This is a genomic window from Kitasatospora sp. NPDC048715, assembly GCF_043198905.1.
Classification (GTDB): Bacteria; Actinomycetota; Actinomycetes; order Streptomycetales; family Streptomycetaceae; genus Kitasatospora; species Kitasatospora lactacystinica.
This window is the reverse complement of sequence record NZ_JBICVH010000004.1, coordinates 228,126-285,796: the sequence shown is the minus strand read 5'-3', so window position 1 is coordinate 285,796 and position 57,671 is coordinate 228,126. Positions and strand designations below refer to the sequence as shown.

Annotated in this window: 44 protein-coding genes (2 of these 44 cut by a window edge); 16 read left to right on the top strand and 28 right to left on the bottom strand. The window is 74.3% G+C overall.

Annotation, left to right across the window (positions count from 1 at the left end; all coding sequences use genetic code 11):
* A protein-coding gene (locus tag ACGFSC_RS10285) for an MFS transporter (protein ID WP_359913660.1) crosses the window boundary here: on the top strand, positions 1 to 232 show its 3' portion. 1,340 nt of this gene lie to the left of the window's left edge; only the last 232 of its 1,572 coding nucleotides appear in the window; the start codon falls outside the window, past its left edge; its stop codon occupies positions 230 to 232.
* Between the two features lie 68 nt (positions 233 to 300).
* Here the strand turns inward: ACGFSC_RS10285 and ACGFSC_RS10280 are convergent, their stop codons facing one another.
* The 9 genes from ACGFSC_RS10280 to ACGFSC_RS10240 all read right to left on the bottom strand — a co-directional run bounded on the left by ACGFSC_RS10280 (position 301) and on the right by ACGFSC_RS10240 (position 14,043).
* On the bottom strand, positions 301 to 2,778 hold the full coding sequence (locus tag ACGFSC_RS10280) for a SpoIIE family protein phosphatase (protein ID WP_359913663.1): 2,478 nt from the start codon (positions 2,776 to 2,778) through the stop codon (positions 301 to 303).
* 146 nt (positions 2,779 to 2,924) lie between these two features.
* Entirely contained in the window at positions 2,925 to 3,545 is a 621-nt protein-coding gene (locus tag ACGFSC_RS10275) for a TetR/AcrR family transcriptional regulator (RefSeq protein ID WP_359913666.1), read from the bottom strand.
* 113 nt (positions 3,546 to 3,658) lie between these two features.
* Positions 3,659 to 5,257 carry a 4-coumarate--CoA ligase family protein gene (locus tag ACGFSC_RS10270; protein ID WP_380631201.1) on the bottom strand — a complete coding sequence of 533 codons (1,599 nt, stop codon included), beginning with the start codon at positions 5,255 to 5,257 and terminating at the stop codon, positions 3,659 to 3,661.
* Positions 5,258 to 5,602: 345 nt separating this feature from the next.
* Positions 5,603 to 6,775: an acyl-CoA dehydrogenase family protein gene (locus ACGFSC_RS10265; protein WP_359915029.1), complete on the bottom strand. Its 1,173-nt coding sequence runs from the start codon at positions 6,773 to 6,775 to the stop codon at positions 5,603 to 5,605.
* Positions 6,776 to 6,787: 12 nt separating this feature from the next.
* Entirely contained in the window at positions 6,788 to 8,806 is a 2,019-nt protein-coding gene (locus ACGFSC_RS10260; protein ID WP_359915032.1) for a biotin carboxylase N-terminal domain-containing protein, read from the bottom strand.
* 15 nt (positions 8,807 to 8,821) lie between these two features.
* A complete protein-coding gene (locus ACGFSC_RS10255) occupies positions 8,822 to 10,420 on the bottom strand; it encodes a carboxyl transferase domain-containing protein (RefSeq protein WP_359915035.1) in 1,599 nt (532 codons plus the stop codon).
* Positions 10,417 to 12,093 (bottom strand): acyclic terpene utilization AtuA family protein, encoded by a 1,677-nt coding sequence (locus ACGFSC_RS10250; protein ID WP_392862987.1) that lies wholly within the window; start codon positions 12,091 to 12,093, stop codon positions 10,417 to 10,419. Before ACGFSC_RS10250 ends, ACGFSC_RS10255 begins: the two co-directional genes overlap by 4 nt.
* A gap of 246 nt (positions 12,094 to 12,339) precedes the next feature.
* A complete protein-coding gene (locus ACGFSC_RS10245) occupies positions 12,340 to 13,296 on the bottom strand; it encodes a WYL domain-containing protein (RefSeq protein WP_359915040.1) in 957 nt (318 codons plus the stop codon).
* Positions 13,297 to 13,482: 186 nt separating this feature from the next.
* Positions 13,483 to 14,043, bottom strand: coding sequence for a pyridoxamine 5'-phosphate oxidase family protein (locus ACGFSC_RS10240; protein WP_359915043.1), 561 nt, complete (start codon positions 14,041 to 14,043; stop codon positions 13,483 to 13,485).
* 309 nt (positions 14,044 to 14,352) lie between these two features.
* Between ACGFSC_RS10240 and ACGFSC_RS10235 the strand changes: the two genes are divergently transcribed.
* The 3 genes from ACGFSC_RS10235 (at position 14,353) to ACGFSC_RS10225 (ending at position 18,720) form a co-directional block, all read left to right on the top strand.
* Entirely contained in the window at positions 14,353 to 15,585 is a 1,233-nt protein-coding gene (locus ACGFSC_RS10235) for a C40 family peptidase (protein ID WP_359915046.1), read from the top strand.
* Between the two features lie 166 nt (positions 15,586 to 15,751).
* Positions 15,752 to 16,165 (top strand): VOC family protein, encoded by a 414-nt coding sequence (locus ACGFSC_RS10230; protein WP_359915048.1) that lies wholly within the window; start codon positions 15,752 to 15,754, stop codon positions 16,163 to 16,165.
* Between the two features lie 179 nt (positions 16,166 to 16,344).
* The gene (locus ACGFSC_RS10225; RefSeq protein WP_359915051.1) at positions 16,345 to 18,720 is read left to right on the top strand and encodes an excinuclease ABC subunit UvrA; all 2,376 of its coding nucleotides are present in this window, start codon (positions 16,345 to 16,347) and stop codon (positions 18,718 to 18,720) included.
* 29 nt (positions 18,721 to 18,749) lie between these two features.
* Here ACGFSC_RS10225 and ACGFSC_RS10220 read toward each other — a convergent pair whose 3' ends face one another.
* From ACGFSC_RS10220 to ACGFSC_RS10200, 5 genes are all read right to left on the bottom strand, one after another.
* Positions 18,750 to 19,283: a GNAT family N-acetyltransferase gene (locus ACGFSC_RS10220; RefSeq protein WP_359915054.1), complete on the bottom strand. Its 534-nt coding sequence runs from the start codon at positions 19,281 to 19,283 to the stop codon at positions 18,750 to 18,752.
* A 129-nt stretch (positions 19,284 to 19,412) separates the two neighbouring features.
* Positions 19,413 to 21,281, bottom strand: coding sequence for an endonuclease/exonuclease/phosphatase family protein (locus ACGFSC_RS10215; RefSeq protein ID WP_359911228.1), 1,869 nt, complete (start codon positions 21,279 to 21,281; stop codon positions 19,413 to 19,415).
* A 225-nt stretch (positions 21,282 to 21,506) separates the two neighbouring features.
* A complete protein-coding gene (locus tag ACGFSC_RS10210; RefSeq protein ID WP_359911225.1) occupies positions 21,507 to 22,460 on the bottom strand; it encodes a Gfo/Idh/MocA family oxidoreductase in 954 nt (317 codons plus the stop codon).
* A 162-nt stretch (positions 22,461 to 22,622) separates the two neighbouring features.
* Complete coding sequence (locus ACGFSC_RS10205; RefSeq protein ID WP_359911222.1) at positions 22,623 to 23,333, bottom strand: hypothetical protein; 711 nt, start codon at positions 23,331 to 23,333, stop codon at positions 22,623 to 22,625.
* Between the two features lie 167 nt (positions 23,334 to 23,500).
* Positions 23,501 to 24,316: a sugar phosphate isomerase/epimerase family protein gene (locus ACGFSC_RS10200; protein ID WP_359911219.1), complete on the bottom strand. Its 816-nt coding sequence runs from the start codon at positions 24,314 to 24,316 to the stop codon at positions 23,501 to 23,503.
* A 108-nt stretch (positions 24,317 to 24,424) separates the two neighbouring features.
* Here ACGFSC_RS10200 and ACGFSC_RS10195 point away from each other — a divergent pair, with 108 nt between their 5' ends.
* From ACGFSC_RS10195 to ACGFSC_RS10185, 3 genes are all read left to right on the top strand, one after another.
* Positions 24,425 to 25,639 carry an ROK family protein gene (locus ACGFSC_RS10195; RefSeq protein ID WP_359911216.1) on the top strand — a complete coding sequence of 405 codons (1,215 nt, stop codon included), beginning with the start codon at positions 24,425 to 24,427 and terminating at the stop codon, positions 25,637 to 25,639.
* Between the two features lie 101 nt (positions 25,640 to 25,740).
* Positions 25,741 to 26,769: a hydroxyacid dehydrogenase gene (locus ACGFSC_RS10190; RefSeq protein WP_359911213.1), complete on the top strand. Its 1,029-nt coding sequence runs from the start codon at positions 25,741 to 25,743 to the stop codon at positions 26,767 to 26,769.
* A 3-nt stretch (positions 26,770 to 26,772) separates the two neighbouring features.
* Positions 26,773 to 28,110 (top strand): sulfatase-like hydrolase/transferase, encoded by a 1,338-nt coding sequence (locus ACGFSC_RS10185; RefSeq protein ID WP_359911211.1) that lies wholly within the window; start codon positions 26,773 to 26,775, stop codon positions 28,108 to 28,110.
* Positions 28,111 to 28,153: 43 nt separating this feature from the next.
* Here ACGFSC_RS10185 and ACGFSC_RS10180 read toward each other — a convergent pair whose 3' ends face one another.
* From ACGFSC_RS10180 to ACGFSC_RS10150, 7 genes are all read right to left on the bottom strand, one after another.
* Positions 28,154 to 30,184 carry a hypothetical protein gene (locus tag ACGFSC_RS10180; RefSeq protein ID WP_359911208.1) on the bottom strand — a complete coding sequence of 677 codons (2,031 nt, stop codon included), beginning with the start codon at positions 30,182 to 30,184 and terminating at the stop codon, positions 28,154 to 28,156.
* A gap of 17 nt (positions 30,185 to 30,201) precedes the next feature.
* Positions 30,202 to 32,118 (bottom strand): ABC transporter ATP-binding protein, encoded by a 1,917-nt coding sequence (locus ACGFSC_RS10175; RefSeq protein WP_359911205.1) that lies wholly within the window; start codon positions 32,116 to 32,118, stop codon positions 30,202 to 30,204.
* A gap of 14 nt (positions 32,119 to 32,132) precedes the next feature.
* Positions 32,133 to 32,984, bottom strand: a complete 852-nt coding sequence (locus ACGFSC_RS10170) for an ABC transporter permease subunit (protein ID WP_359911202.1) — start codon at positions 32,982 to 32,984, stop codon at positions 32,133 to 32,135.
* Positions 32,981 to 33,940, bottom strand: a complete 960-nt coding sequence (locus ACGFSC_RS10165; protein WP_359911199.1) for an ABC transporter permease — start codon at positions 33,938 to 33,940, stop codon at positions 32,981 to 32,983. The genes ACGFSC_RS10170 and ACGFSC_RS10165 overlap by 4 nt, the downstream gene beginning before the upstream one ends.
* An 87-nt stretch (positions 33,941 to 34,027) precedes the next feature.
* The gene (locus ACGFSC_RS10160; protein ID WP_359911196.1) at positions 34,028 to 35,590 is read right to left on the bottom strand and encodes an ABC transporter substrate-binding protein; all 1,563 of its coding nucleotides are present in this window, start codon (positions 35,588 to 35,590) and stop codon (positions 34,028 to 34,030) included.
* Positions 35,591 to 35,639: 49 nt separating this feature from the next.
* A complete protein-coding gene (locus ACGFSC_RS10155) occupies positions 35,640 to 36,455 on the bottom strand; it encodes a heparin lyase I family protein (protein WP_359911193.1) in 816 nt (271 codons plus the stop codon).
* A 125-nt stretch (positions 36,456 to 36,580) separates the two neighbouring features.
* A complete protein-coding gene (locus ACGFSC_RS10150) occupies positions 36,581 to 38,140 on the bottom strand; it encodes a DUF3604 domain-containing protein (RefSeq protein WP_359911191.1) in 1,560 nt (519 codons plus the stop codon).
* A 266-nt stretch (positions 38,141 to 38,406) separates the two neighbouring features.
* Between ACGFSC_RS10150 and ACGFSC_RS10145 the strand changes: the two genes are divergently transcribed.
* Positions 38,407 to 39,423, top strand: a complete 1,017-nt coding sequence (locus ACGFSC_RS10145; RefSeq protein ID WP_359911189.1) for a hypothetical protein — start codon at positions 38,407 to 38,409, stop codon at positions 39,421 to 39,423.
* A gap of 73 nt (positions 39,424 to 39,496) precedes the next feature.
* Here ACGFSC_RS10145 and ACGFSC_RS10140 read toward each other — a convergent pair whose 3' ends face one another.
* Together ACGFSC_RS10140 and ACGFSC_RS10135 are read right to left on the bottom strand one after the other, a co-directional pair.
* Entirely contained in the window at positions 39,497 to 40,039 is a 543-nt protein-coding gene (locus tag ACGFSC_RS10140; RefSeq protein WP_359911187.1) for a helix-turn-helix domain-containing protein, read from the bottom strand.
* 277 nt (positions 40,040 to 40,316) lie between these two features.
* Complete coding sequence (locus ACGFSC_RS10135) at positions 40,317 to 41,228, bottom strand: LysR family transcriptional regulator (RefSeq protein ID WP_359911184.1); 912 nt, start codon at positions 41,226 to 41,228, stop codon at positions 40,317 to 40,319.
* Between the two features lie 228 nt (positions 41,229 to 41,456).
* On the opposite strand from ACGFSC_RS10135, the gene ACGFSC_RS10130 reads away from it, so the two are divergent.
* The 4 genes from ACGFSC_RS10130 to ACGFSC_RS10115 all read left to right on the top strand — a co-directional run bounded on the left by ACGFSC_RS10130 (position 41,457) and on the right by ACGFSC_RS10115 (position 47,840).
* Positions 41,457 to 42,920 carry a hypothetical protein gene (locus ACGFSC_RS10130; protein WP_359911181.1) on the top strand — a complete coding sequence of 488 codons (1,464 nt, stop codon included), beginning with the start codon at positions 41,457 to 41,459 and terminating at the stop codon, positions 42,918 to 42,920.
* Positions 42,921 to 43,070: 150 nt separating this feature from the next.
* Complete coding sequence (locus tag ACGFSC_RS10125) at positions 43,071 to 44,480, top strand: hypothetical protein (RefSeq protein WP_359911178.1); 1,410 nt, start codon at positions 43,071 to 43,073, stop codon at positions 44,478 to 44,480.
* Positions 44,481 to 44,673: 193 nt separating this feature from the next.
* On the top strand, positions 44,674 to 46,083 hold the full coding sequence (locus ACGFSC_RS10120; protein WP_359911175.1) for a hypothetical protein: 1,410 nt from the start codon (positions 44,674 to 44,676) through the stop codon (positions 46,081 to 46,083).
* Positions 46,084 to 46,247: 164 nt separating this feature from the next.
* The gene (locus ACGFSC_RS10115) at positions 46,248 to 47,840 is read left to right on the top strand and encodes a hypothetical protein (RefSeq protein WP_359911172.1); all 1,593 of its coding nucleotides are present in this window, start codon (positions 46,248 to 46,250) and stop codon (positions 47,838 to 47,840) included.
* Positions 47,841 to 48,046: 206 nt separating this feature from the next.
* Here ACGFSC_RS10115 and ACGFSC_RS10110 read toward each other — a convergent pair whose 3' ends face one another.
* Positions 48,047 to 49,240, bottom strand: a complete 1,194-nt coding sequence (locus ACGFSC_RS10110) for a glycine C-acetyltransferase (RefSeq protein WP_359911169.1) — start codon at positions 49,238 to 49,240, stop codon at positions 48,047 to 48,049.
* Positions 49,241 to 49,320: 80 nt separating this feature from the next.
* A complete protein-coding gene (gene tdh, locus ACGFSC_RS10105) occupies positions 49,321 to 50,349 on the bottom strand; it encodes an L-threonine 3-dehydrogenase (RefSeq protein ID WP_359911166.1) in 1,029 nt (342 codons plus the stop codon).
* 623 nt (positions 50,350 to 50,972) lie between these two features.
* On the opposite strand from tdh, the gene ACGFSC_RS10100 reads away from it, so the two are divergent.
* Positions 50,973 to 52,424 (top strand): serine hydrolase, encoded by a 1,452-nt coding sequence (locus ACGFSC_RS10100; protein WP_359911163.1) that lies wholly within the window; start codon positions 50,973 to 50,975, stop codon positions 52,422 to 52,424.
* 105 nt (positions 52,425 to 52,529) lie between these two features.
* On the opposite strand, the gene ACGFSC_RS10095 is transcribed toward ACGFSC_RS10100, so the two are convergent.
* Positions 52,530 to 53,591 carry an ATP-dependent DNA ligase gene (locus ACGFSC_RS10095; RefSeq protein ID WP_359913319.1) on the bottom strand — a complete coding sequence of 354 codons (1,062 nt, stop codon included), beginning with the start codon at positions 53,589 to 53,591 and terminating at the stop codon, positions 52,530 to 52,532.
* Between the two features lie 66 nt (positions 53,592 to 53,657).
* On the opposite strand from ACGFSC_RS10095, the gene ligD reads away from it, so the two are divergent.
* A complete protein-coding gene (ligD, locus tag ACGFSC_RS10090) occupies positions 53,658 to 54,665 on the top strand; it encodes a non-homologous end-joining DNA ligase (RefSeq protein WP_359913322.1) in 1,008 nt (335 codons plus the stop codon).
* Between the two features lie 13 nt (positions 54,666 to 54,678).
* Here the strand turns inward: ligD and ACGFSC_RS10085 are convergent, their stop codons facing one another.
* Both ACGFSC_RS10085 and ACGFSC_RS10080 read right to left on the bottom strand, forming a co-directional pair.
* Entirely contained in the window at positions 54,679 to 55,167 is a 489-nt protein-coding gene (locus tag ACGFSC_RS10085; protein ID WP_359913325.1) for a hypothetical protein, read from the bottom strand.
* 59 nt (positions 55,168 to 55,226) lie between these two features.
* Positions 55,227 to 56,450 (bottom strand): 8-amino-7-oxononanoate synthase, encoded by a 1,224-nt coding sequence (locus ACGFSC_RS10080; protein ID WP_380350639.1) that lies wholly within the window; start codon positions 56,448 to 56,450, stop codon positions 55,227 to 55,229.
* Between the two features lie 176 nt (positions 56,451 to 56,626).
* On the opposite strand from ACGFSC_RS10080, the gene ACGFSC_RS10075 reads away from it, so the two are divergent.
* Both ACGFSC_RS10075 and ACGFSC_RS10070 read left to right on the top strand, forming a co-directional pair.
* Positions 56,627 to 57,079 (top strand): hypothetical protein, encoded by a 453-nt coding sequence (locus ACGFSC_RS10075; protein ID WP_359913327.1) that lies wholly within the window; start codon positions 56,627 to 56,629, stop codon positions 57,077 to 57,079.
* Positions 57,080 to 57,111: 32 nt separating this feature from the next.
* A protein-coding gene (locus ACGFSC_RS10070; RefSeq protein ID WP_359913329.1) for a hypothetical protein crosses the window boundary here: on the top strand, positions 57,112 to 57,671 show its start. The gene runs 1,672 nt beyond the window's last position; the window shows 560 of its 2,232 coding nt (coding positions 1–560); the start codon lies at positions 57,112 to 57,114; the stop codon falls past the right edge of the window.

The window sequence follows — 57,671 nt, the reverse complement described above, 5'->3', positions numbered from 1 at the left end:
GACGGCGCAGGGCCTGTCGCCGGAGCTCGCCCGGCCGCTGCTGGCGAGCGCCCGGGAGTCCTTCGTCAACGGCATGAACAGCGCCGGGCTGCTGGCCGCCGCGCTGCTGGCCGGTGCGGCCGTGATGGCCTGGCGGCTGCTGCGCGGGCTGTCCGAGCCGAAGCCGGGGGCGGCGACCGGTTCGCAGGGCGCGGTCGACGCACCGGCCGAGCAGCCGAAGGTCACCGCGTAGCAGTGCCCGGGAACGGCCGTTTCCCCGCCGGGGGAACGGCCGTTCCCGTCTGCGGAGCGGCCGTTCCCTCAGGAAGCCCCGAAGGGCAGCTCCAGCTCCGCCCAGACCACCTTGCCGTCCCGGGTCAGCCGGCTGCCCCAGCGCTGGGCCAGCTCGCTGACCAGGAACATCCCGCGTCCGCCCTCGTCCTGCTCGGCGAACGGGCGCAGCTGGGGCGTCTGGCCGCCGGCGTCGGAGACCTCCACGGTGAGCACCCGGTCGCGGAACAGCCGCAGCCGGCGCGGGGCGTCGGCGTGCAGCAGGGCGTTCGTGACCAGCTCGCTGACCAGCAGCTCGGCGTAGTCGGTGAGCGCCGACAGGCCCCAGGCCTCCAGGGTGGCGCGGGTGAAGCGGCGGGCCTTGCCGGGCACCCGGCCCCCGCCGGACAGCGGCAGGGTGGCGATCCGGTCGGCGGGCAGCGGCAGCACCCGGGCCATGATCATCGCGATGTCGTCCTCGGTGCCGTCGGTGACCAGCGCCGCGAGGACGGCGTCGCAGCTCTCCTCCAGGGTCCGGCCGGGGCCGGACAGGGTGCGGGCGAGCAGGTCGATGCCGGCGTCCAGGTCCTGGCCGCGCCGCTCGACCAGGCCGTCGGTGTAGAGCGCGACCATGCCGCCCTCGGGAATGTCGAACTCGATCGACTCGAAGGCCACCCCGCCGACGCCCAGCGGCACCCCGGGCGGCACGTCCACCCGGGCGGCGGTGCCGTCGGGGCCCACCCGGACCGGCGGCAGGTGCCCGGCCGCGGCGATCTGGACGGTGCGCTCCAGCGGGTCGTACACCGCGCAGATACAGGTGGCGAACTGGCCCTCGCCGATCCCCGTGGCGGTCTCGTCCAGCCGGGTGAGGACCTGCTCGGGCGGCATGTCGAGGGTGGCGAGGGTCCGGGCGACGGTGCGCAGCTGACCCATCGTGGCGGCGGCCCGGATGCCGTGGCCCATCACGTCGCCGACCACCAGGGCGACCCGCCCGCAGGACAGCGGCACCACGTCGAACCAGTCGCCGCCGACCTCGCTGACCACGCTGCTGGGCAGGTAGCGGTAGGCGATCTCCAGGCCGAGGGTGCGGTGCACCTCCTGCGGCAGCAGGCTGCGCTGGAGGGTGAGCGCGGTCTCCCGCTCGCGGCGGTAGAGCCGGGCGTTGTCGAGCGCCAGCGCGGTGCGGGCGACCAGTTCCTCGGCGAGGGCGACGTCGGCGGCGGTGAACGGCTCGGGGTTGCGCATCCGGATGAACTCGGAGCCGCCGAGCACCATGCCCCGGGCGGTGATCGGCACCATCAGGTACGAGTGGATGCCCGCCGCTATGCCGGGGGCCACCCGGTCCTCGCTGGCCACCAGGCCGCGCAGCGCCTCCTCGTCCACGTGCGAGCGCAGCAGCGGCTTCCCGCTGCGCAGGCACTGGACGTAGCTGCGGTCCGGGGAGTACTCGGAGGTCTCGCCGACCACGTCCACGGCGTGCGCGAGGCCGCTCTCGTAGGACTCCCCGACGGCGACGGCACGCAGCGTGATGTTCCGGTCGGAGGGGATCACGGTGGGCTCGGAGCCGCGCAGCACCGGCTCCAGCAGGTCGACGGTGGCGAAGTCGGCGAACCGGGGGACGACCGCCTCGATCAGCTCCTCGGCGGTGCGCTGGAGGTCGAGGGTGGTGCCGATCCGGGCGGTCGCCTCGGCGATGGTGGCGAGCCGTTCCTGGGCGCGGGCGGCACGGGCCTCGGCCTGGAAGCGCTCGGTGACGTCGATGATCGAGGAGCAGACCCCGAAGATCCGGCCGGTGGAGTCCTCCAGCCGGAAGTAGGAGGCGGACCAGGCGTGGTCCCGCTTGGGGTCGCCGGGGACCCTTCCGTGCGAGCGGGCGTCCACCACGGGTTTGCCGGTCCTCAGCACCTGACGCATGATCTGCTCGATCTCGGCGCTGTTGATGCCGGGCAGCACGGCGGATATCCGGCGGCCGAGGTGGGCGGCGACCGGCACTCCGTTCATCCGGGCCAGCGCCTCGTTGATCCGGATGTAGCGCAGTTCGGTGTCGTAGACGGCCATGCCGATCGGCGAGCGGTCGAAGACGCCGTCCAGCACCGCGAGGTCGGCCTCGACGGCGTGCAGGGCGCGGGTGTCGGAGGCGGTGGCGAGCAGCAGCAGGGTGCCGCCCGGTCCGGCGATCGGGTAGGTGCGGAACTCCAGGTCGACCTTGTGGCCGTCGCGGTGGCGCACCGGGAAGACCCCGGACCAGCCGCTGCCGCCCATGATCCGCTGGAAGAGGCCGAGCACCTCGGAGCGGTCGGACTCGTCGGTGAGCAGTTGGGCGGCGTAGCTGCCGACGGCCTCCTCGGAGGAGTAGCCGAGCAGGGCCTCGGCGTCCTCGCTCCAGTGCAGGATCAGTCCGTCGTCCTGGAGCAGCGCCGTGGCGAGCGGGACGAGCCGATGGCCTTCGGGGTACGTGCCGTCGGAACGTCCGGGATTGCCGCCCGGTGCCGGGGCGGCGTCGGTCGCGTCCCACTCGTGTCCGTGCATGATCAGGCAGCACCCCGGTTCGGCTCGTGCCCGGCCGGGGGCCTCGCGGTCCGTGCCGGCCGGGATTCTTCTCCAGACTGCACGGACATCGGCCGCCCGGCGACCCCTTGGTCAGGGGGCGTCCGGCCGCTCCGGTTGTACGGGCGTCATGGGCGTACCGGCCGCAGCGTACTCTCCAGAACGCCCGCCCACTGCCGGATCACTCCGGAACGTCGGTGGCTGTCGTCGGTGAGCAGGTTGGCGAGGCCCAGTCCGCGGGCGAGGTCCAGTGTGGCCTGCACGGATTCGCGCACGCCGGGGCGGCTCTCGTCGGCGTCCAGGAACTCCACGGCGGCCCGGTGGGCCTCCCGGCCGACGCGGCCCTCCAGGGCGATGATCCGCTCACGCAGCACCTCCTCGGTGGCGGCGGCGGTCCACAGGTGCAGGGCGGCGCGGAACAGCGGGCCGGTGTAGAGGCGCACGATCATGTCGACCACGGCCCCGGTGCGGTCCGGCCCGGCGGCCGGCAGTTCGTCCGCGTGGGCGCGGACGGCTGCCAGCCGCTCGGCGGTGACGTGCTCGACGGCCGCGGTGAAGAGGTCCTCGCGGGTCGGGAAGTGGTGCTGGGCCGCGCCCCGGGAGACCCCGGCCCGCTCGGCGACGACGGTGACGGTCGAGCCGTGCCAGCCGAGTTCGGCCAGGCATTCCACGGCCGCCGCGAGCAGCCGGGCCCGGGTGGCTCGGCTGCGGTCCTGCTGCGGGGCGCGGGCGGCGGGGTGGCTGGTCATGGCGGCGGGCGGTTCCTGTTCCGATCGGGGCGCGGCGGGTCCCGGTCGGGGCGCGGCAGGAAGATCCTCACAGACGGGCGCCGGTCTTCGGCCGCCGGGGCGGCCCGGTCCGGTCAGCGGACGCCGGCGCGCCCGGCCTCGCGGGCGCGCAGTTCGCGGCGGAGGATCTTGCCGGCCGCGGACTTGGGGACGGCGTCCACGAACTCCACCGCGCGGACCTTCTTGTACGGGGCGACCTGCCCGGCGACGTACCCGGTGACCTCCTCCTCGGTCAGGGCGCTGCCCGGGGCGCGGACCACGAAGGCCTTGGGGCACTCGGTGCCCTCGGCGTCCGGGACCCCGATCACGGCGGCGTCGGTGATCTGCGGGTGGCCGAGCAGGACGGCCTCCAGCTCGGCGGGGGCGACCTGGTAGCCCTTGTACTTGATCAGTTCCTTGACCCGGTCGACGATGTGCAGGTAGCCGCGCTCGTCCACGAAGCCGACGTCGCCGGTGTGCAGCCAGCCGTCGGCGTCGACCACCGCGGCGGTCTCGGAGGGGCGGCCGAGGTAGCCCTTCATCACCTGCGGGCCGCGGATCAGCAGCTCGCCGCGCTCGCCGGGCCCGAGGTCGCCGTCGGAGCCGTCCAGGGCGGCGATCCGCAGCTCGGTGGAGGGGACCATCCGGCCGACCGAGCCGGGCGAGGGGTCGCCCTCGCGCGGGGAGACGACGTGGGTGACCGGGGAGAGCTCGGTCATGCCGTAGCCCTGGAGCAGGTGCGGCAGGCCCAGGCGCCGGGCGCAGGCGTCGGCGAGTTCATGGTCCAGCGGGGCGGCGGCGCACAGCAGGTACTCGACGGAGGAGAGGTCGTACTGGTCCACGATCGGGTGCCGGGCCAGTGCGAGGGCGATCGGCGGGGCGACCACCAGGGCCTGCACCCGGTGGTCCTGGACGGTGCGGCAGAACTGCTCCAGGTCGAAGCGGGGCAGCACGACCACGGTGGCGCCGCAGCGCAGCGGCTGGTTGAGCAGCGCGGCCAGCCCGTAGATGTGGAAGAAGGGCAGGACGGCGAGCACCCGTTCGCCCTCGGCGGGGCGGTAGAGGGCGTCGCACTGGGCGAGGTTGGTGGCGATCGAGCGGTGGGTGAGCATCACGCCCTTGGGCAGGCCGGTGGTGCCGCTGGAGTACGGCAGCACGGCGATGTCCTCGCCCGGGTCGATGGTCACCTCGGGGGCGGGGCCGGTGGCGGCCAGCAGGTCGGCGAGCGAGCGGTGGCCCTCGGCGCCGTCCAGGACGACGGTCCCGGCCAGCGGGTGGCCCTGTTCGGCGAGGAGTTCGGCGGCCGCACGGGCGGTCGGCAGGAAGGCGGAGACGGTGACCAGCCAGCGGGCGCCGCTGTCGCGCAGCTGGCCGGCCAGGTCGGCGGGCTTGGCGAAGGAGGAGACCGTGGTGACGGTGGCGCCGGCCCTGGTCGCGCCGTAGAAGGCCATCGGGTAGGCGGTCGAGTTGGGGCTGAAGAGGGCGACGACGTCACCGCGGCGCACGCCTGTCTCGGCCAGCCCGGCGGCCACCCGCTCGACGGCGGCGGCGAGTTGGGCGTAGCTGGTGCTCTCGCCGGTGACGCCGTCGATCAGGGCCGGGCGGTCGCCGTACCTGTGCGCGGCGCCGAGTACCGCCTCGTGGATCGGCTGGTCGACCGCGGAGACGTCGGGGAACTCGCTGCGGAACACCAAGGTGAGCCTCCAGTAAGGAAGTTGACGTAGCAACAAAACCGGCGAGCAGTTCCGTGCGGGGCGCGTTCAGGAGCATACGGACAGTCGGGGGTCCGGCTCGGCCATTGTGGGGAACCCATGACCGTCCGTGCGTGGCGCGGTTGCTCCCGGGGGGCGCCCGACGGGACGGTGTGCACCACGGGCTCGAATGGACCGTCCGGGTGAGCACCGCCGCCCGCCGCGCCACTCACCCGGGATCCGGCTCCCCGCGCTCGCGCCCGACGCCCCGGCGACCGCCCTCGGACCGGCCGCAGCACACCGGGGACAGCACCGGCTCGATCGCACACCTGGGCGAGGTCTCGTGCATCAGTACGACTTCGGCAGCCCGAGGGTGTGCTGGGCCACGTAGTTGAGCACCATCTCCCGGCTGACCGGGGCGACCCGGCCGACCCGGGTGGCGGCCAGCAGCGCGCCCAGCCCGTACTCCTGGGTCAGGCCGTTGCCGCCGAGGGTCTGCACCGCCTGGTCGACGGTACGGGCGGCGGCCTCGCCAGCGGCGTACTTGGCCATGTTGGCGGCCTCCCCGGCGGCGAGGTCCTCCCCCGCGTCGTAGAGCAGCCCGGCCTTCTGGGTCATCAGCCGGGCCAGCTCGATCTCCACCGCGCACTGGGCGAGCGGGTGGGCCAGGCCCTGGTGGGCGCCGATCGGGGTGGACCAGACCGTGCGGGTCTTCGCGTACTCGACCGCCTTGCCGAGGGCCTGGCGGGCGAGGCCGAGCGAGAAGGCCGCGGTGAGGACGCGCTCCGGGTTGAGGCCGGCGAACAGCTGGAGCAGGCCCGCGTTCTCGTCGCCGACCAGGGCGTCGGCGGGCAGCCGGACGTCGTCCAGGAAGACCTGGAACTGCTTCTCCGGGGCGACGAGCTCCATCGGGATCGCCCGGAACTCGAAGCCGGGGGTCTCACGCGGGACGATGAACAGGCAGGGCTTCAGCTTGCCGGTACGAGCGTCCTCGGTGCGGGCCACGAACAGCACCGCGTCACAGTGGTCGATACCGGAGACGAACACCTTGCGGCCGGTCAGCAGCCAGTCCTCGCCGTCCCGGCGGGCCACCGTGGAGATCCGGTGGGAGTTCGAGCCGGCATCCGGTTCGGTGATGCCGAAGGCCATCCGGCGGCTGCCGTCGGCCAGGCCCGGCAGCCAGCGGCGCTTCTGCTCCTCGGTGCCGTAGCGGGCGATCACGGTGCCGCAGATCGCCGGCGAGACGATGAGCAGCAGCAGCGGACAGCCGGCGGTGCCGAGCTCCTCCAGGACGATGGCGAGGTCGGTGATGCCGCCGCCCCCGCCGCCGTACTCGACGGGCAGGTTGACGCCGAGGTATCCGGCCTTGCCGGCGTCCGCCCACAGCTCGTCGGCGGGTTCGCCCGCCCGGGCCTTGGCGAGGTAGTAGGCGGAGCCGTAGCGGCGGCCGAGGTCGCCGACGGCCCGGCGCAGGGCCTGGCGCTCGGGGGTCTCCAGGAGCTGACTGCCGATGGTGGACATGCGGGTCCTTCCTCAGGCTTCGATGGGCTGGACGACGGCCAGCAGGGTGCCGGTTTCGACCTGCCGGCCGGGGGTGGCGCGCAGTTCGACGAGGGTGCCGTCGGCCGGGGCGGCGACGCGGTGCTCCATCTTCATCGCCTCCAGCACCAGCAGCGGCTGGCCGGCGGTGACGGTGTCCCCGACAGCTGCGACGACCCGGACGACGGTGCCGGGCATCGGGGCGAGCAGCGCGCCGGGCTCGGTGCGGACGGTGGGGTCGGGGAAGCGCGGCAGGGCGGTGAGCACGGTGCCGCCGGCCGGGGTGTCGACGTGCACCCGGTCGCCGTAGCGGGCGACCCGGTAGGTGCGTCGCAGCCCGTCCTCGGACAGCACCACCCGGTCCGGCGCGGCCTCGACGAGTTCGACGCCCGGGTGGTCCTCGGCCAGCAGACCTGCGCGGGTCAGCCGGTAGCGGACGGCCGACTCGGTGCCGTCCTCGGCCCGGTAGCGCTTGAGCTGCGGCTGCGAGGGCAGGTTGCGCCAGCCGGAGGGCAGGGCGCCGCGGCGGCCCGCGGCGTCGGCGAGGGCGGCGGCCAGCGCGGCGCGGTCGGCGCCCTTGCTGTCCGGGGCGGTGAGTTCGGCCGCGTGCTCGGCCAGGAAACCGGTGTGCAGCTCCGCGGCCAGGAAGGCCGGGTGGCGCAGGGCGCGCACCAGCAGGTCCCGGTTGGTGGCCGGGCCGTGGATGCGGGCGCGGGCGAGCGCGTCGGCGAGCCGGCGGGCGGCGGCCGCGCGGGTGGGCGCCCAGGCGATCACCTTGGCGAGCATCGCGTCGTAGTGCGGGGTGATCTCGCTGCCGGCCTCCACTCCGGAGTCCAGCCGCAGTCCGGTGCCTCGTCCGGTGAACGTGCCCGTTCCTGCACCTGCGCCTGCTCCGGCTCCTGTGCCTGTGCCTGCTCCGGCTCCGGCTCCGGCTCCGGCTCCGGCTCCGGTGAACTCCTGGTACGGGAGCGTGAGTTCGAGCCGGTGCAGGGTCCCGGTCGCGGGCTGCCAGTCCTTGGCCGGGTCCTCGGCGTAGAGCCGCGCCTCGATCGCGTGGCCGCCGGAGGCCGGGGGCTCGGGCGCCAGCGCCTCCCCCTCGGCGACGGCGAGCTGCAGCGCCACCAGGTCCAGCCGGGTGACGGCCTCGGTGACCGGGTGTTCGACCTGCAGGCGGGTGTTCATCTCCAGGAAGAAGAACCGGCCGTCCCCGGTGAGCAGGAACTCCGCGGTGCCGGCGCCCGTGTAGCCGATCGCCCTGGCCGCCTCGCGGGCCGCCGCGTGCAGGCCGGCGCGCACCTCCGCGGGCAGGCCGGGGGCCGGGGCCTCCTCGATCACCTTCTGGTGCCGCCGCTGCAGCGAGCAGTCGCGGTCGCCGACCGCCCAGACGGTGCCGTGGGCGTCGGCCAGCAGCTGGACCTCGACGTGCCGTCCGGCGGGCAGGTAGCGCTCGCAGAACACCTCGTCCGAGCCGAAGGCCTTGGCCGCTTCGGCGCGGGCGGCCGCCAGTTCGCCGGGGAGGTCCGCCAGGCTCCGGACGACCCGCATGCCGCGCCCGCCGCCGCCCGCCGCGGCCTTGACCAGCAGGGGCAGGTCGGCCTCGGTGGGCTCGGTCAGCGCGCCGAGCACCGGCACCCCGGCCGCGGCCATCAGCTCCTTGGCGGCGGTCTTGGAGCCCATCGCGGCGATCGCGGCCGGCGGCGGGCCGATCCAGAGCAGTCCCGCGTCCTGCACGGCCCGCGCGAAGTCCGCGCTCTCGGAGAGGAATCCGTAGCCGGGGTGGACGGCGTCGGCCCCGGCGGCGAGCGCGGCCCGGACGATCAGGTCGGCCCGCAGGTAGGTGTCGGCGGGCGCGGCGCCGGGCAGCCGGACGGCCGCGTCGGCCTCGCGCACGTGCGGGGCGCCGGCGTCCGGGTCGGAGTGGACGGCGGTGGTCGCGATGCCGAGCTCCCGGCAGGTGCGGAAGACCCGGCGGGCGATCTCACCCCGGTTGGCGACCAGCAGATTGGTGATCATCGTCTCGGGGGTCCTTTACAGTCGGAAGACGCCGTAGCCGCGCGCGCCCTCGACCGGCGCGTTGTGGATCGCGGACAGGCACAGGCCGAGCACCGTCCGGGTGTCGCGCGGGTCGATCACGCCGTCGTCGTAGAGCCGGCCGGAGAGGAACACCGGCAGCGACTCGGCCTCGATCTGCTGCTCGACCATCGCCCGGATCGCCGCGTCCGCGTCCTCGTCGTAGGGCTGTCCCTTCGCCGCGGCGGACTGCCGGGCGACGATCGACAGCACTCCGGCGAGCTGCTGCGGGCCCATCACCGCGGACTTGGCGCTCGGCCAGGCGAACAGGAACCGCGGCTCGAAGGCCCGCCCGCACATGCCGTAGTGGCCGGCCCCGTACGAGGCGCCCATCAGGACCGACAGGTGCGGGACCTTCGAGTTGGCGACCGCGTTGATCATCATCGCGCCGTGCTTGATGATGCCGCCCTGCTCGTAGTCCCTGCCGACCATGTAGCCGGTGGTGTTGTGCAAGAAGAGCAGCGGGGTGTCCCGCTGGTTGGCCAGCTGGATGAACTGGGCTGCTTTCTGGGACTCCTGGCTGAACAGCACGCCCTGGGCGTTCGCCAGCACGCCGACCGGGTAGCCGTGGAGGCGGGCCCAGCCGGTGGCCAGGCTGGTGCCGTAGAGCGGCTTGAACTCGTCGAAGTCGGAGCCGTCGACGATCCGGGCGATCACCTCGCGCGGGTCGAAGGGCACCTTGAGGTCGCCGGGGACGATCCCGAGCAGTTCCTCCTCGTCGTACGCGGGCGGTTCGGCGAGCCGGTCCGGGCCGGGGCCGGGCTTGCGGTGGTCGAGCCGGGCGACGATCCGGCGGGCGATCCGCAGCGCGTCCGCCTCGTCCACCGCGAAGTGGTCGGCCAGGCCGGAGACGCGGGCGTGCATCTCGGCGCCGCCCAGCGACTCGTCGTCGGCCTCCTCTCCGGTGGCCATCCTGACCAGCGGCGGGCCGCCGAGGAACACCTTGGCGCGCTCCTTGACCAGCACGGTGTGGTCGGACATGCCCGGCACGTAGGCGCCGCCGGCCGTCGAGTTGCCGAACACCACGGCCACGGTGGGGATTCCGGCGGCGGACAGCCGGGTGAGGTCGCGGAAGAGGGCGCCGCCGGGAATGAAGATCTCCTTCTGGCTGGGCAGGTCGGCGCCGCCCGACTCGACCAGGTTGACCAGCGGGAGGCGGTTGTTCAGCGCGATCTCGTTGGCCCGCAGGGCCTTTCGCAGGGTCCAGGGATTGCTGGCGCCGCCGCGCACCGTCGGGTCGTTGGCGGTGATCACGCACTCCACGCCCTCGATCGTGCCGATCCCGGTGACCAGGGCCGCGCCCACCGGGTGGTCGCTGCCCCACGCGGCCAGCGGGGACAGCTCCAGGAACGGGGAGTCCGGGTCGACCAGCAGCTCGATCCGCTCGCGGACCGGCAGCTTGCCGCGCTTGCGGTGGCGGTCCACGTACCTGGGGCCGCCGCCCGCCAGCGCCTTGGCGTGCTCGGCGTCGAGTTCGGCGAGCTTGGCGACCATCGCGGCGCGGTGCTCGGCGTGATCGGGCCCGGCCGGGTCGACACGGGTGGTCAGGACGGTCACAGCGGGGCCTCCGGGCTGTCCAGGAGCAGGGTCGGGATGTCGAGGTGGCGCGAGCGCAGCCACTCCCCGAGGGCCTTGGCCTGCGGGTCGAAGCGGTGCCGGGCGGCGACGCCCTCGCCGAGCAGGCCGGTGAGGGTGAAGTTGACCGCGCGCAGGTTCGGCAGAACGTGCCGGGTGACGCTCAACCCGGCGGTCTCCGGAAGGAGTTCGCGCAGCCGCTCGACGGTGAGGGCGTGCGCCAGCCAGCGCCAGCCGTCCGCGGAGCGGGCCCAGACACCGAGGTTGGCATCCCCGCCCTTGTCGCCGCTGCGGGCGCCGGCCACCAGGCCGAGCGGCGCCCGCCGGGTGGGGCCGGCCGGCAGCGGTTCGGGCAGCTCGGCCTCCACCGGGCGGGCCCGGTGGGGCTGTTGGGCCGCGGTGGTGACGGGCGCCGGCGGTACGGCGATCCGGCGGCCGTCCGGCAGCACGGCGGTGTGCTCGACGGCCTTCGCGTCGACGTGCGCGGCACTGAACACGCCGTACGGCGCGCCCGGTCCGGGCGGGGCGGTGAGGTGGAAGCCCGGGTACCCGGCGAGACCCAACTCGACGGCCGCCTTGCCGAGTTCGCGTCCGACCTTGGCCGGGTCCGGGTCGCGGGCGGCCAGCCGCAGCAGGGCGGAGGCGCCCTCCTCGGTCGGGGCGTCCGGGTGGTCGGTGCGGGCCAGGGTCCAGCGCAGTTCGGCGGGCCGGGCGTCGGACGGCAGGGCGTCGGCGAACTGCCGCCGCACCAGGTCGGCCTTGGCCTCGATGTCCAGGCCGGTGAGGACGAACACCACCTCGTTGAGGTGGCCGCCGAGCCGGTTGAGGCCCGCCTTCAGGGTGGGCGGCGGGGCCTCGCCGCGCACGCCGTCGATCCGGACCCGGTCCGGGCCCTCCCCGGTGAGCCGCACGCTGTCCAGCCGGGCCGTGACGTCCGGGCCGAGGTAGTGCGGTCCGCCGGTCTCGTACAGGAGTTGGGCGGTGACGGTGCCGGTGGTGACGGCGCCGCCGGTGCCCGGGTGCTTGGTGATCACGCTGGAGCCGTCGGCGCGCAGTTCGGCGAGCGGGAAACCGGGCCGGGTGACGTCGTGCTCGCGGAAGAAGGCGTAGTTGCCGCCGGTCGCCTGGGCGCCGCACTCCAGGACGTGCCCGGCCACCACGGCGCCGGCCAGGGCGTCCAGGTCCTCCGGGGTCCAGCCGAAGTGGGCGATCCCGGGGCCGACGACCAGTGCCGCGTCCGTCACCCGGCCGGTCACCACCACGTCGGCGCCGGCGGCCAGGCAGGCGGCGATGCCGAACCCGCCGAGGTAGGCGTTGGCGGCCAGCAGACCGCCCGGCAGGCCGAGTTCGGCCCGGCGCGGAAGCAGGTCGTCGCCCTCGACATGGCCGACGGCCGTCTCGGCCCCGAGCCGCCCCGCCAGCGCCCGCAGCTCATCGGCGAGCCGGGCCGGATTGAGGCCGCCCGCGTTGACCACGATCTTCACGCCGCGTTCGCGGGCCAGGCCGAGGCACTCCTCCATCTGGCGCAGGAAGGTCCGGGCGTAGCCGAGCGACGGGTCCTTCAGCCGGTCCCGGGCGAGGATCAGCATCGTCAGCTCGGCCAGGTAGTCCCCGGTGAGCACGTCCAGCGGCCCGCCGGTGAGCATCTCCCGCATCGCGGTGAAGCGGTCCCCGTAGAACCCCGAGGCGTTGCCGATCCGCAGTACCGTGCCGTCGCGCACCAAGGCGCCTCCCCTGCCGGTGAGTTGGGCGCGTCCTCGGACGGGCGCCACCGGGCAGCAGCGTGGCACCGTCGACAGAAAAAAGCAATCATGCTTGCTTGTTTTCTTGCACCTGTGCTGCTCGCGGCCCTCCGCCGTTGCCGGCCGCGACCGGCCGGGCGCTTCCCCGGGGGCCGCCCGTCAGGTGTAGAGGGCGGCGGCGCGGCGGGTGGCCTCGGCGAGGCGGGCGCGGAATTCGGGTGGTTGGAGGACCTCGGCCTCCGGGCCGAGGCGGAGGAGTTCGAAGAAGCCGATGTCCCAGCTCTCGACCGGCAGGGTCACGGTGACCCAGCCGTCGGCGTCCGGCGGGCCCGCGGTGGCGAGGGCGTCGGCGGCGGCGGTCGCTTCCAGCAGGACGGCGAGGTTCTCCACGGCGAACGGACTCAGGCGCACCAGGGCCCGTTCGCGCAGCATGGCGCGGGTGAACTCCCGTGCCGCCGCGGCCCAGTGCTCGGCGAGGTCGAACTCCGGGTCGCGTTCGAACCGCTCCTCGCCGGCCTCGGCGGTCTCGAAGCGGTCCACCCGGTACGAGCCGAACCGGCCGGAGGGCCCGCGCGCCACGGCGTACCACTGCCCGGCCTTCAGGACCAGGCCGTACGGCTCCAGCCGCCGGTCCCGGGTGCCACCGCGCGCCGCGTAGCGGGCGTGGAGCACCCGGTCCTCCCACACCGCGCGCGACACCTCGGCGAGCAGCGCGGGCGTCCCGGCCTCGCGGAACCAGGCCGGTGCGTCGAGGTGGAACCGCTGGACGGCGGCCGCGGGGGCGTCGCCGAGCGCGGCGGCGACCTTCAGCCGGGCGGCCAGGGCCCGCCCGGCCAGGCCCATGTCGCGCAGCGGGCCCGGGAGGCCGGCCAGGTGCAGGACTTCCGCCTCCGCGCGTTCGAGGCCGGTGAGGCGGGTGCGGTAGCCGTCGACCAGTCGGTAGCCGCCGCCCCGGCCGCGTTCGGCGTACACCGGCACCCCGGCCTCGACCAGGGCGGCGACGTCCCGCTGCACGGTGCGCTCGGAGACCTCCAGCTCGACCGCGAGTTCCGCGGCGGTCATCGCCCGCCGGGACTGGAGGAGCAGCAGCAGCGCGATGGCCCGGCTCGCCCGCACGTCGCTCCTTCCGCTCGTCCGCCGTCGTCGGGCCCCGGTGGTCCCACGGCGGCGCCGGCACCATTCTCGCCGGGCGCGGCGCCGTGGGCCCGCCCCGGCCCGGGGGCGGGCCCGGTGCGGACGGGTCCGGTGCGCACGGGGCCGGTGCGCACGGGTCCGGTGCGCACGGGTCCGGTGCGGGCGGGATCAGGCCTCCTCCGCCCTCCCGCCGAGCTGGCCGGCCTCGCCGGCCTCGCCGAGCTCGGCGGGGTCGGGGGCGAACGCGGCCATCCAGTGCGGATGCAGCCGGTAGTAGACCACGTCGTTGTCCCAGTCGAAGGCGTCGGCGCCGTAGAAGTCCCGGAAGTACGCGAGCAGGTCCGGCCAGTCCGCGGCCGGCTCGCCGTCGTGGGGGTTGAGGACCTCCACGGTGCCGTGGGTGAACACGCCCAGGTCCTCCCCGCGCAGGTGCGCGGCGCTGGCGGCGGGCCGGGCGGCGAGGTGCCGCGCCTTGGCGGCGCCCCGGGCGGTGCCGAAGTGCCACGCGCCGTGCAGGAAGTGCCCGTCCACGCCGCTGATCCGGGGCTCGCCCTTCACCGTCACGGTGGACAGCGCGAGCGTGCACATGCCGGTGAGCACGCCGGTGAGCTGCCCGGCGGTGAGGGTGCGCTCGCTGCTGATGATCGACCGCAGGTGCGCCGTGGAGCGGGAGAGCGAGGTGTCGAGGAGGGCCTGGAGCCGGCGCAGCTCGTCGGGTGTTTCGCGCATGGGGGTCCTTCTTCCGTGCGTCTTTCCGTGGGTCTTCCGTGCGTCGTCCCGGCCGGCGTCTCGGCGCCGGCCGGTGACCCCACTGTCTCCGCAGAACCCGACATCCTCTGTCGTATTTCCCCCGCGACTTGCGCGGGCGCGACGGGCCCCGGCCCTCGGCGGATCACCCCGGCAACGCCCTCGCCGCCTGCCGCGCAGTTGCCGGTTTCCGCGCCCGTGACCAGCGAACCGGCAACTACCGGAACCCCAGGATCCGTGTGCCGCCGAACCATTGACCCGGAGTCAGCGCCTCCGGAAAGATTCGCGACCATGACTACGCGCGTAAACCTTCTGTCGCGGTGGCTGGTCGCCCCGCTGCGGTGGGCGGCTCTGCTGTCGGTGCTGGTGTCGGTCGGCGTGTTCTTCGCCGGGGCCGGAGCCGCTCAGGCGGCACCCGCCTGCGGGGTGCTCTCCACCGGCGCGGCGCCGCAGGCGACCGCCGCCGTCCGCTCCGCCTGCGGGCTGATAGGCACCCCGTACTCGTGGGGCGGCGGCCACGGCTCGCAGCCCGGTCCGACGTACGGCCTCTGCGACCCCGCCAACGGCGCCCCCAACGACTGCAACGTCCGGGGCCTGGACTGCTCCGGCATGGTCCGCTACGCCTACGACCTGGCGGTCGGCGCGGACGTCATCAACGGCACCACCCGGACCCAGTGGCCGACCTCCCGGGCGGTCGCCCGCTACTACCGGGCGGACGGGACCGCACCGCTGCTCCCCGGCGACCTGGTGTACTTCGGCAACACCGCCTCCACCATCCACCACGTCGCGATGTACCTCGGGCAGGGCTGGATCGTCGAGGCCCCCTACTCCGGCGGCTACGTCCAGGTGGCGGCGCTCTCCTCGCACGGCGACTACTACGGCGCGATCCGGCTGTACGGCCCCGGCAGCACCTCCCCGACGACGCCGCCCACCACCCCGCCTCCGTCGAACAGCGGCCAGTACTGGGTGGACACCAACGCCAACGCGCCGGTGTTCGGTTCCCCGACCTCCACCACGAGCACGGGAACGCTGTACCGGGGCACGAACTACGTGTACTGCAAGGCCTGGGGCCGTGAGGTCTCCAGCGGCGCGGGCTACAACCACTGGTGGCTGAAGACCGACCCGGACAGCGGCCCCGGCGGCCAGTGGGTGTCCGCGCTCTACCTGTCCCGGTGGGGCAACGACGTGGCCAAGGACAACAACGGCACCACCATCCCCGACTGCCCGGGCGGCGGCACCCCGCCCGCCACCGGCAAGTACTGGGTGGACACCAACGCCACCGCGAACGTCTACGCCTCGCCGACCTCCACCAACGCCACCGGGACGCTGTACCAGGGGACCAACTACGTCTACTGCAAGGCCTGGGGCCGTGAGGTCTCCAGCGGCGCCGGCTACAACCACTGGTGGCTGAAGACCGACTCGGACGGCGGCCCCGCCGGCCAGTGGGTGTCCGCCTACTACCTGTCCCGATGGGGCAACGACGTGGCCAAGGACAACAACGGCACCACCATCCCCGACTGCTAGGACCCGTTCAGGACCCGTTCAGGACCCGTTCAGGCCGTGCCGGTCGCAGCCCCTCCCCCGGGGGCCGCGGCCGGCACGGCCGCTCTACCCGACGGGATTCGCGGCCGCCCGGACCGATCAGGATTCGAGAAGCGCCCGGCCGGGGTGCGCGCCTAGCGTTGCAGTCATGAGCGACATCACCATTCACTGGACCTTCCTCCCCCACACCGACCCCGAGGCCTCCCTCGCCTTCTACCGCGACCTGCTGGGCTTCGAGGTGCGCAGCGACATCGGCGGCGGCCCGATGCGCTGGATCACCGTCGGCCCCGCCGGCCAGCCCGACGTCTCCCTGGTGCTGGAGCCGGCGTCCGCCGACCCGGGCCGCACCGAGGAGGAGCAGCGGACCATCACCGAGATGATGGCCAAGGGCACCTACGCCCGGGTCGTCCTGGGCACCCGCGACCTGGACGGCGTGTACGACCGGCTGAAGTCGGGCGGCGCCGAGCTGGTCCAGGAGCCGACCAAGCAGCCGTACGGCGTCCGCGACTGCGCGTTCCGCGACCCGGCGGGCAACATGGTCCGCTTCAACGAACTGGGCTGAGCCGGGCCCACGGGCACCGGGCCCGCCCCGCCCCTCGTCGACCGCACCCGAAACCCGTTCGATCCCGGCCGGATCGATGGTTGGATCGAACGGTTCGAGCACACCGACGGCGGCCGAGGGGCGGGCCCGCCCAGCAGGCCCCTCCACAGACCGCCGAGAGCCAGGGAGCGAAGAGAACGATGACCGAGCGGACGGACGCGCAGCCGCACCTCGCCGACAGCCACGACCTGATCCGCGTGCACGGCGCACGCGAGAACAACCTCAAGGACGTCAGCGTCGACATCCCCAAGCGCCGGCTGACGGTGTTCACCGGGGTGTCCGGCTCCGGCAAGAGCTCGCTGGTCTTCGACACCGTCGCCGCCGAGTCCCAGCGGCTGATCAACGAGACGTACAGCGCCTTCGTCCAGGGCTTCATGCCCACGCTGGCCCGCCCCGAGGTGGACGTCCTCGAAGGCCTGACCACCGCGATCATCGTCGACCAGCAGCGGATGGGCGCCGACCCGCGCTCCACCGTCGGCACCGCCACCGACGCCAACGCGATGCTGCGCATCCTCTTCAGCCGCCTCGGCACCCCGCACATCGGCTCCCCCAAGGCCTTCTCCTTCAACGTGCCCTCGATCAGCGGTGCCGGCGCCGTCACCGTCGAGCGCGCCGGCAAGACCGTCAAGGAGCAGCGCAGTTTCAGCATCACCGGCGGCATGTGCCCGCGCTGCGAGGGCCGCGGCAGCGTCTCGGACATCGACCTCACCCAGCTGTACGACGACGGCAAGTCGATCTCCGAGGGCGCGTTCACCATCCCCGGCTGGAAGACGGACAGCTGGTGGACGGTCGGCGTCTACGCCAACTCGGGCTTCCTCGACCCGGACAAGCCGATCCGCGAGTTCACCGAGCAGGAGATGCGGGACTTCCTGTACCGGGAGCCGACCAAGGTCAAGGTCAACGGCGTCAACCTCACCTACGAGGGCCTGATCCCCAAGATCCAGAAGTCGATGCTGTCCAAGGACAAGGACGCGCTGCAGCCGCACATCCGGGCCTTCGTGGAGCGGGCCGTCACCTTCACCGCCTGCCCCGACTGCGAGGGCACCCGGCTCAGCGCGGCCGCCCGCTCCTCCCGGATCGCCGGGATCAGCATCGCCGACGCCTGCGCGATGCAGATCAGCGACCTCGCCGCCTGGGTCCGCGACCTCGACGAGCCGTCGGTGGCGCCGCTGCTCGGCACGCTCCGGCAGGCCCTGGACTCCTTCGTGGAGATCGGCCTCGGCTACCTCTCGCTCGACCGCCCCTCCGGCACCCTCTCCGGCGGCGAGGCCCAGCGGGTCAAGATGGTCCGCCACCTCGGCTCCTCGCTCACCGACACCACCTACGTCTTCGACGAGCCCACCACCGGCCTGCACCCGCACGACATCGACCGGATGAACCAGCTGCTGCTGCGCCTGCGCGACAAGGGCAACACGGTGCTGGTGGTGGAGCACAAGCCGCAGACCATCGCGATCGCCGACCACGTGGTCGACCTCGGCCCCGGGGCGGGCACGGCCGGCGGCACGGTCTGCTACGAGGGCGACGTGCCGGGGCTGCGCACCAGCGGCACGGTGACCGGCCGTCACCTGTCCGACCGGACGGCGCTGCGGGAGGACGTCCGCAAGCCCACCGGGAAGCTGGAGATCCGCGGCGCGGGCACCCACAACCTGCGGGACGTGGACGTGGACGTCCCGCTCGGGGTGCTCACGGTGGTGACCGGGGTGGCGGGCTCCGGCAAGAGCTCGCTGATCCACGGCTCGATCCCGCGCGAGGAGGGCGTGGTCTCCGTCGACCAGGGGGCGATCAAGGGCTCCCGGCGCAGCAACCCGGCCACCTACACCGGTCTGCTCGAACCGGTCCGCAAGGCCTTCGCCAAGGCCAACGGCGTGAAGCCGGCCCTGTTCAGCGCCAACTCCGAGGGCGCCTGCCCGACCTGCAACGGCGCCGGGGTGGTCTTCACCGACCTGGCGATGATGGCCGGGGTGGCCACCACCTGCGAGGACTGCGAGGGCAAGCGGTACCAGCCGGCGGTGCTGGAGTACCGCCTGGGCGGGCGGGACATCGCCGAGGTGCTGGCGATGTCGGTGACGGAGGCGGAGGAGTTCTTCGGCTCGGGCGAGGCGAAGCTCCCGGCCGCGCACCGCGTCCTGGAGCGGCTCGCCGACGTCGGGCTCGGCTACGTCAGCCTGGGCCAGCCGCTCACCACGCTGTCCGGCGGCGAGCGGCAGCGGCTCAAGCTGGCCACCCACATGGCGGACAAGGGCGGCGTCTACGTGCTGGACGAGCCGACCACCGGGCTGCACCTGGCCGACGTCGAGCAGTTGCTCGGGCTGCTGGACCGGCTGGTCGAGTCCGGCAAGTCGGTGATCGTGATCGAGCACCACCCGGCGGTGATGGCGCACGCCGACTGGATCATCGACCTCGGTCCGGGGGCCGGCCACGACGGCGGACGGGTGGTCTTCGAGGGCACCCCGGCCGAACTGGTCGCCGCCCGCTCCACGCCGACCGGCGAGGCGCTGGCCCAGTACCTGGGCTGAGCCGTACCCGGGCCGCGCCCGGGCCGGCCCTACCGGGGCCGGTCCGCTCCCGCCCGGTCGAGCGGGAGGGCCATCTCCAGGATCCGCGCCGAGGCGTCCAGCACGTACGGCGTCTCCTGTCCCGTGTAGGCGAACCCGCGCCGCAGGTAGAAGGCGGCGGCGCGGGGGTTCGCCTCGTGCACCCCGAGCAGCATCCGCCCGGCGCCCCGGACCCGCGCCCAGGCGAGCACCGCGTCCAGCAGGGCGTCGGCGACGCCGCGGCCCCGGCCGCGGTGCGCCGGGTCCACCCAGACGCCGATCAGGTCGAGCGCGCCCGGTTGGCTCCGGTTCGGGACGGACAGCATGGTGGCGACCCACTCCCCCGCGGCGTCCACCGCGACCAGGCCGAGGCGGTCGGGCTCGTTGACCCAGCCGCACCGGGCCATCCACTCGCCCTCGCCGTGGCGGCTCGCGTCCTCGTGGGTCTCGCCGAAGGCCAGGGGCGTGTCGAGGAGTTGGGCCAGCCGCACCTTCCGCAGGCGCTGCCAGTCCGCGCGCCCGATCCGCTCGATCCGGTAGTCCATGGTCTCCCCGTCGCACGACGCTGCCTCCGCCGCCGGTGATCACCGGCGGCGGAGGCAGGATAGCCGTGCCGGGGTCCCCGGATTCCCGAGGTCCCACGGCTCGATACGGCCCTACGGCTCCGTGCGGCCCTACGGCTTGATGCGGACCACCTGCGGGTCGTGGTCGCTGGCCTGCTGGGCGAACTCGGCGTTGATGTGCACCACGTCGTACTTGGCGTAGCCGACCTCGGGGCTGACCAGGATGTGGTCCAGCACCTGGGAGTTGCCCTGGTAGACGTACGAGTACTGCTCGGTCTCCGGCAGCTCGTTCACCAGGTCGCGCAGCACGCCGTCCTTGGTGAGCGCGCCGAGCGCGGGCGAGAACTGGTAGTCGTTGAAGTCGCCGAGGGAGACGACCTTGGCCTCCTTGTCGGCGGCCAGCAGCTGGGCGACGAAGGCCTGTTCCACGGTGGCCTGCTTGATCCGCTGCACCTCGGAGCTGCGGACCGGCTGCTGGAAGCGGCTGTCGATGCCCTGGTCGCCGCCCTTGCTGTTGAAGTGGTTGGCGATGACGAAGACGTTCTTGCCGCGGAAGGAGAACTGGCCGACCAGCGGCTTGCGGCTGTTGGTCCAGGCCTCGTCGTTCGGCTCGATCCGGCCGGGCGAGGCGGTCAGCGCGGTGCTCGCGCCGGTGCCGGTCACGCCGACGGCGGAGGTGGCGGCGCCGCCGGGGATGTCGGTGAAGGACACCCGCTGCGGGTTGAACAGGAACACCTGGCGGATGTTGCCGCCGGGCTCGCCGCCGTCCTTGCCGTCCTGCGGGTCGACCGAGCGCCAGTCGTAGGCCGGGCCGCCGGCCGCCTTGATCGCGGCGATGAACTTGGCCACGGTCTGGCTCGCGTCCACCGTGCCGTCGTTCTTGGCGCCGTTGTTGTCCTGGATCTCCTCCAGGGCGACGATGTCGGGCGAGCGCAGGTTGGTGACGACGCCCTGGGCCAGCTCGGCGAACTTGGCGTCCGGGTTGCCCGGGGCCAGGTTCTCCACGTTGTAGGTGGCGAGGGTGAGCTCGCGGTCGGTCGCCTGGGCGGTGACCTCGCGCTGGAGGTGGTTGTCCTTCAGCGTGCCCATGGTGCCGGCGACCAGGGTGTAGCCGCCGAAGTTGTTGTAGTCCAGCGGGCCGGTGGTGGTGCCGGTCAGCTCGTCGCCGACGTTGGCGACCGGGAAGGGCTGCTGGGTGACCGCGGCCTGCTGCTGGATCATCAGGCGGCCGACGTTGGGCTCGCGGTAGGACTCGTACAGGACGCCGCCGCGCTTGCTGCGCTGGTCCTGGCGGTCGGCGGCGACCCACAGCTCGTTGTACTTGTCGGTCGCCTGGATCACCCGGACGTCCTTGACCTGGACGAGCATGCCCTCCAGGGACTCGTAGAAGTCCAGGGTGTACTTCTCCGGGTTGAGCGCCACGCCGTCGACGGAGCCGTCCGCACCGGCCGGCGGGGCGTAGGTGCCGGGGATGTTGCGGGTGTCGACGACCACCGGGGCGGGCAGCGGGTTGCCGGCCGACAGGACGGTGACGCCCGGGGCGGAGATCTCGGTGAGGGACTGCGAGCCGCCGCCGAAGTTCGGGTAGTACTCGGTGACCTTGCCGCTGACCAGCACCGAGTCGCCGACCTTCACGGTCGGGTTGCCGCCGGTGAAGACGAAGACGCCCTCGCTGGTGGCCGGGTCGGCGTCCGGGTTCGGGTCCTGGAGCCAGAAGCCCTTGGAACTGCCGTACGCGCGCACGCCGGTGACGATGCCGGGCACGCCGGTGACGGGCTTGCCGGCCTGCGGGGATATCCGGGTGCCGCCCTGGATGTCGTGGATCCGCAGCGGGCCGACCTCGGTCGGGGCGGGGGTCGCGGGCGCGGCGGCGTTGGCCACCGGCAGCGGGACGAGCACCAGCGAGGCGGCCAGCGAGGCCGGGATCAGGGCGGCGCGCAGCAGGGCTCTGCGGGGGCGGGATGCGGGGGCGGTGGTCACCGGGGCTGGACTCCTAGCTCCGTCGTGCGGCACTGGCGTGGCACGGCGGTCCGGGCGGAGGCGCGCTTCGAGCGCGCGCTACTCGCGTAGAGAAGAAGCGGGGGACGGACACCCACCCCCCGCGGCGCCCCTCAAGATACGCGCGTAGAAAATGCCCCGACAAGACCCTGCCGGTGAACTGTCGGTTCCCCGGAGATGACTTGACACCAGGTCAGCCCGGAATCCTCACAGCCCGCTCCCAGCCGACTCCCAGGAAGCCCCGATCCGCTCCACGACCAGCTCGCACAGCTCGTGGGTGCGCAGCGCGTCATGGGCGTCCAGGGTGTGCCCGGCGCGGACGGCCGCCAGGAAGGCCAGCACGCACTGCTCGATGCCGCGCTGACGGGCCACCGGCACCCAGTCGCCGCGGCGGCGGACGGTCGGCTGGCCGCGGTGGTCGACCACCTCGGCCAGGTTGCGCACCTCGCGCTTGGAGTCGCCGCCGGAGACCTCCAGCACCTCCTCGGTGGAGCCGGAGACCCGGTTCATGATGCCCAGGGCGGTGAAGCCGTCGCCGGCCAGAGTGAGGACGACGTGCTCGACCAGGCCGTCGCGGACCCGCGAGCGGACGTCCACGTGCTCGATCTCGCCGGGGGCCAGGAAGCGCAGGGTGTCCACCACGTGGATGAAGTCGTCGAACACCAGCGGGCGTGCCGCCTCGGCCAGGCCCTCGCGGTTCTTCTGCAGCACGATCAGATCGCGCGGGCGCTCCTTGGCCTGGACGTAGCCGGGCGCGTGGCGGCGGTTGAAGCCGACCATCAGCGAGCGGCCGGTGCGGTCGGCGAGGTCGACCAGCCGGCGGGCGCCGTCCAGGGTCTGGTCGAGCGGCTTGTCGACGTAGACGTCCACCCCGGCGGTGAGCAGCTGCTCGACGATCGGCACGTGCTGACTGGTCGCGGCATGCACGAACGCCGCCCGGATCCCGCTGCCGATCAGGGCGCCGAGGTCGGTGAAGCGGTGCTCGGGCGCGATCCGGTGGGCCTCGCCGATCCTGTCCAGCTTCGCCGCGTCCCGGGTCATCAGCCGGACGTCCAGCCCCGGCAGCGCGGTGAGCACCGGCAGGTACGCCTTCTGCGCGATGTCACCGAGCCCGATCACCCCGACCGGGAGAAGGCCGTCGGAAACAGGGGTCGAATTCATCGGATTCTCCACGGATACGGCGACACCATCGGCCCCACCCTATGCACCGGCTCCCCCGCGCCACCAACCCGCCGCCGGCACCCCCGGGACGGCCGGGGCGGATCGTGTCGGATCAGGGCGCGGGGTCGGGGTGCGCGCCTCGCGGGGCGGGGCCCCGCGCGTTCACGCGTGGGCGCTGATCTCACCGCCGGCGGAGAGCACGATGGAGACGCCGTTGGCGTCGACGCCGACGTCGTGCTGGTCCGTCTCCAGCGTGCCGTACACGGCGTTGTCGTTGCCGAGGATCTCCGCGCGGTACCGGAGCTCGCCGAGCTTGGTGACCTTGGCCGTCCAGCCGCCCGCCAGCTTGAAGGTGCCCGGTCCCTGGTGGCTCCCGCCCATCCAGGAGTGGATCCGGCCGTCCAGCGAGAGCATGACGAACATGCCGTTGGCGTCGAGCCCGTCGTCGTGCTCCTTCGTCTCCATGGTGGCGAGGACCTGACCCTTGTTGAGGATCCTGGCGACGTAGTGCATGTTGCCGAGGTCCTTGATCTCGGCCGTGCTGCCGTCCACCAGGGTCTCGGTGCGGACGCCCGGGGCCGTCTTGGGCGGCGTGCCCGGCGTCGTCGCGGCGCGCCCGGTGGGGGCGGCGGTCGGGGCGGTGGCGCCGCGCGTGGCGGGGGTGCCGGACGCGGCGGGCGTCGTGGCCGGTGCCGTGGCGGCGGGGGTGGTGGCCGGTGCGGTGGCGGCGGGCGCGGTGGCCGGTGCGGCCGAGCCCTGGGTGTCCGAGGTGGGAGAGCAGGCCGTCGCGGCGGGAACCAGCAGGGCCGCGGCCAGGACGGTTCCGGCCAGCGTACGGGTGGCGGTCGCACGGCGGATCGTCGAGAGGGGCATGCGGGTTCTCCTGAGCGCAGTACGGGTGAGGAGCAGCCGGTGCGGGTCGTCCCTCCTGTGTGGGCCGGAGGGCGGGCGCCGGGTGCAATTCGAAACTAGTGCGAACAGTCGACGGAATGGAGCATTCCGTGTCACCGAACGGCAACGCCCGGACCGCTTCGCACCGGTCACGCCCCGTCAGGCACGGCTCCCGGCCCCGACGCTCCTTCGACCGCTGCCGCGAGGAAGGCCGCGCCGGACGCGAGCAGCGGGGGCAGCGGGGCGGCCGCCGGGTGCCAGGGCGCCTCGTACTCCCAGCAGACCCAGGCGCCGGGCGGCAGCAGGCGCAGGCAGTCGGTGATCGGCAGGACGCCGGCGCCCAGCGGGAGCGGGGTGCGGTCGTGCGGTCCGGCGATGTCCTTGACCTGCACGTGGCCGGGGTACGGGGCGAGCGCGGCCCGGGTCTCGGCGGGTGTCTCGCCCGCGAGGTGGGTGTGCATCAGGTCCCACAGGGCGCCCACGGACGGGTGGGCGACGCGGGCCAGCAGCCCGGCCACCGCCCGTCCGCCCCGGTGGGAGTCGTGGGTCTCGACGAGCACCCGGACGCCCAGCGCCCGGGCCTCCCGCGCGACCGCCGCGAGCCGCCGGGCGCCCCGGTCGTCGGCCTCGGCCCGCGGACCGTCGCCGCCGCGCGGGAAGACCCGCACGGCGCCCGCGCCCAGGTCGGCGGCGAGCCGCAGGTGGGAGCGGAGCGCGTCGGTCACCGGGGCGTCCGGTCCGGGGGCGGCGACGCCGACGTAGGAGGCGAGCGCGAGGGGGGTGAGGCCGTGCGCGCGGAGGGTGCGGGCGGCGGCGCGGCGCTCCCCGGGGGTCATCGCCGGGTGGACGGACTCGCCCTCGGCGCAGCGCAGTTCGAGCCCGTCCCAGCCGTGGTCGGCGCCGAGCCGGGCGGCCTCGGCCAGCGGGAGCCCGGGGACGCCGAGCGTGGAGTAGGCGAGCGGCATGGCGGCTCCATGGCTTGTCGGGCGGCCCCGGACGGCCGGGCCAAGGATATATTCAAGCTGAGACAAAGTCCTGACCGCCCGGGCCCGACCCGGGCCGAGGAGCCCGCGATGCCCCCGAGCCGTACCCCCGCCACCGCCACGACGCAGACCGTCGCCCAGGTGAACCAGACCGTCCTGCTGGAGGTGCTGCGGCGGCACGGCACGCTGTCCCGGCAGCAGCTGGCCGCCGAGAGCGGGCTGAGCACCGCGACCGTGCACCGGCTGGTCGAGGTGCTGCGCGCCGAGGGGCTGGTGGAGGTGGAGACGGAACGGGCGCCGTCCAGCGGGGGCCGGCCGCCGCAGCTGATCCGGTACAACGCCCGCGCGCAGACCGTGCTGGCGATCGCGATGCGCCCGCGCCGGATCGTCGGCGTGGTGGCCGCCCTGGACGGCACGGTGCTGCACGAGGCCGAGCACCACTGGGCGTTCCCCGGCCCGGACCGGCCGCGGGAGATCGCGGCCGGCGACCTGACCGGCCCGCTGCTCGCGCTGGTGGACGGCCTGCGGGACTGGGCCGGGCGGCACGCGGGGGCGCCGCGCGCCCTCGTCGTGGGCGTGCCCGGGGTGGTCCGGGACCGCACCGGGCTGGTGGAGTTCGCGCCCGCCCTGGACTGGCCCGGGCTGCGGCTGGGCGTGCTGCTCCAGGAGCGCTACGGCGTCCCGGTGGCGGTCGAGAGCAACGTCAACCTGGTCGCACTGGCGGTGCGGCAGTCGCCGGCCGCGTCCGGCGTGGGCGACCTGGCGGCCGTCGTGGTGGGCATCGAGGTCGGCGCCGGGATCGTGCTGGACGGCCGGCTGCACCGGGGCCGGCTGGGCGCGGCCGGGGCGCTGGGCCATCTGATGTCCGGCCACGCGGCGCTGGACCGGCCGCTCGGACGGACCGGCGACACCCAGGCGAGGATCGGCGACCACGCGGTGGACCGGCGGATCACCGAGGCCGGCCTGACGGTGTCCGGCACCCCGGCGGAGCGGGTGGCGGGCCTGTTCAGGCTGGGCCGCGAGGGCGATCCGGCGGCGGTCCGGCTGATCGGCGAACTCACCGACGACCTGGCGCTGGTGGTGGCCAACCTGAGCGCGGTGCTGGCGCCGGAGCTGATCGCCCTGGGCGGGCGGCTGTTCTGGGAGAGCGGGGGCGAGCTCCCGGCGGCGATCGAGAGCCGGCTGCAGGGGCGGGTGCCGGTGCTGCCGCGCCTGGTGGTCGTGCACAGCACCACCACCGAGCTGGTCGGCGCGGCCTCGGCGGCGGTGCGGCTCGCGGACGGGGCGACCTTCATCACCCGCTGAGGCCCGCGGGCCACGCGTCACGGGCACGACGCCGGCACGACGCCGGCACGACGCCGGCACGACGGAACCCCCACTATTTCTCACTATGATAGAAACTCCTTGTGCGTCAGCGACCCGAGGAGAACCGGATGCCCACCGCCGCCTTCGCGATGGACCCGGAGCGCTTCCCCGACGTGTACGGCCCCCGGGCGCGCGCCCGGGTCGCCGCCCGGGCCGAGGTGCTGGCCGACCCGGCCTCGCCCGACGGGGTGTGGAGCGCGGAACGGCTGGCCGCCGCACCGCAGGCGCTGCGCGACGTCGAGGTGCTGTTCACCGGCTGGGGCGGCCCCGTCCTGGACGCCGCCGCCCTGGCCCGGCTCCCCCGCCTGCGACTGGTGCTCTACGCCGCCGGCTCGGTGCGCCGGATCGCCGGCGAGGCGTTCTGGGCGGCGGGCATCCCGATCGTCACCGCCGCGCACGCCAACGCCGTCCCGGTCGCCGAGTTCACCGTGGCCCAGATCGTCTACGCCCTCAAGGGCGGCTGGCGCCACGTCCTCGCCGCCCGGGCCGCCCGCGCCGCCGTCCCGGCCGCCCGCACCCCGGGCGCGTACGGCTCCACCGTCGGCGTCCTGTCGCTCGGCGCGACCGGGCGGCTGGTCTGCGAGATGCTGCGCGGCTACGACGTCGAGGTCCTCGCGCACGATCCGTACGCCCCGGCGCCGCCGCCCGGGGTCCGGGCCGTCGGCCCGGAGGAACTCTTCGCCACCGCCGACGTGGTGAGCGTGCACACCCCGCTGCTGCCCGGGACCCGCGGCCTGGTCGGCCGACGGCTGCTGACCTCGATGAAGCCCGGCGCCACCCTGGTCAACACCTCGCGCGGAGCCGTCCTGGACGAGCCCGCGCTGCTGGCCGTCCTCGCCGAACGACCGGACCTCTTCGCCGTGCTGGACGTCACCGACCCCGAGCCGCCGCTGCCCGGCTCCCCGCTGTTCACCCTGCCCAACGTCGTCGTCACCCCGCACCTGGCGGGCAGCCGGGGGCTGGAGCGCCGCCGCCTCGGCGATCTGGTCGTCGACGAGTTCGAGAGCTGGCTGCGCGGAGCGCCGCTGCGCCGGGCGCTGGACCCGCACACCTACGAACGGATGGCCTGACCCGTGCCCGACCCCCTGAACCGGAGCGGCCCGGACGTGGTGCTGATCCTGACCGACCAGCAGACCGCCGACGCGATGAGCGCCGCCGGGAACCCGTACCTGCGCACCCCCGCGATGGACGCGCTGGCCGCCGCCGGCACCCGCTACCCCAACGCCTACTGCGCCCAGCCGCTCTGCACCCCCTCCCGGGCCAGTCTGATGACCGGCCGCCTGCCCAGCACGGTCGGCGTGACCGGCAACACCGGCGGCCCCGAGGACCCGCTGCTCGGACGGCTGTTCACCGAGGCCGGGTACGACTGCGGCTACGGCGGCAAGTGGCACCTGCCCGAGCTCGACCTGCCCGCGGACCGGGGCTTTCGCCGGATCCACCCGGCGGGCGGGGACGACGCCGGACTCGCCCGCGCGGCCGCGGAGTTCGTCCGCGCCCCGCGCGAGCGGCCGTTCCTGCTGGTCGCCTCCTTCCTGGAGCCGCACGGCATCTGCGAGTGGGCCCGCGGCCAGGACCCGCGCACCGGTCCGCTCCCGCCCGCGCCGCCCGTCCCGCGACTCCCGCCGCTGCCCGCCAACTTCCCGGTCGGGCCGTACGATCCGGCGCTGCCCCGGCTGGCCCGGCTGGCCCAGCCGCACACCCACCCGACCGCCGAGTGGCGGGAGGACGACTGGCGCCGCTACCGGCACGCCTACTACGCCCTGGTGGAGCGGGTGGACCGGCACATCGGACAGCTGCTGGCGGCCCTGGCGGAGCGCGGCACGGACCGCGGGACCGTGGTGGTGTTCAGCTCCGACCACGGCGACGGCGCGGGCGCCCACCGCTGGAACCAGAAGTGGGCCCTGTACGAGGAGTGCGTGCGGGTGCCCCTGGTGGTCTCCGCGCCCGGGGTGGCCGCCGGCGCCGTCGACGAACGGCTGGTCGCGGCCGGGCTGGACCTCATCCCGACGCTCTGCGACCTGGCCGGCATCGAGGGGCCCGACGGGCTGCCCGGCCGCAGCGTCCGAGCCCCGCGGCCGCACGACAGCGTGGTGGTCGAGACCCGCTGGGAGATCCCCGGCTTCAACAACGCCCTGGGCCGGATGGTCCGCGCCGGGCGGCACAAGTACGTGTGCTACGCCTGGGGCGACCACCGGGAGCAGCTCTTCGACCTCGCGGCCGACCCCGGCGAACTGGTCAACCTCGCGGTCGACGCCCGGCACGCGGCACTGCTCGACCGCTTCCGGGCCCTGCTGTCCGAGCACTGCGCGGAGGTCGCCGACCCGTTCGCGCGCTTCGTCCCGCGGGCCGCCGGGGAACCGTCGGTCGCCGGGGAACCGCGGGCCGCCGGGGGCCCGCACGCCGCGCACTGACGCGAAAGGGCCGGCCCGCCCGGGCCGGCCCCTCCCCCGCCGTTTACGGCCGGACGGCGATCAGTTCGCGCCCGCACAGCGTGTAGAGCACCCCGTCCTCGTCCGCGGCCAGCCGGGCGCCGCTGTACCACTCGGCGTCCAGCTCGACCAGCACGGTCGCGGCCAGGGTGTCGCGGTCCAGCCGGAACAGGGTGCGCTCGCTGACCCCGTACAGGGCCCCGCCGAGGGCCAGCAGCCGCGGGTTGGCGCCGGACACCGCCCCCAGGTCGGCGCGCCGCCCGATCACCGGGGTGAACCCGCGCCTCCCGGAGCCCCGCAGGTCGACGGTGAACGCCCGGCCGTTCACGGTGAGCCCGTACAGGGTGTGCCCGTGCACGGCCAGGCTGCTGACGCCCGCGCCCAGGTCGGTCGCGGTGCGCCACAGTTCGCGGCCGGCCACCGGGTCCCAGCCGGCCAGGTCGCCGCGCGGGCCGGTGGGCCGGGCGTTGTCGCCGCCGAGGAAGGCCTGTCCGCGCCCGGCGGCCACGGCGCGCACCATCTGCTCGGGGCCGAGCGGGTCGGTGTGCACGGTGGGCCGGCCGCTGCCCGGGCGGTAGGTGACGAAGGAGCCGCCGCCGGTGGTGTCGGCCTGGACGCCGAGCAGCAGCAGGCCGCTGTCGGGGTCCCGGCGGATCACCTGGGGCCGGTTCTGCTCCTGGGGCAGCGCCGCCTCCTCGACCGGTGCCCGGTCGGCGCCCGGCCGGTAGCGCCAGATGCCCTGCGAGGAGTAGACGCCCAGGTAGAGGGTGCCGTCGTCGAGGACCAGGGTGTCCTTGGCCTCGCCCGGCACCGGGAGCTTGCGGACGGTGCCGGCGGCCAGGTCGTGCAGGGCGATCGAGCCGTTGCCGCCGACGTAGACCCGCCCGGCGCGGGCCGCCACCGACATGCCGAGCTGGGGGGCCGCGGGCGCGCCGGCCTCGACCAGGTCCCGGGTGGTGACGGTCCCGGTGCCGAGGTCCAGGGTCCAGACGGTGCCGCCCTCGGTGACGCCCGCCAGGGTGTCGCCGAGCCGGCCGAGGCCCCAGGAGTTGCCGTCCGGCACGGGCACCGCGAGCTGGTCGAGGGCGCCGGTGGCGAGGTCGTGGCGCCACAGCACGCCGTGCTCGGTGGAGGTGAACCAGAGGGTGTCGCCGCGGCGCTGGAAGTTGGTGACGCTCTTGGTGCCGGGGACGGCGAAGGAGCGCAGCACCCGGTGGCCGGCCGGGTCGAGGAGCGCGACGTGGGCGGGTGCCCCCTCGGTGGAGACGGCCAGCAGGTCGTCGCCGAGGACGGTGATCCGGCGGATGATCGTGTCGCCGCGCAGGTCGGGCGGGGTGATGTCGGTGACGGCGCCGGTGGCCCGCTCGACGGCGTACAGGCTCGCCCGGGTCGCTCCGCCGCCGCCGGCGAGGTTGCTGCCGACGCCGAGGTAGGCGTGGGTCGCGGTGGCCGCCACGGCGCGGCCCTGGGTGGCGCCGGGCGCCGGGGAGGCGACCTCGGTGACGGCGCCGGTGGCCGGGCTCCAGGCGTAGAGGCCGGGACCGGCGGCCCGGCCCTTCTGCCGTCCGGTCGCGTAGACCGTCCCGTCCGGTGCGACGGCCACGTCGCGGACGTCGGCGCCGGGGACGTTGCCGAGCGCGGTCAGTGTGCCGTCGTAGCGGTAGAGGTTGGCCGCGCCCGGGGCGTCGGTGACACCGAGGTGGAGCACGCCGTCCCGGGCGGCCGAGCCCTGGACGAAGTTGCCGGTGGGCAGCTCGACGGTGGCGGTGACCCGGCCGGTCGGCAGGTGGTGGCCGATCACCCGGGCCGGGGCGAGGTTGCGCGAACCGATCCACAGGGTGTCGCCGATCAGCGTCGCGCTCATCAGTGGGAAGTCGCTGTTCCCGGGGCCGAGTTCGGTCACGTCCGGTCCGCTGGACGGCCGGGTCGGCGGCCGGGTCGACGGCCCGTTCGGCGGCGCCGCGACGGCGGTCCCGGCCGGTCCGAGCACCGAGAGCGCGGCCACCGCACCGGTGCCGAGCAGGAGTTGGCGACGCGAGGGGGGCACGGCAGGCATGGGGCTCCAGAGTCCGGTCATGGGCGGGTCGGGCCGGGGGCGCCGGCGGCGGCCAGCAGCTCCCGGGTGTACGGGTGGGCGGGGGCGGCGAACAGCTCGGCGGCGGGGGCCCGTTCGACCACCCGGCCGTGCCGCAGCACCAGCACGTCGTCGCACAGGTGCCGGACCAGCGCGAGGTCGTGCGAGATGAACACCAGCCCGACGCCGTGGTGTTCGCGCAGTTCGGCGAAGAGGTTGAGGATCTGCGCCTGGACCGAGACGTCCAGCGCGGAGGTCGGCTCGTCGGCGACCAGCACCTGCGGGCCGACGGCCAGGGCCCGCGCGATCGCGACCCGCTGGCGCTGGCCTCCGGAGAGCCGGTGCGGCCGGGCGTCGAGCACCGCCTCCGGCAGGCCGACCAGCTCGCACAGCCCGCGCGGGTCGCGGTCCCGCGGCCCGTGGGCGGCCTGCGGTTCGGCCAGCGCCTCGCGCACCGTCATCCGGGGGCTGAGCGAGGCGTACGGGTCCTGGAAGACCAGTTGCACCCGGCGGCGCAGCTCGCGTTCCTCGGCGCGGTCGGCCTCGGCCCAGGACCGGCCGTCCACCCGCACCGTCCCGGCCTGCGGGCGCACCAGCCCGAGCAGCGCGCGGGCCAGGGTGGACTTCCCGGAGCCGGACTCGCCGATCACCCCGACCGCGCGGCCGGGCGCGGCGCTCAGGCTCACGCCCTCCAGGGCGGGCGGGCGGCGGCGGCCGTAGCGGACGGTGAGGCCGTCGGCGACCAGGACGGGCTCGGCGGCCCGCTCCGACCGTCGCGGCCCGCTGTCCTGACGCTCCGTCACCACAGCTTGGGACACCGGGAGATGACAGGCGAAGCCGGAGTCGGCCGCACCGGTCCACCGCGGCGCCGAGGCCGTGCAGCGGTCGTCGGCGGCCGCGCAGCGCGGAGCGAAGGCGCAGCCGTCCGGTGCCCGGCCGGCCGCCGGCGGGCGTCCGCCGATGACGGCGAGCGGTGCGCCGGGCGGACCGTCCAGCCGGGGCACGCCGGCCAGCAGCCCGGCGGTGTACCGGTGTCGGGGTGCGGCCAACAGGTTGGCGGTGGAAGCCCGTTCGACGATCCGTCCGGCGTACATCACCTGGACGGTGTCGCAGCCGCGGGCCACCACGCCGAGGTCGTGGGTGATCAGCAGGACGGCCGTGCCGGTCTCGTCACGAAGCCGGACCAGCAGGTCCAGGATCTCCACCCGGGTGCTCGGGTCGAGCGCCGTGGTCGGCTCGTCGGCGATCAGCAGGTCCGGGCGGTTGGCCATCGCCATGGCGATCAGCACGCGCTGGCGCATGCCGCCGGAGAACTCGTGCGGCCGGTCGCGGTAGCGGCGCGCGGGCTCGGCGATGCCGACCAGGTCGAGGAGTTCTCGCGCCCGGTCGCGGGCGGCCCGGCGGCTCGCGCCGTGCACCAGGGCCGCCTCGGCGAGCTGGCGGCCGACCGGCATCCGGGGGTTGAGGTGGGCCAGCGGGTCCTGGAAGACCATGCCGATGCGTCGGCCGCGCACCGCGCGCACGGCGGGTTCGGGCAGGGCGAGCAGGTCGGTGCCGTCGAACCGGACGGTGCCGCCGGTGATGCGGCAGCCCGGCGGCAGCATCCGGTTGACGGCCAGCGCGGTGAGGGTCTTGCCCGAGCCGGACTCGCCGACCAGGCCGAGGATCTCGCCCGGCCGCACGGTGAAGTCCACCCCGCGCACCGCCTCGCCGCCGCCCGCCGTGACGCGCAGGCCGCGCACCTCCAGCAGCGGCGGGCCCGGCACCGCGGCGGCGGTCGGGGCCCGGTCGGTCCCGGTCGTCGTCACCGCACCGGTCGTCGTCACCGGATCAGTCGTGGTCACCGGATCAGTCGTGGTCACCGCACCGGTCGTGGTCACCGGATCAGTCGTGGTCACCGCATCGGTCGTGGTCACCGGATCAGTCGTGGTCAACGCAGTCTCTCCCGGTTGAACGAGTCGGCGAGCAGGGTCAGGCCGAACACCAGCAGGCCGAGCAGGAGGACCGGCGCCAGGGCGTAACCCGGGTGGAGGAAGAGGTACTTGGAGCCGGTGTTGATCATCGTTCCGAGCGAGGGGGCGGGCGGCTGGATGCCGAGGCCCAGCACGCTCAGTCCGCCCTCGGTCTTGACGGCGTGCGCCATCGCCACGGCCAGCAGCGCGGTCGTGGCGTCGGCGACGTTCGGCAGCACGTGGCGGCGCAGGATCCGGCCGCGCGGCACGCCGAGCACCCGGGCCGCCACCACGTGGTCGCGGGCCAGCTGGGCGAGCAGCGCGGCCCGTGCCTGGCGGCCGAAGGAGGGCAGCGCGCTGAGCACGATGGTGGCCACCACGGTGCCGATTCCGGGGCGCACCAGCAGGGCGAGCGCGAGTCCGAGCAGGACGCCGTGCAGGCCCAGCAGCAGGTCGAACAGCCGCTGGACGGCCTCGCCCAGCAGCCGGTTCAGCCCGCCGAGCAGTCCCAGCGCGGTGCCGAGCACGGCGGCCGCCGGGACGGCCAGCAGGCAGACCAGCAGCTCGGTGCGGATCCCGGCCAGGGCCCGGGCGAGCAGGTCGCGCCCGACCTCGTCGGTGCCCAGCAGGTGGGCCGCCGACGGCCCGGCCAGGGCGTCCGGGCCCTGCCGGTAGGGGTCCGCGGCCAGCAGCGGGCCGAGCAGCCCCAGCAGCACCACCAGGAGGACGAGCAGGGCGCCGGTGCGGCCGCGCCGGGTGCGCAGCGCGGCCGGGAGCGCGGGCGGGGCGAGCCGCCGGCGGCGCGCAGCGGGGGTGGTCGTGGCGGTCACCGGTCCTCCCCGGTGCCGGCGCGGGCGATCCGCGGGTCGAGCCGGCCGACCAGCAGCTCCGAGCCGAGCTGGACGAGCACGGCGACGGCGACGGCGAGCATGATCAGGGTCTGGGCGACCGGGTAGTCCCGCTGGTTGATGGCGTCCAGCAGCAGCTGGCCGAGGCCGTGCCGGGCGAAGAGCTGTTCGGCGACCACCGCGCCGCCGAGCAGCTCGCCCAGGTGCAGGCCGAACTCGACGAAGAACGGCGCCAGGCTGTTGGGCAGCACATGGCGGGCCAGGACCCGCCGGGGCGACGCCCCCTTGGCGACGGCGGTCAGCACGAACTCCTCCTGGCGGGTGCGGCGCAGCTCGGTGGCGAGCAGCCGGGCCAGCACCGCCGAGCCCGGCAGCGCGAGCGCCACCGCGGGCAGGGCGAGGTACTGGACGGCGAGGTCCGGCGCGGCGAACAGGTCCCGCTCGCCGCCGGCGGGCAGCAGGCGCAGCAGCACCGCGAAGACGAAGACGAACAGCACGGCGGTGACGTACACCGGCAGCGCCAGCAGGGCGGTGGCCAGCGGGTCGAGCACCCGGGCGAGCCGGCCCCGCCGCTCGGAGGCCAGCGCGACGCCCAGCAGCAGGCCGAGGACCAGCATCAGCAGGCCGGCGGCGAGGGCGAGCTGAACGGTGCTGCCGACGCTCTGGCCGATCAGGCGGGTGACCGGTTCCCGGTAGTGGAAGGAGCTGCCGGGGTCGCCGGTGAGCAGCCCGTGCAGCCAGCCCAGGTACTGGACGGGCATCGGCCGGTCCACGCCGAGGCTGTCGGCGAGCCGGTCGCGCTGCTCCTGGTCGGCATCGGCGCCGAGCGCGGCGGACACCGGGTCGCCGGGGGCGAGGCGGAGCAGCAGGAAGACGGCGACGGAGGCGAGCCAGAGCGTGGCCAGCGCGCCGGCCGCCTTTCTGGTCCAGTAGGGCACGGGGGTACTCCGGGTGGTCGGGCGGGCGGGGGCCGCCGTCCCAGGACGGTGGGGGTCGCCCTGGGACGGCGGTCGCGTTGCGGCGCGTCAGGCGGTGCGGCGGGTGTCGTCGAGCCGCAGGTAGCCGAGCGCGCTGGTGGCCACGCCGTGCACCGAGGAGGCGAAGGCGTAGGTCTCCCAGGCGTGCGCGAGGGTGATGTGGAAGGACTCGGCGAGCAGGTACTCGGACAGTTCGTGGTTGACGTCGGCCCGGGCCTGTTCGTCGGCGGCGGCGAAGGCGCGGGACTGGAGTTCGGCGTAGGCGGGGTCGGTGACGTGCGAGGTGTTCCGGCCGACCTGGAGCGGGCCGGAGACGGTGATCCCGCTCAGCGGGGAGACGCTGACCATGCCGTGGTTGGCGATGAACAGTCCTTCCAGCGTGCCCTGTTGGATCTTCGGCTGGAGCGCGGCGTTGTCGAGCAGCTGGACGTCGACGCCGAAGCCGGCCTGCTCCAGGTCGTACTTGACCAGTTCCACGAGGGAGGCGAACACCGGCGAGTTGGCGGCGGTGAGCGGCACCCGCGCGCCCTCCGCACCGGCCTCCCGGAGCAGCCCGCGGGCCTTCTCCGGGTCGTGCGGGTAGCGGGTGACCTGGTCGGGGGTGACGCCGGGGGTGTTGGACGGCCAGGGCAGGCTGCTCGCCTCGGCGTGGCCGCCGTACACCTGGGCGACGATGCGCTCGCGGTCCACCGCGTACTGCAGGGCCTGGCGCACCCGGCGGTCGTCGAAGGGCCTGCTGGTGGTGTTCACGCCGAGGAACGCCTGCTGGTAGGAGGACTTGGCGGACTGCACGGCGAAGCCCGGGTTCCCGCCCAGCACCTTGAGGTCGCGTCCGGGCACCGCGCCGATCAGGTGGGACTGTCCCGACTGGAGGGCGGACAGCGCGGCCTGGCTGCTGGTCACCGACCGGACGGTGATCCGCTCGAAGCGGGGCCGCCCGCTCTGCCAGTAGTGGTCGTAGCGGGCCAGGTCGAGCTGGTTGCCGCCCTTGAACGACTGCCAGGTGAAGGGCCCGGTGCCGTTGACCTTCTCGGCGGCCTTGCCGTCGACGTAACTGCGGGCGTCCACCACGGGGTTGAAGGCGAGCGCGTCGAACAGGTTGCTGGTGGGCCTGGCGAGGGTGAGCGTGACCTCGTTGCGGGCGCTCGCCCTGATGTCGGCGAGCCGTTCCAGCAGCGGCTTGACCTGGGAGGACTTGGCGGCGCCGGTGAGCGAGAAGACGACGTCGTCCGGGTCGAGCGGGCGGCCGTCGTGGAAGGTGACGTCCTCGCGCAGCTTGAGCACCAGCCGGGTGCGGTCGGCGCTCCACTCCCAGGAGGTGGCGAGCCAGGGCACGGGCTGCAGCGTCTGCGGGTCGAGGTCGACCAGCCGGTCCAGCACCAGGTTGACGAACACCGGGGTGTCCGGGCCGCGGTGGAGCAGCTGGGTGGGGTCGGGGGCGGCGCCGTAGACGATCTGGAGGTCCGGCGCGGAGGCGGTGGCGGAGGCCGCGGCCCCGCCGGCGGCGTCCTCGGTGGCCGAGCGGCAGCCCGCCGCCAGCAGGGCCGCTCCGGCGCTCAGGCCGAGGAAGCCTCTTCGGGGAAGGCCGCGGTGACGGGCTGCGTCGCTCATGGTGGTGCTACCTCTTCGGTTCTCGGGGTCCGGGGTCCGTGCGCGCGGGTCAGTACCTGGTCACGACGACGCTGTCGCTCCAGGCCACCACGTCGGGGCCGCCGGTCGGGTAGGGGATGTTCTTGGCCGGGTTCCAGTTGGCCCGGTAGATGCCGGTCTTGAAGTACGGCGACTGGTTCTGGTGGTAGTTGTTGAGGCCGCTGTACGCGCCGACCTGCGCGCCGTCCCGGAAGACGGTGACGGCGCCGGGGGTGGTGTCGGTGGACCAGGTGATGTCGAAGGCCCACTGGTTCCAGTGGCCGAACTGCACGTCGCCGAGCGGGATCACCGCCTCCTGGACGGTGCTGGGGTCGGACAGCCAGTGCACCTTGAGCCGCCAGCTGCCGTCCTTGACGGTCAGGGCGATCGGCGGCTTGGTGTCGCTGCCGTCCGCGAGCGGGTAGCCGTGCCACTGGGCGACGATCGTCTCGGTGGGGGTCCGCACCCAGTCGGCGGGCAGGTAGTCGGCGAGGGCGAAGCGGTAGCTGCCCCAGCCGAGGGAGTTGACGGCGACCTCGGAGCGGTAGGAGACGCCGTCGTTCGGCACGGCGAAGCGGGCGGCCAGGCCGCTGCCGCCGGCGGGAGCGCCGGCCACGGTGATGCTGCCGTTGCCGTCGACGCGCTGGCGGGTCCAGGCGGAGACGGTGCCGGATTCGAAGTCGTCGGCGAAGACGTCGGTACCGGACACCAGGGCGGGAGCGGCGGGAGCGGCGGGAGCGGCGGGAGCGGCAGGGGCGGGGACGGCGGCGTGGGCCGGGGCGGCGGCGGTCACGGCCAGGGCGGCGGTGAGCACGGCGCCGGCGAGGCGGCCGGGGAGGCGGGACATGGTTCTTCTCCTTCTGGAGGTTCGGGGCTGATCGACCGGGGGCGCGGCCGGCTGACGGGGGACGGCGTCAGCCGGCCAAGGGCCTGTCGTCGAACGCCCCGCAGACGGGAGTTCGACGACAGGCCCTAACTACAGGAGTCGGCCGGTCCCACCCAGGTCGGGCTGGACCAGGCCCACTGGTCGTTCAGCTGCCGGACCCGCACGTGGTAGAAGTCCCCGTCGCCGCCGGGGCGTTCGTCGGTCAGCTCGAATTCGGCGGTCGTCTCCCGGTCGGGCACGGCCCGGTCGAAGCGGTAGGCGCCGGAGACGAACCCGCCGGTGAATCCGGTCCGCGCGCCGGCGAGGAGTTCGCCGACGGCGTGGGCGCTCTCGGCGCCGTTCACGACGGCGACCAGCCGGGTGCGCGCGTCGCCCTCGATCCGCAGCGAGAAGCCCTGGGTGCTGTCGGTGGCGGTGTTGGGGTTGCCGTCGGTGACCGTCCGCAGCCGGATCTCGCCCGGCCCGGTGCGCTCCCACCAGGACGGCCGGTAGGTGTCCGGCTCGGCCTCGGCCGGCGCGACGGTCTCCGGGCCGCGCAACCGGGGCTGGACGTCCAGCAGCCGCCCGCCCTCGATCCGCAGCACGACGTCCCAGTGCACGGGTTCGCCGCGCCGGCCCCAGCCGACGGCGAAGCCCAGGGTGCCGGAGAAGGCGTCCGATCCGCCGGCGCCGGAGAGGAGTTCGGGCCGGCTGACCCGGTGGACGGGTACGCCGTTGCGGAGCAGTTCCACGTGGTCGAGCGCGTCCCGGCCCTGGACCGTGACGTGGATCCGGCGCCGGTCGGCGGAGGCGGCCTCGGCGCCCATCGGGGCGCCGTTGACGGAGGTGGCGAGCAGGATGCGGTCCCCGGTGATCGCGTAGGTGCGGCGCTGCTGGACGGCGTTCCAGATGCCGTCCCGGGTCAGTTCCGGGGCCCAGACCGCCACCCGGCCGTGCCCGTGGCTGCCGGGGAAGGCGCTGTGGTGGTCGGTGGAGCCGATCAGTCCGAAGCGGTGGCCCAGGCGCAGGCCGTGGACGGCCGTGGCGGTGCCGGCGCGCGGGCCCATGGTGTGCAGGTAGCTGCGCGGCGCCTCGTCGGACTCGGCGCAGCCGTGCATCGACATCATCTCCACCACCGGGGCGAACTCCTCGGTGTAGGAGGCCCAGTCGATGCCGCGGCGGGCCGGCCCGTAGCCGATGTGGTGCGGCAGCGCCCAGGTGCGCACGCCCTGTGCGGCGAGCACCCGCAGCCGGGCGCGCAGTTCGTCCAGGTCCGCCGCCCGGATGATCTCGCCGCGCGGGCCGTCGAAGTACACGCAGTGGTCGCCGTGGGCGAGGCTGTGCCACTCGAAGGACTGGAAGGTGACGAAGCGGCCGTCCTCGTGGGCGGCGGCGGTGACGTCCTGGACGTGGTCCCAGAGCCGGGCCAGCCGGGCGAAGCCCTCGGTGTGGTAGTCGACCAGGCTCGCCAGTTCGGGGGTGCGCTCGGGCAGGTCGGGCCACCAGCCGTGGCCGGTGACGCTGGCGAAGTCGAGTTGGAGCCGGGCGTTGGCGTAGGCGTCCTCGATGCTCCCGTGGCCGTAGCTGATGCCGCAGTGGTTGTGGAGGTCGCCGACGTACAGGCCCAGGCCGGCGTAGCCGGGTGCGTCGGTGCTGGGGGCGGTCATCGGGGCGGGGCTTCCTCGGGTCCTGGTCGGCCATGTTTGATCGACTCTGAGAAGAAGGTAGCCGCGATCTCCAGGGAACGGTCAAGGCTCGGCGGTTCGGTGTCGTGCGATCGCCATCGGGCGAAACATCGTCTTCATAGAAGACCTGCTGGTGAAGCTGTTCACCTCTCCGGTCAGCCGGTCGACGGCGGCCCACCGCGCTTGGCCCGGACTTTTGATCGATCTGATAGAAACTTCGCGACACCCCTTCCCCGAAGGACGGATCCATGCCGCACCCCGCCCTGCCCGCCGCGCCCGACCTCGGCGCCTCCCACCTCGTCCGCGCCCCCGAGCGCCCCGAACCCGGCTACTGGGCCGGCTGCCCGGGCGTCCGGTACGAGCCTGACCTCGACCGCTTCCTGCTCACCTACCGCGAGCGCCGCCCGCGCGGCGCGACGCACGGGCCCGACCGGGGCTGGCGCTGCGCCGTCGCCGAGAGCACCGACGGCATCGCCTTCCACGACCTGTGGTCCGTCCGGCGCGACGAACTGGGCTCCCCCTCGATGGAACGCCTCGCCCTGCTGCGCCGCGACGGCGGATACCTGCTCCACCTCAGTTACGTCGACCCGGCCGACAACCGCTGGCGCGTCGACGCCCTGCGCGCCGACGCCCCCGAGTCCTTCGACCTCGCCACCCGCACCCCCGTCCTCACCGCCGCGACCACCGGCACCGAGGGCGTCAAGGACCCGTACCTGCTCGAAACCGACGCCGGCGTCCACCTGTTCGCCACCGTCTCCCGCGCCCGGCCGTTCACCCCCGAGGAACAGGACCGCGCCCACGCCGACGCCGACATCCACACCACCGGCCTCACCGTCCAGCCCACCGCGCTCGCGGTGTCCCCGGACGGGCTGCGCTTCACCGCCCCGCCGGGCCGCGCCGCCGAGGCGCTGGACGTCGGCCCGGCCGGCGCCTGGGACGGCTACGAGTCCCGGATCACCACCGTCCTGCCCGACGGCCGGGGCGGCTGGCTCGCGCTCTACGACGGCTCGGCGGACGCCGCCGGCAACTACGAGGAGCGCTGCGGCCTGGCCGCCTCCACCGACCTGCGCGGCTGGCACCGCCTCACCCCGGACGGCCCCTGGCTGGACATCCGGTACGCCGACCTCGTCCCGGCCCGCGGCCGCTGGTACCTCTACTACGAGCAGAGTCGGCCGGACGGCGCCCACGAGCTGCGGGTCGCCGTCCTGGACGAGTTCGCCGGAGTCCGCCCCGACGGCAGCCCGGCGGCGCCGCACCACGCCTGAGCCGGGGGCGTGGCGGCCCGGTCCGCCCGGGCCGCCGCGTCAGGCTCGGGCTTCGGGCCTCGGGCTTCGGGCCTCAGGCGGCCAGCAGGGCCTCGGCGATGCCCCGGGCCCGCCAGGCGGCGTCCGGGGTGCCCTCGCGCAGGGCGGTGACGATGGCGCCGTCCATCAGGAGGGCGAACTGCCGGGCGCGCTCCCCGGGCTCGGGGACGCCGGCGTCCCGCATCAGCCGCTCGACCAGGTCGATGACGCGGGTCTTGTGCAGGGCCGCCATCCGGCGGGCCGGGCTGGCCGGGTCGGCGATCTCGGTCATCGTGTTGATCGCGACGCAGCCCCGGAAGTCCTGGGTCGCGAACCGTTCGGCCAGCGCGTCGAAGACGTGCAGCGGGTGGCCGCCGTGCGCCGCGACCCGCTCGGAGAGCCACGCCCGCCACCGGACGTCGCGGCCCTCCAGGACCGCGGTCACCAGCTCCTCCTTGCCGGTGAAGTGCCGGTAGAAGGAGGCCCGGCCCACGCCGGACTCGGAGAGGATGCGCTCCACGCCGACCGCGCGGATGCCGTTCGCGTAGAAGAGGGTTTCGGCCGTGCTCAGCAGGCGCGCCCGTGCGTTGACTGCCACGCGGCCGATCCTATCCACTCTTGACGCCAAACGGTACCGGTCGGTACCGTCCTCCAGTCGGTACCGGTCGGTACCGTTTAGCGGGGGCGGTCCCGAGGGGGGCGCCGAACCTCGACCGCTCGCACGGACCAGCGGCTGCACGGCCGCCCGGACCGGGACGCCACGCCGGAAGCACCACGGCGGGCCGCCCGACCCGGGACGCCGAGCAGCCGCAGGGCCCGAGCAGCCGCAGGCGCCGAGGGCCGCAGGACCCGCGGCCGCCCCGCCCGCGGTCGGCTCACGCGCCCGCGGCCGCCGCCTGCGCGAGGGAGTCCAGGACCGGCCGGACCAGCGGGTGCCCGTCGGCACCGGTCCGGACGGCGGCGAAGACCCGCCGGGTGGCGAGCTCGCTGTCCACCGGCCGCACCGCGACCTCGCGGAGGTCGACGCCGCGCAGCGCCGAGCGCGGCACCAGCGCCACCCCGAGGCCCGCCGAGGCGAGCGCCACCACGGCCCGGAAGTCGTCGGAGGAGTGCAGCAGCCGGGGCTGGAACCCGGCGTGCTCACAGGCCAGCAGCACCACGTCGTGGCAGGGGTTGCCCGGGTACGGCCCGATCCACGGCTCGTCGGCCAGCGCGGCGACGGCCAGCGGGCCGGACTCGTCGGCCAGCCGGTGGCCGAGCGGCAGGACGGCCTCGAAGGGCTCGGCGTACAGCGGCACCCGGGTCAGCCGGGCGTCGTCGGCGCGCGGGGCGCCCCGGTACTCGACGGCCACCGCGAGGTCGGCCCGGCCGTCCAGCACCATCGGCAGGCTGGCGTCGCCCTCGGCGTCCAGCACCTTGAGCCGCACCCCGGGGGCGCGCTCGGCGAGCAGGCCCACGGCGGGGGCGAGCACCGAGGCGATGGCGGTCGCGAAGGAGGCGACGGTGACCTCCCCGGAGACGCCCGCGCTGTACGCGGCGAGGTCGGCCTCGGCGCGCTCCAGCTGGGCGAGCACCACGTCGGCGTGGCCGAGCAGGATCTCCCCGGCGGCGGTCAGCCGTACGCCCCGGCCCTCCCGGGCGAGCAGGTCGTGGCCGGTCTCCTGCTCCAGGGCGGCCAGCTGCTGGGAGACCGCGGAGGGGGTCAGGTAGAGGGCGGCCGCCGCGGCGGTCACGGTGCGGTGGTCCGCCACGGCCCGCAGGGTCCGCAGCCGTCGTGCGTCGATCACGGACCAATTCTGCCAGCGCGGCGCGGCGTGCCGGACCGGCGGGCCGGAACCCGGGCGGGCCGGGCGGGCCCGCCGGAGCAGCGGTTTCGGCCGGAGGCACGCGCGGTGGCGCATTTCCGGACGAGATCGCTCCTGTCCGTTGACCGGACATCCGCGCGGCGCTTGGCTCGTGCCGACCGGGCCACGGGGGGCCGAGGGCCCGGGGCAGTCATCAGGGGAGGATGATCGATGACCACTGCACGCACCCGCCGCCGACTGGCCCGTACCGCCGCCGTCCTGGCGGCCGTCACGGCGGCCGGAGCCGCGATGCCCGCCGCCGAGGCCCGCCCGCCCAAGGGCGACACCGCCCGGGTCAGCGAGAGCGCCAAGGGCGAGGCCCTGAACGGGCCCTCGTTCGCGCTCGGGCTGAGCGGCGACGGCCGGTACGCGCTGTTCTCCTCGTCGGCGACCAACCTGCTGCCCGGCGGCGCCGGGGCCGTCGGCGACGTCTACGTCCGGGACCTGCGCAACGGCCGCACCGAGCGGATCAGCGTCGCCGCCGACGGCTCCGCGCTGGACGCCGGCACCAACGACGCGGCGATCAGCGGCAACGGCCGGTACGTGGCGTTCAGCAGCTACGCGACCAACGTGGTGCCCGGCCGGCCGAAGCACCCCACCGACGTCTTCGTCCGGGACCGCTGGACCGGCCGCACCGAGCTGGTCACCACGGGCGACGGCACCTCCGGCGCGGGCGACGACCAGAGCGCCCGCAACGCCTTCGACGCCGCCATCAGCGGGGACGGCCGCTACGTGGTCTACTCCTCCGACCGCACCGACCTCGCACCCGGCGTGCGCCGCGGCAGGTTCAACGTCTTCGTCACCGACCGCTGGACCCGCACCACCCGGGTGGTCAGCACCGGGGCGGACGGCACCCCGGCCGACCACAACTCCTCCCGCCCGACGATCAGCGCCGACGGCACCGTGATCGGCTTCACCTCGCGGGCCGGCAACCTGCTCCCGGCCGACCAGGCCCCGTCCTCGCTCGCCGACCGAACCGACCGAGCCACCCAAGCCACCGCAGCCGACCGAGCCGCCTCCGCCGCATCCGCGGCCGACACCGCCGACACCGCCGACACCGCCGACGGCGCCGAGCTGACCGGAATCCGCGCCTACCCGTACTACGTCTGGGACGCCCGCACCGGGAAGATCACCGGCGCCAGCTACGACGGGACCGGCGAGCTCATCGGCGCCGGCAACGACGGGCGGATCAGCCCCTCCGGCCGCTACGCGCTCTACACGGTCTACGAGGAGGGCGGCCGGCCCGGCTCGCACGGTGTCCACCAGGACGTCTACGCCCGCGAGCTGGCCACCGGCCGGACCACCAAGGTCAACCAGCCGCTGTCCGGCAGCGCCCTCGAATCCTCCTACAACCCCGTCATGCCGCTGAACGACCGCTGGGTGTACTTCACCTCCGACGTCGCCGACCTGGTGCCCGGCGACACCAACGGGCAGGCCGACATCTTCCGCACCGACCTGCGCAGCGGGCACACCGAGCGGGTCACCCTCACCCAGGACGGCTCGCAGAGCACCACCTCCGCCTTCTTCCCGCAGGTCGACGCCGACGACACGACCCTGCTGTTCAGCGCCGAGGACGGCAACCTGGCGCCCGTCGCCGACAGCGCCACCACGGACGTCTTCCGGCGCCGCCTGTAAGGTCCCGACTCCCTTGCGGGATACGTCCGTTGACGTATTTCCGGACGGGATCACCCCCGGCCGTTGACCACCGGCCCTCCCGACGGTTGGCTCTGCGAGGGCCCGCCGCCGGGAGGGAGCGCGGTCGGGCGATCCAGGGGAGGACGTTCCATGACCACCGCACGCACCCGCAGATGGCCGGCCCGCGCCGCCGCCGTCCTGGCCGCCACCGCCGTGGCCGGGGCCGTGATGCCCGCCGCCGAGGCCAAGCCACCGAAGGGCGACACCGCCCGGGTCAGCGAGACCGCCAAGGGCGCCCAGCTCAACGCCTACTCGACGCCGCTCGGGCTGAGCGAGGACGGCCGGTCCGCACTCTTCACCTCCGCCGCGACCGATCTGCTGCCCGGGCCCGGCACCCCGAACACGGACGAGGTCTACGTCCGCGATCTGCGCAACGGGCACGTCGAGAAGGTCAGCGTCGCCGACGACGGCTCCGCGCTGAACGCCGCCACCACCGACGCCTCGATCAGCGCCGACGGCCGGTTCGTGGCCTTCAGCACCACCGCCACCAACGTGGTGCCCGGCCGGCCGAGCCACCCCAGCGACATCTTCGTCCGCGACCGCTGGACCGGACACACCGAACTGGTCACCGCCGCCGCCGTGCCGAGCACCGACGACCAGAGCGGGTTCGGGGCCCTCAGCCCCAGCATCAGTCGCGACGGCCGCTACGTCGCCTACGTCTCCAACCGCAGCGACCTCGCCCCGGGCACCCTGCGGCGCGGCAGGAACAACGTCTACGTCACCGACCGCTGGACCCGCACCAGCCGGCTGGTCACCGTCGGCGCGGACGGCGAGGGTGCCGACAACGGCTCCTTCGCCCCGACGATCAGCGCGGACGGCTCCACCGTCGCCTTCACCTCCCGCGCGGGGAACCTGCTGCCGGAGTCCCCGGCCGCCGGCCCCGGCGCCGGCAGCACCACCGACGCCGACCCCGCCGCCGACTCGCCCCAGCTGGCCGGGCCCCACTACTACCGGTGCTACGTCTGGAAGGCCGACACCGGAAAGATCGTCGGTGCAAGCCTGAACGACGCCGGCGAGCTGACCGGCGTCTCCTACGACGCCAGGGTCAGCCCGGACGGCCGCTTCGCGATCTACAGCGTCCCGGTGTTCGTCGGCGGCTTCCCCGGCCCGGCCCACGGCACCCGGCTGGACCTCTACGTCCACGAGCTGGCCACCGGCAGGGTCACCAAGGTCAACACCGATCTGCCGGGCACCAGCACCAAGTGGTCCTCGTCCGGCGGCGTCATGACGGCCGACAGCCACTGGGTCTACTTCGACTCCAGCGCCGAGACCCTGGTCCCCGGCGACACCAACGACGCCAGCGACATCTTCCGCCGCGACCTGTGGACCGGCCGGATCGAACGGGTCAGTCTCACCCGGGCCGGCGGGCAGAGCACCTCCTCGTCCTTCAGCCCGTTCGTGGACGCCACCGGCGACACCGTGCTCTTCACCGCCGACGACGGCGACCTGGTGCCGGGCGACACCAACCAGGTGCTGGACGTCTTCCTGCGCCGGCTGTGACGGCCTGACGCACCCTGAAGCTCCGACGGTCCGACGGTCCGATGCCCTGACTCCCTTGCGGCATACGACCGGTGGCGTATTTCCGAGCGGAATCGCCACCGGTCGTTGACCAACCGTCCGCACGACGCTTGGCTCTCCCCGACCGGGCCGCGGGGGCCGTGGGCCCGGGACCGCCATCAGGGGAGGACGATCCATGACGCACGCACGCACCCGACGCCGGCTCGCCCGCACCGCCGCCGTGCTGGCCGCCACCGCCGTGGCCGCCGGAGCGGCGCTGCCCGCCGCCGAGGCCAGGCCGCCCAAGGGCGACACCGCCCGGGTCAGCGAGACCGCCAAGGGCGGGCAGATCAACGGGCGTTCGATCGCGATCGGGCTGAGCGAGGACGGCCGCTCCGCGCTGTTCACCTCGACCGCGGCCGACCTGCTGCCCGGGCCCGGCACCCCGAACGCGGAGGAGGTCTACGTCCGCGACCTGCGCAACGGACACGTCGAACGGGTCAGCGTCGCCGACGACGGCTCCCGGCTGGACGCACCCACCGCGGACGCCTCGATCAGCGCCGACGGCCGGTTCGTGGCCTTCAGCACCAGCGCCACCAACGTGGTACCCGGCCAGCCGAGGCGCTTCAGCGACGTCTTCGTCCGCGACCGCTGGACCGGCCGCACCGAACTGGTCACCGGGGGCGGGTCCGGCGACGACGAGGGCTACTCCGACAGTCCGTCCCTGAGCCGGGACGGCCGCTACGTCGCCTACACCTCCAACCGCACCGACCTCGCCCCGGGCTCGGACCCGCGCCACTTCAACGTCCTGATCACCGACCGCTGGACCGGCACCACCCGGGTGGTCACCACCGGTGCGGACGGCGGGGCCGCCAACAACACCTCCTACGGCGTGACGATCAGCGCGGACGGCGCCACCGTCGGCTTCACCTCCCGGGCGACCAACCTGCTCCCGCAGGACCCGCCCGCCGGCCCCGATGCCGCCCCCGGCACCACCCCCGCCGCCGACACCGCCTCTGGCACCGACGCCGGTGCACCAGGGCTGGCCCCGGCCCGCTTCTACCCGTACTTCGTCTGGAAGGCCGACACCGGGAAGGTCTCCGGCGCCAGCGTGGACGACGAGGGCGCCCTGCGCGGCGTCAGCAGGGGCTCCCGGATCAGCCCCGACGGCCGCTACGCCCTGTTCGGCCTGCCGTTCCGCATCGGCGGGCCCGGCTCCAACCACTTCCGGTCGGACCTGTACGCCCGGGAACTGGCCACCGGCCGGCTGACGCGGCTCAACGCCTTCCTGCCCGGCACCACGACCACCGCGAGCGCCCAGGACCCCGCCATGACCTTCGACGGCCACTGGGTCTACTTCGACTCCGCCGCCGACAACCTCGTCCCCGGCGACACCAACGGCGTCAGCGACGTCTTCCGCCGCGATCTGAGGACCGGCGCGATCGAACGGGTCAGCCTCACCCGGGACGGCGGGCAGAGCACCTCCGACTCCTCGGACCCGTTCGTGGACGCCGGCGGCGGGACGGTGGTCTTCACCGCCGACGACGGTGACCTCGTCCCGGGCGACACCAACGCCGCCGCGGACGTCTTCGTGCGCCGCCCGTGATGATCCGGATGGCTTGATTCCCTTGCCGCATACGTCCGTTGACGTATTTTACGCCGACATTACCGGAGGGCGTTGACCCCCCGGCCCTCCCGACGATTGGCTCTGCCGAAAGCCCGTTGCCGGGAGGGAGCCCGGCCGGGTGATCGCTGGGGAGGAACACCTTCATGACACGAACCACCCGGACGACCCGCAACCGTTGGCTGTCGGGCGGCGGCAGCGTCCTGGTCGCGGCCGCCCTGCTCGCCGTTGCCGCCGCCCCGGCCCAGGCCGGACCGGTGCCGCGCGGCACCACCCAGGTCAGCCTCGGGCCGAACGGCGCGGCGCCCGACAACCAGTCGACGGCCCAGGGCATCAGCGCGAACGGCCGCTACGCCCTGTTCACCTCCCGGGCCACGAACCTGCTGCCCCACCCCTCGGTGGGCTGGAGCAACGCCTACGTGAAGGACCTGCGCACCGGCCGCCTCGAACAGGTCAACCTGTCCGACGCGGGCGGGGCGCTGAGCGGCTCGACCGACCAGGCCGGGATCAGCGCCGACGGCCGCTACGTCGTCTTCGAGAGCGAGGACGAGAACGTGGCGCCCGGCGCGCAGGTCAAGAACCGCACCGAGGTGTACATCAGGGACCGCAGGACCGGCCGCACCGAGCTGGTCAGCAGCAGCCCCACCAACACCGACACCGACCAGTACCACTCCTCGTACAACGCGCAGGTCAGCGGCAACGGCCGGTACGTGGTCTACGTGTCCTCCCGGACCGACCTGGACCCGACCGTCGTGGACCCCGAGCCGGAGCCCGCCCCCGAGCCCTCGCTCGCCCGGCCCTACACCTGGAAGATCAACGTCTACCTCACCGACCGCTGGACCCACACCACCCGGCTGGTCTCCCACGACGTGAACGGCAAGCCGGGCGAGAGCACGTCCTTCCGACCGACGATCAGCGCGGACGGCCGCACCATCGGCTTCGGCTCCATCTCCAGCCTGCTGCCGGACGAGCAGGCCCCCGGCCTCGCCGCCGCGACCGCCGCGGCGGCGGCCACGGCCTCCGCCTCCGCCGATGCCTCCGCCGACGTGGAGCTCGCCCCGAGCGCCGCCGAGGCCGCGCGCCGCAGCATCCCGCAGTCCGCGGCGCAGCCGAGCCTGGCCCGCCCGACCGCCGCCCCCTACTACACCTACGACGTCCGCTCCCGGACGCTCACACCGGTGAGCGCGGGCCTCGACGGCACGATCGGCAGCTCCAGCTTCGAGGCGACGATCAGCCCTGACGGGCGGCGCGCGATCTACACCCTGTCCGAGCCCGGCGGCTCGACCGGCGGCCACCGCTACCACACCGTGCTCCACGTGCGGGACCTGCGGACCGGCACCGTGACGAAGGTCAGCGGCGGCCTGCCCGGCACCAGCTCGGTCGGCTCCTCCGACCACGGCTCGATCACCGCCGACAACCGCTGGATCTACTTCGAGTCCGCCGCCGACAACCTGGTGGCCGGCCCCCAGCACCCGGGCTGGGACGTCTACCGCCAGGACCTGCGCACCGGCCGCACCGAGCGGGTCGCCGCCGCGCCGGACGGCTCGCTCGGCAACGGCTCGTCGACGCAGCCGTTCGTCTCCGCCTCCGGGAACACCGTGGTGTTCGACTCGACCAGCGGCAACCTGGTCACCGGCGGCACCGGCCCGGCGGTCGAGAACGGCCAGGTCTTCGCCAAGCCCGCCGGGTTCCACCGGAGCGGTGCCGGCGACGACCAGGGCGAGAACGAGGACGACTGACCGGCAGCCGTCCTCCGATAGATAACCACGACGGGGGCGGGACGTCGGCGCGGCCGGCGTCCCGCCCCCGTTGCGGGAGGGTGGGGCAGGTGGTCTGGGGGCCGTACGGCGGGGGCGCGTCGATTCGCCTCCGCCGCGCGGCGGTTGTGAGCCCGTGGGCCGGTCCGGTTCCGAGCGGTCCGGCCCACGGGCAGCCTGGGTGGAGGTCAGCCCTCCAGGGCGGCGCGCGCGTCCACGAAGGCCGCGACGGCGCGCTCGACGTCCTCGGTGGAGTGCGCCGCGGACAGCTGCACCCGGATCCGGGCCTGGCCGTGCGGCACCACCGGGTAGGAGAAGCCGATCACGTACACGCCGCGCTCCAGCAGCAGCTCGGCGAGCCGGCCGGCCTCGGCCGCGTCGCCGATCATCACCGGGGCGATCGGGTGGTCGCCGGGCAGGATCTCGAACCCGGCCTCGGTCATCCGCGTCCGGAACAGCGCGGTGTTGGCCGCGAGCCGCTCGCGCAGCTCGTTGGACTTCTCGACCAGGTCGAGCACCTTGAGCGAGGCGGCCGCGATCACCGGGGCCAGCGAGTTGGAGAACAGGTACGGGCGGGAGCGCTGGCGCAGCAGGGCGACGATCTCCCGGCGGGCGGCGACGTAGCCGCCGGAGGCGCCGCCGAGCGCCTTGCCGAGGGTGCCGGTGATGATGTCCACGCGGTCCATCACGCCGTGCAGCTCCGGGGTGCCCCGGCCGCCCGCGCCGACGAAGCCGACGGCGTGCGAGTCGTCCACCATGACCATGGCGTCGTAGCGGTCGGCCAGGTCGCAGATCTCGCGCAGCGGGGCGACGTAGCCGTCCATCGAGAACACGCCGTCGGTGACGATCAGGCGGCGGCGGGCGTCCTGGGTGTCCTGGAGCTGCTTCTCCAGGTCGGCCAGGTCACGGTTGGCGTAGCGGTGGCGGCGGGCCTTGCTGAGCCGGATGCCGTCGATGATGCTGGCGTGGTTCAGCGCGTCGGAGATGACGGCGTCGCGGTCGTCCAGCAGGGTCTCGAAGACGCCGCCGTTGGCGTCGAAGCAGGAGGAGTAGAGGATCGTGTCCTCCTGGCCGAGGAAGGCCGAGAGGCGGTCCTCCAGCTCCTTGTGGACGTCCTGGGTGCCGCAGATGAAACGGACCGAGGCCATCCCGTAGCCCCAGCGGTCCAGGGCGTCCTTGGCCGCGGCGAGCACCTCGGGGTGGTCGGCCAGGCCGAGGTAGTTGTTGGCGCAGAAGTTCAGCACCTCGCCCGGGCGGCCGCCGCCGGTCACGGTGACGGCGGCGCTCTGCGGGCTTCCGATCACCCGCTCGGGCTTGAACAGGCCGGCCTCGCGGATCTCGTCCAGGGTGGCGGCGACGTCGGCACGCACGTTGTCGAACACTGCGGTCTCCTCAATCAGTTCGGCGGGGGCGGTTCGGCGGGGAACTTCGGCGGGGGAACGTCGGCGGGGCTGGGGCGGGCTCAGGCGGTCCAGTCGAGGATGATCTTGCCGCAGTTGCCGCCCGCGGCGTCGTCGAACGCGGCCTCGAAGTCGGTGGCGGCGTAGCGGCCGGTGATCACCGGGCTGAGGTCCAGGCCGCCCTCCAGCAGCACGGACATCGCGTACCAGGTCTCGAACATCTCGCGGCCGTAGATGCCCTTGATGGTGATCATCGAGGTGACGATCGAAGCCCAGTCCACCGGGAACTGCTCGGCGGGCAGGCCGAGCATGGCGATCTTCCCGCCGTGGGTCATGTTGGCGATCATCGACTGCATCGCCTCGGGACGGCCGGACATCTCCAGGCCGACGTCGAAGCCCTCGCGCAGGCCCAGCTTCTGCTGGCCCTCCTCGATGGTGTGCTCGGAGACGTCGAGCGCCAGCGTCACACCGACCTGGCGGGCCAGGTCGAGGCGGTACGGGGAGACGTCGGTGATCATCACGTTGCGGGCGCCGGCGTGCTTGGCGACGGCGGCGGCCATGATGCCGATCGGGCCGGCGCCGGTGACCAGCACGTCCTCGCCGACCAGCGGGAAGGACAGCGCGGTGTGCACGGCGTTGCCGAACGGGTCGAAGATCGCGGCCACGTCCAGGTCGACCGGCACCCGGTGCACCCAGACGTTGGAGGCGGGCAGGGCCACGTACTCGGCGAAGGCGCCGTCACGGTTGACGCCCAGGCCGACGGTGTTGCGGCACAGGTGGCGGCGGCCGGCCAGGCAGTTGCGGCACTTGCCGCAGACCAGGTGGCCCTCGCCGCTGACCAGGTCGCCGACCGCGATGTCCGCGACGCCGGCGCCGAGCTCGGCGACCTCGCCGACGAACTCGTGGCCCAGCACCAGCGGGGTCCTGATGGTCTGCTGGGCCCAGCCGTCCCACTTGCGGATGTGCAGGTCGGTGCCGCAGATGCCGGTCCGCAGCACCTTGATCAGCACCTCGCCGGGGCCGATCTCGGGCTTCGGGACATCGATCATCCAGAGGCCGGGCTCGGCCTGCTGCTTGACGAGTGCCTTCACGGCAACGGCTCCTGACGTGCGCGGGGACGGCCTTCGGGGGTCGGGCAGGCCGAGGGGCCCGGTTCGGCCGTTCCTGACGGTCGCACTCCGGGCAGGCAGAAATCTGCCTGGTCGGAGGGGGTGCGGTCCATCGAGGAATTCTTAAGGGCGGCCACAGCTGGGCTGAACGATCGTGCCCGAGCAGCGGCCGACGGGGGGTGCGGCATGCCGGTGCTCACCCGTCCGGCCGAGCGCGGGGCGGCCGCCGTGACGCCGTCCGACGGGACGCCGTCCGGGGGCGGGTGGCTCGGCAGGGTGCGTGGCGCCGGCCGGGTGCGGGTGGCTCGGCAGGGTGCGTGGCGCCGGCCGGGGGCGGGTGGCTCGGCAGGGTGCGTGGCGCCGGCCGGGGGTGCGTGGCTCGGCCGGAATGGCTGACACCGGGCCGCCAGTGGGACGGGGCACTCGGCTGACCGCGCTCCCGTTCGGTCCAGCCCGGCACCGACCCGCGCGCGCCCGTACGGCGGCGGTGCTTACGGTGGCGACGCTCCCCCCGCGGCCCCGTGGAGCAGCGCCCCGGCCTGCCCGAGCAGCGCTCCGGGGCCCTTCGCCAAGGGGCCGTCCGCCCCAGAGAGGCGCCTGCGCCGATGACCGACACCCGACGGCCCCGACCGGCCGTTCCCCGCTCCGTGCGGGTCCCCCGCACTCCGCGCCCGGCCGTCCCCCGGTCCGTACGGGTGGCCTCCGCCGCCCTCGCGCTGAGCGGCCTGCTCGCCGTCTCCGCCTGCTCCGGGGACGCCGCGCCCGCACGGCAGGCCGATCCGGCCGTCACCGCCGAACCGGCCGCGATGAGCCCGACCGCGACTCCGACGGGCGTCGCCTCCGGCGCGGTGGTGCCGCTCACCCAGGACGTCATGAACCAGCTGGACACCGCGATCAAGCAGGTGATGAGCGAGGTCTCCATCCCCGGGGTGATCGTCGGCTACACCGCCCCCGACGGCAGCTACCAGCGCACTTTCGGCGTCGCGGACAAGAACTCGGGGGCGCCGATCTCGGCCGACATGTACATGCGGATCGGCAGCGTGTCCAAGACCTTCACCGCCACCGGCATCCTGCGGCTCGTGGACCAGGGCAAGCTGGGCCTGGACGACCCGATCTCCAAATACGTCCCGAACGTGCCCGGCGGCGACGGCATCACCCTGCGCCAGCTCGGCGAGATGCGCAGCGGTCTGTTCAACTACACCCTGGACTCCGGCTTCCAGCAGGCGTTCTTCGGCAACCCCAACCAGCCCTTCACACCGGACCAGTTGCTCGCGTACGCGTTCAAGCACCCGGCGAACTTCGCCCCGGGCGCCCAGTTCGAGTACTCCAACACCAACCTGATCCTGCTCGGCCTGGTGGTCGAGAAGGTCGGCGGGCAGCCGCTCCAGGACTTCCTGAACCAGCAGGTGTTCACCCCGGCCGGGCTCTCCAGGACCAGCCTGCCGACCGACGCGGCCTTCCCGGACCCGCACGCCCACGGCTACACCAACCAGACGGCCAGCGGCGCGGTCGAGGACGCCACCACCTGGAACCCGTCCTGGGGCTGGGCGGCCGGCGCCGTCATCTCCAGCCTCGCCGACCTGCAGACCTGGTCGAAGGTGCTGGCCACCGGGGAGCCGCTGATCAAGCCCGCCACCCAGGCTGAGCGGCTGAAGTTCGTGCCGGTCGGGCCGACCCCGGACCTCGGCTACGGCTTCGGGGTGTTCACCACCCACGGGTGGATCGGCCACAACGGCTCGCTGCCCGGGTACGAGAGCGTGGTGATCTACCTGCCGCAGGCCAAGGCCAGCCTGGCCATCCTGCTCAACACCGACATCCTGCACGACGGTTCGGAGCCCTCGACGTTCCTGGCGCGGGCGATCACCCAGATCGTCTCACCGAACAACGTCTACACGCTGCCCACCCCGCCCGGCTCGGCCTCCCCGACGGCCTCCCCCTCGCCCACGGGCTCCCCGACGGGCTCGCCGACGGGCTCGCCGACCGGCTCCCCGACGGCCTCGCCCGCCGAGACCGCGTCGGCCACGCCCACCGGCGCCGCCACGCTGTACATCTCCTGAGCACATCTCCTGAACCGCACCCGCACGGCCCGCACGTACACGGGAGGGCCCGACCCGGTCGACCGGGTCGGGCCCTCCCGCGCCGCCGCGCTGTCCGGCGCGTCGTCAGCCCCCCAGCACCTTGCCGAGGTCGTACGAGACCGGCTCCTCCAACTGCGCGTAGGTGCAGCTCTCCGGTGTGCGGTCCGGCCGCCAGCGGCGGAACTGCGCGGTGTGCCGGAACCGGGTGCCCTCCATGTGGTCGTACGCGACCTCGACCACCCGCTCGGGGCGCAGCGCGATCCAGGAGAGGTCCTTGCCGCCGGTCCAGCGGCTGACCGCGCCGGGCAGCCGGCCCTCGGCGTGCGCGGCCTCGTCCGCCCAGCCGCCCCAGGGATGCCGCGAGAGGTCCTCCATCCGCAACGGGGCCAGTTCCTCGACGAGTTCGCGCCGGCGGGCCATCGGGAAGGCGGCGCAGACACCGACGTGCTGGAGCCTGCCGTCCCCGTCGAAGATGCCGAGCAGCAGCGAACCGACCACCGGGCCGCTCTTGTGCTCGCGGTAGCCGGCCACCACGCAGTCGGCGGTGCGCTCGTGCTTGATCTTGTACATGGTCCGCTCCCCCGGCCGGTACGGCTGGTCCAGCGGCTTGGCGACCACCCCGTCCAGCCCGGCGCCCTCGTACTCGGCGAACCAGGTCCGGGCGAGGTCGAGGTCGGTGGCGGCGGGGGCGGTGAACACCGGGTCGGCGGCGTCGGCGAGCGCGGCCTCCAGGGCCGGACGGCGCACCAACAGCGGCTCGTCCAGCAGACTCTCCTCCCCGAGGGCGAGCAGGTCGAAGGCGACGAAGGAGGCCGGGGTCCGCTCGGCGAGCAGCCTGACCCGGCTCGCGGCCGGGTGGATGCGCTCCAGCAGCTCCTCGAAGCGCAGCCGGCCGTCCCGGGCGATCACCACCTCGCCGTCCAGCACGCAGCGCAGCGGCAACTCCCGCTTGAACGCCTCGACCAGCTCGGGGAAGTACCTGGTCAGCGGCTTTCCGGTGCGACTGCCGAGCTCCACCTCGTCCCCGTCGCGGAACACGACGGAGCGGAAGCCGTCCCACTTCGCCTCGTACTGCATCCCGGGCGGGATCCTGGCCACCGACTTGGCGAGCATCGGCGCCACCGGCGGCATCACGGGCAGGTCCATGCGTCCGATCCTCGCCCGCATCGCCCCGGAGCGCGCGCCGGGCGCCCGGCGCTTAGCGTGTGGGGCATGGGCTCAGCCGTGGAACTGGAAGTCGCCGGGCGCACCGTCCGGCTGTCGAACCCGGACAAGGTGTACTACCCCGAGCGCGGCTTCACCAAGCTGGACGTCGCGCAGTACTACCTGGCCGTCGCCGACGGGGTGCTGCGCGGGCTCCGCGACCGGCCGACCACCCTGCAGCGCTTCCCGGACGGCGTGGACGGCGAGTTCTTCTACCAGAAGCGCGCCCCCAAGGGCCTGCCGGAATGGCTGCCCACCGCCCGGATCGAATTCCCCTCCGGCCGCTCCGCCGACGAGATCTGCCCCACCGAGCCGGCCGCCGTGCTGTGGGCCGCCAACCTGGGCTGCCTCACCTTCCACCCCTGGCCGGTGCGGCGCTCCGACACCGGCCACGTCGACGAGCTGCGGATCGACCTCGACCCGCAGCCCGGCACCGACTTCCACGACGCCGTCCGCGCCGCCCACGAACTGCGCGCCCTGCTGGAGGAGTACGGGCTGCGCGGCTGGCCCAAGTCCTCCGGCGGGCGCGGACTGCACGTCTACGTGCCGCTGGCGCCCGAGTGGACGTTCACCGACGGGCGGCACGCGGTGATCGCCCTCGGCCGGGTGCTGGAGCAGCGGATGCCCGGGAAGGTCACCACCGCCTGGTGGAAGGAGGAACGCGGCGAGCGGATCTTCGTCGACTACAACCAGATGGCCCGCGACCGCACCATCGCCTCCGCCTACTCGCTGCGCGCCCGCCCGCGCGCCACCGCCTCCGCCCCTCTGCGCTGGGAGGAACTGGACGACGCCGCCCCCGAGGACTTCGACCTGCGCACCCTCCCCGCCCGCTTCGCCGAACTCGGCGACCTGAACGCGGAGATGGACGGCCTGGCGTTCCGCCTGGAGCCCCTGCTGGAGCTGTACGAGAAGCAGCTGCGCGACGAGGGCCTCGGCGAACTCCCGTACCCGCCGGACCACCCCAAGGCGGCCGGCGAGCCCACCCGGGTCCAGCCGAGCCGGGCGAGGAAGAAGTAGTCGGCCGGCCCGGTCAGTCCACCGGCGGCGACCACAGCCCCCGGACCCGGTCGGCGGCCGCGTCGTACCCGAGGAACGGCACCCCGGTGTCGCCCTCGACGTACATCGGCACCGGCCTGCCCAGCCGCCGCCCGATCGCGGTCAGGAACCCGCACAGGACGTCCAGCCGCTCCTGGCCGCGGAGTTCGCCGAGGCCGACGTCGAAGCCGATCTGCTCCGCCCCGAGGAACCGGAAGACGGCGCAGACCTCCGGGGCCGGCCGCACGCACAGAACCGGACACCTGGCACCGGCGGGCCGGGACAGCACCGCCTCGGCCCGCGGCAGCGGCAGCACGAAGCACCCCACGATGAACTCGTACGCCCAGCCCTGCTCCTCGACCAGGTCGAGCAGGGCCTGCCAGTCCGCCACCGTCGTGTCCTCGATGAACACCTCGGCGAGGCAGCCCCCGTCGGTCGGATCGAGCAGCCGTGCCACGTGCTCGTCCCGGCGCAGATCGGTCATCCCGCCGTCCTGCCCGGCGGGCCCGGTCGCTCCGAGCGGCCTATCTCCCCGCTGTCCGCTCATTCGCCCCGCGCACCGGCCGGGGCCAGTTCGGCGATGATGCGGACGGCCTCGGCGATCTGCCCGTCGGTCAGGTCGCCCCGGGCGGTCAGCCGCAGCCGGGAGATGCCGTCCGGGACGGACGGCGGGCGGAAGCAGCCGACGGCGAGGCCCGCGCGGCGGCAGTCGGCGGCCCAGGCCACGGCGGCCTCGGGGCCCGGGGCGCGGACGGACACCACGGCCGCCTCGGGCTCGCAGCTGTGCAGTCCGGCGGCGGTGAGCTGCCGGGCCAGGGTGCGGGCCACCTCGCGGGCGCGCTCGGCGCGGGCCGGCTCGGCGCGCAGCAGCCGCAGGGCGGCGAGGGCGGCGCCGGCGGCGGCCGGGGCGAGACCGGTGTCGAAGATGAAGGTGCGGGCGGTCTCGGTGAGGTGGCGGATCACCCGGCGCGGGCCGAGGACGACGCCGCCCTGCGAGCCGAGCGACTTGGAGAGGGTGGCGGTGGCCACGGTGTCCGGCTGCCCGGCGAGCCCGGCCGCCGCGAGCGCCCCGGTGCCGCCGGGGCCGAGCACGCCCAGCCCGTGCGCGTCGTCGACCAGCAGGGCGGCTCCGTGCGCGCGGGCGGCTTCCGACAGCGCGGGCAGCGGGGCCGCGTCGCCGTCCACCGAGAACACCGAGTCGGTGACCACCAGCGCCCGCGGCCGGGCCCGCCCGGCGAGCGCCTCGGCGACGGCCGCCGGGTCGCTGTGCGGGGCCCGGTGGACGTCGGCGCGGGAGAGCCGGCAGCCGTCGATCAGCGAGGCGTGGTTGTAGGCGTCGGAGACGATCAGGGTGTCCGGGTCGGTGAGCGCGGTCAGCGCCGCGAGGTTGGCCGTGTACCCGGAGGAGAACACCAGCGCGGCCTCCGTTCCGCAGAACTCGGCCAGCTCCTGCTCCAGTTCGGTGTGCAGCGCGGTCGTCCCGGTCACCAGCCGCGACCCCGTCGAGCCGCCGCCCCAGCGCAGCGCAGCGTCCGCGGCAGCCCGTGTGACGACCGGATGCCTGGTCAGGCCCAGGTAGTCGTTGCCCGCGAGGTCCAGCACCGGGTCGTCCGCGGCCCGGCTGCGCAGCGTCCGCGTCAGCCCGGCCTCGGCCCGCATCGCGGCCGTCTGGTCGAGCCAGTCGAAGACGTGCGCGGGAGCGGCGGCCGGGGCGGAGGCAGGGGCGGGGACGGCGGAGCGCGGCTCGGCCGCGAGCGGATGGTTCATGCCCGGCACTCTGGCATGCCGCCGCGTGTCGGGCAATGTGCGGATCGGCACAGTATGAACCGGTCAATCCAGTCGTGATTCACCATCTGTTAACCAGGTATCAATATTCAATTCACCGAAATCATGGCCGCAAAAATAGTACGATCCTTGCCGATCATTTATCCGGGGGGAAAACAATGACCGACCTCGAATTCGAGCGTCGAATGAATCCGTGGCTCTTCGACGACAAGGGCAATCTCACCGAAGAGGCGAAGAAGCAGTTCCCGGACCTAGCCGGCGCCAACGCCGCACCGGTCTCACTGAGCCCGGCGGCCGGCGGCAAGACCGTCGCCGTGAACCCCGGCGTGCTCCAGCAGGCCGCGCAGAACGCCTTCGCCCTGCGGGACGCCGTCAAGACCGAGTGCGACCAGCCCGGCGAGCACGTCAACGCCGCCGCCGGGTCCCTCAAGGGCTGGAACCTCGGCGGCGCGCTCACCGCCACCTGGGGCACCTGGACCAGCCAGTCCGGCGGGCTGCAGACCACCGTCGGCGACATCGGCACCAACCTGCAGACCACGGCCCAGAGTTACACCAGGACCGACACGGACATCCAGGCCCACTTCAACCAGGCGCAGGGCGCCGGACGCTAGCGCCGGCGCGAACGGGGGGATACAGCACGATCATGGTGACGTTCAGTCAGCTCCAGCAGGTCGACCTCGGCGGCCTCGCCTCCGCGGCCGGCGACTTCGAGAGCCTCGTCCGCAAGTGGGACCTCACCCAGCGGATGCAGAACGAGGTCATCGGCACCATCCAGCAGTCCGGCTGGCACGGCGACGCCGCCGGCCTCGCCAACGCCAAGCTCACCTGGGCCCGCGACCAGATCCACGCGGCCTTCGAGGAGGCCTCGGCCCTGGCCAAGACGCTCCGCGACGCCCACACCGAGATCACGGCGGCGAAGAACGACCTCACCACCGCGGTCCAGAACGCGACCCACGAGGGCCTCACCGTCGACGGCGAGGGCGCGGTGCACTGGCCGCCGCCCACGACCCAGGAGGACAAGAAGGACGCCGAGTACGCCAGGAGCTGGAAGGCCAAGGCCGAGACCGCCGCCAAGGCCATCGGCGACGCCATAGACCGCGCCACCGAAGCCGACCAGGACGCCTCCCGGGCCCTGGGCGACGACACCGGCAGCGACGGCACCGCGTTCAACGCCAACCCCGTCGGCGGCATCCCAGAGGAGGA

Bases quoted from the DNA above. Each gene is read 5' to 3' on its own strand.
- ACGFSC_RS10280 (WP_359913663.1), bottom strand. From the start codon at position 2,778: ATGCACGGACACGAGTGGGACGCGACCGACGCCGCCCCGGCACCGGGC.
- ACGFSC_RS10275 (WP_359913666.1), bottom strand. From the start codon at position 3,545: ATGACCAGCCACCCCGCCGCCCGCGCCCCGCAGCAGGACCGCAGCCGA.
- ACGFSC_RS10265 (WP_359915029.1), bottom strand. From the start codon at position 6,775: ATGTCCACCATCGGCAGTCAGCTCCTGGAGACCCCCGAGCGCCAGGCC.
- ACGFSC_RS10260 (WP_359915032.1), bottom strand. From the start codon at position 8,806: ATGATCACCAATCTGCTGGTCGCCAACCGGGGTGAGATCGCCCGCCGG.
- ACGFSC_RS10250 (WP_392862987.1), bottom strand. From the start codon at position 12,093: ATGCGGGAGATGCTCACCGGCGGGCCGCTGGACGTGCTCACCGGGGAC.
- ACGFSC_RS10240 (WP_359915043.1), bottom strand. From the start codon at position 14,043: ATGCGCGAAACACCCGACGAGCTGCGCCGGCTCCAGGCCCTCCTCGAC.
- ACGFSC_RS10235 (WP_359915046.1), top strand. From the start codon at position 14,353: ATGACTACGCGCGTAAACCTTCTGTCGCGGTGGCTGGTCGCCCCGCTG.
- ACGFSC_RS10230 (WP_359915048.1), top strand. From the start codon at position 15,752: ATGAGCGACATCACCATTCACTGGACCTTCCTCCCCCACACCGACCCC.
- ACGFSC_RS10225 (WP_359915051.1), top strand. From the start codon at position 16,345: ATGACCGAGCGGACGGACGCGCAGCCGCACCTCGCCGACAGCCACGAC.
- ACGFSC_RS10220 (WP_359915054.1), bottom strand. From the start codon at position 19,283: ATGGACTACCGGATCGAGCGGATCGGGCGCGCGGACTGGCAGCGCCTG.
- ACGFSC_RS10210 (WP_359911225.1), bottom strand. From the start codon at position 22,460: ATGAATTCGACCCCTGTTTCCGACGGCCTTCTCCCGGTCGGGGTGATC.
- ACGFSC_RS10205 (WP_359911222.1), bottom strand. From the start codon at position 23,333: ATGCCCCTCTCGACGATCCGCCGTGCGACCGCCACCCGTACGCTGGCC.
- ACGFSC_RS10200 (WP_359911219.1), bottom strand. From the start codon at position 24,316: ATGCCGCTCGCCTACTCCACGCTCGGCGTCCCCGGGCTCCCGCTGGCC.
- ACGFSC_RS10195 (WP_359911216.1), top strand. From the start codon at position 24,425: ATGCCCCCGAGCCGTACCCCCGCCACCGCCACGACGCAGACCGTCGCC.
- ACGFSC_RS10180 (WP_359911208.1), bottom strand. From the start codon at position 30,184: ATGCCTGCCGTGCCCCCCTCGCGTCGCCAACTCCTGCTCGGCACCGGT.
- ACGFSC_RS10160 (WP_359911196.1), bottom strand. From the start codon at position 35,590: ATGAGCGACGCAGCCCGTCACCGCGGCCTTCCCCGAAGAGGCTTCCTC.
- ACGFSC_RS10155 (WP_359911193.1), bottom strand. From the start codon at position 36,455: ATGTCCCGCCTCCCCGGCCGCCTCGCCGGCGCCGTGCTCACCGCCGCC.
- ACGFSC_RS10150 (WP_359911191.1), bottom strand. From the start codon at position 38,140: ATGACCGCCCCCAGCACCGACGCACCCGGCTACGCCGGCCTGGGCCTG.
- ACGFSC_RS10145 (WP_359911189.1), top strand. From the start codon at position 38,407: ATGCCGCACCCCGCCCTGCCCGCCGCGCCCGACCTCGGCGCCTCCCAC.
- ACGFSC_RS10130 (WP_359911181.1), top strand. From the start codon at position 41,457: ATGACCACTGCACGCACCCGCCGCCGACTGGCCCGTACCGCCGCCGTC.
- ACGFSC_RS10125 (WP_359911178.1), top strand. From the start codon at position 43,071: ATGACCACCGCACGCACCCGCAGATGGCCGGCCCGCGCCGCCGCCGTC.
- ACGFSC_RS10120 (WP_359911175.1), top strand. From the start codon at position 44,674: ATGACGCACGCACGCACCCGACGCCGGCTCGCCCGCACCGCCGCCGTG.
- ACGFSC_RS10115 (WP_359911172.1), top strand. From the start codon at position 46,248: ATGACACGAACCACCCGGACGACCCGCAACCGTTGGCTGTCGGGCGGC.
- ACGFSC_RS10100 (WP_359911163.1), top strand. From the start codon at position 50,973: ATGACCGACACCCGACGGCCCCGACCGGCCGTTCCCCGCTCCGTGCGG.
- ACGFSC_RS10095 (WP_359913319.1), bottom strand. From the start codon at position 53,591: ATGGACCTGCCCGTGATGCCGCCGGTGGCGCCGATGCTCGCCAAGTCG.
- ligD (WP_359913322.1), top strand. From the start codon at position 53,658: ATGGGCTCAGCCGTGGAACTGGAAGTCGCCGGGCGCACCGTCCGGCTG.
- ACGFSC_RS10085 (WP_359913325.1), bottom strand. From the start codon at position 55,167: ATGACCGATCTGCGCCGGGACGAGCACGTGGCACGGCTGCTCGATCCG.
- ACGFSC_RS10080 (WP_380350639.1), bottom strand. From the start codon at position 56,450: ATGAACCATCCGCTCGCGGCCGAGCCGCGCTCCGCCGTCCCCGCCCCT.
- ACGFSC_RS10075 (WP_359913327.1), top strand. From the start codon at position 56,627: ATGACCGACCTCGAATTCGAGCGTCGAATGAATCCGTGGCTCTTCGAC.